The sequence below is a fragment of the Streptomyces sp. NPDC002386 genome, from assembly GCF_053593175.1.
Genome location: NZ_JBSFBX010000016.1, coordinates 115343 through 168858, shown reverse-complemented (window position 1 = coordinate 168858; position 53516 = coordinate 115343). Strand labels below are relative to the sequence as shown.

Below are 53516 nucleotides of genomic sequence, written 5' to 3'. Positions count from 1 at the left end.
GCCCGCGCCGAGCCCGTCCATCTCGCCGGACCCGCCGAGTTCCTGTGCAGCACCGTCCTGCCCGCCCTCGCGCCGCTGGTCGCGGAGGGCGTACGGCTGCGGGTGGCCACCGGCCTGACCGATCCGCTGCTGGACGAACTGCGCGCCGGCCGCCACGACCTGGTGATCGCCACCACCCGCCCGCGCGGCCGCACGCTGCACGCCGTGCCGCTCGCCGACGAGGAGTTCGTCCTGGTCGCCGCCCCCGTCTGGGCCGGTCCGCTGCGGGACCGGCTGCCGTCCGACGGCCCCGCCGCGCTGCGCTCCGTACCGCTGATCACCTATGCCGAGGACCTGCCGATCGCCCGCCGCTACTGGCGGCACGTCTTCGGCCGGCGTCTGTCGTGGACCGCCGCCGTCACCGTGCCGGACCTGCGCGGGGTGCTGGCGGCCGTGGTCGCGGGCGCCGGGTTCGGCGTGCTGCCCCGCTACCTGTGCGTGGACGCGCTGGAGTCCGGTGCGCTGGTGGAGCTGCTCACGCCGGAGGACCCGCCCATCAACACCGGTTTCCTGGTCCAGCGCCCCGGCGTCCCGGACAACCCCGACGTGCCCCGGGTCCGCGATCTCCTGCTGCGGGCGGGACGGAGCTGGTAGACGCCGCCTCCGGATGGCGGCGCCCGCGGGGCGGGCCGACGATGGAGGCGTGGGGTGCGGTCACCGTCGTCTGTTCTGCCGGTGCCGTCCGAGGCCGCCGGGGGACGGGGGCCGGCCCCGGCCGTGACGAGCGGCCGGAAGGGAGGACACCGTCATGCTGGAAGTGAAGACGGTCGACAAGCCGGACGAGCGGCGTGACTTCCCCCGCGGCCACCTCGAAGCCCTTCATCTGACCGGGCTCGACTTCGCGGTGGGAACCTTCGAACCGGGCTGGCGCTGGTCGGAGTCCGTGGGGCCCATCGCGGGCACCTCCAGTTGCCTGGTCCACCACAACGGCTACGTGGTGCAGGGCCGGATGCACCTGCGGATGGACGACGGCGGCGAGAGCGAGGTCGGCCCCGGTGACGTCTTCGTGTGCCCGCCCGGCCACGACGCCTGGGTGGTGGGTGACGAGCAGGTCGTGGTCTTCGACTTCGCCGGCACGATGGCGAACGAGTACGCCAAGGGCTGACGGGACGCGCAAGGCACCCACCGGGCCGCGACGGGGGCGCGGCCCGGTGGCGCGTTCCGGGCGAGGGCGGACCGCCCGCGGCCCCTCAGCCGTCGCGGTGGAACGCGCCGGCGCCCTCCTCGGCGTAGGCGACGGCCTCCGCGTGTCCGAACAGGCCGGGCAGCCCGCCGGTGTGCACGAACACGGTCCTCTCACCCCGGCGTACCCCGCCGTCCCGGACGGCGGCGGCGAGACCGGCCAGCGCGCGGGCGGTGTACGTCGGGTCCAGGAGCAGCCCCTCGGTCCGCGCCGCCAGGCGGAGGGCCTCGGCCGCCGGACCCGTCAGCGCGGCGTAGCCGTCGCCCACCTGGTCGCGGCGTACCCGCAGCCGCCGGTCCGTGACCTCCTCGGCGGTGTGCGGCGCCGCGAAGCCGGCCACCGCCGCGGCCGGATCGGCGAGCGCCCCCACGTCGACGCCGAGCACCGACCCGGTGCCGAGGGCCGCTACCAGCCCCGCCATGGTGCCGCCCGAACCGAGCGCGACCACCGCCGTGCGCAGGTCCGGCACCTGCTCGCGCAGCTCCTCACCGCACCGCACGTACCCGCGCGCTCCCAGCGCGCTGGACCCGCCGAAGGGGATCAGCGCGGGCCGGGCACCGCCCGCGCGCAGCCGCGCGCACACCTCGGCCGCCGCCGCGTCGAGGCCCGCCCGGTCCACCGCCCCCGCCCACACCAGCCGCGCTCCCAGCAGGCCGTCCAGGGCGAGGTTCCCGGAGTGCGACGCACCCGGCGAGCCGCGCAGCACCAGTACGGCGTCCAGGCCGAGCCGGGCAGCGGCGGCGGCCGTCAGCCGGGCGTGGTTGCTCTGCGGGGCGCCCGTCGTCACCAGGGTGTCCGCGCCCTCGGCGAGCGCGGCGCCCACGGTCCACTCCAGCTTGCGGACCTTGTTCCCGCCGCCGCCCGGACCGGCCAGGTCGTCCCGCTTGACCCACAGGTCGTCCGGACCGAGTCCGAGCGCGGCGGCGAGCCGGGGCGCCGGTTCGAGCGGGGTGGGGAAGGTGCCGAGCCGCACGGGCGGGTGGCTCATGCTCATGTCGTTCGTCCTCGTCCTGTTCCGCGGGTGCAGGGCGGTCCGCCTCCTCCCGAGACGCGTGGCGGGGTACGGCCGGCCGGTGACCAGTCGATCACGCCGGGCCGCTCCGCCGCACCACCCCGCGTCACACCGGCAGCAGCCGGGCGATCAGCGCGCCGAGCTGCCGGGCCGTACGGCACTCGTGCATCTCGACCAGTTCGGCGTAGGCCGGCGCCGCCGAGTCGCCGGTGCCCCACTGGGCGTGCGGCTCGGGGTTCAGCCAGTGCACGCGCCGGGCCCGGCGGGCGAGTTCACGGACGGCGGGCAGATTCGGATCGCTCATGTTCGTCCGGGCGTCGCCGAGCACGAACACCGTCGTCCGGGGCCCGACCGCCGCGCCGTACCGCTCGGTGAACTCGCCGAGGGCGACGCCGTAGTCGCTGCTGCCGTGCCAGCCGGTGAGCGTGGCCTCCGCGCGGATACGGGCGCCGAGCCCGTCCGGGTCGGCCCGGCCGTGGGCGAGCAGCCCGGTCACCTCGTCGAGCCGGTTGACGAAGGCGAACACGCGGATCTTGCTGAACTGGTCGTGCAGGGCCTGCACCAGCAGCATCGTGAAGTCGGAGAACCCCGACACGGAGCCCGACACGTCGCACAGCAGCACCAGTTCGGGCCGGACCGGACGACGCCTGCGCAGCACCGGCCGCATCGGCACCCCGCCCGTGGACAGCGAGGAGCGCAGCGTCCGGCGCAGATCGATCGTGCCGCGCGCGGCCCGGCGGCGGCGCGCGGCCAGCCGGGTCGCCAGCTTCCGCGCTAGCGGCCACACCACCCTGCGCAGTTCGGCGAGCTGGTCGCGGCGCGCGTACAGGAAGTCCACCCGGTCCGCGGTCGGGGCCACGGCCCGCCGGGCGATCTCGTCACGTCCGCGCCGCTCGGCGACCCGGCGCCGGGCCTCCGCGCCGACCAGCCGCCGGAACACCTCGATACGGCGCCTGATCTCGTCGTCCAGCAGCCGGTCCGCGAACCCCGAGCCGCCGTCCCGGCCGCGTACGTCGGCCCGCACCCGGGCCAGCAGGGTCTGCGGCCGGAGCCGGTCGAGCGTCTGGTGCGCCGACCAGCCGTCCGACTCCGGTGCGCCGCCGTACCCGCCGAAGCCGTCGACGGCCTCCGCGGCCAGCCGGCCCAGCAGCGCCCGGTCGTCTGCCGCCAGCGCCCGCGCGAGGCGGTCGCGCAGCTCCTCCCGGTCCGCGGGCGCCTGCTCCGGGCCACCCGTGCCGCGGGGGAAGTACAGGTCGAAGACCGGGTCGAACACGGCCCGCTGGGCCGGGCCGTGCAGCAGAGTCGCCGCCAGCCCCTCCCGCAGCAGCTCCCGGTCGGTGAGGCCGAGGGCCTCGACGGCGCGGGCCGCGTCGACCGTCTCCCCGGTGCCGATCCGCACACCGTGCTCGCGCAGCGCGCCCACCAGCCCGGTGATCCGGCCCCCGACACCGGTCACAGCGAGTCCAGGTCCAGCTTGGCCGCCGCCTTCAGCACGTCCTCCTGGTGCTTGAGGAGCACGCCCAGGGTGTCCCGTACGACGCTCTCGTCCAGCGTGTCCGCGCCCAGGGCCAGCAGGGTCCGCGCCCAGTCGACGGTCTCCGCGACCGACGGCACCTTGCGCAGGTCCATCGCGCGCAGCGCCCCGACCACCCGGACCACCGACTCGGTGAGCGCCGCGTGCAGCCCCGGCACCTTCAGTGTCACGATCCGCCGCTCCAGTTCCTCCTCCGGGAACCCGATGTGCAGGAACAGACAGCGGCGGCGCAGCGCCTCGGACAGCTCGCGGCCCGCGTTGGAGGTGAGCACGACGAAGGGGCGGCGGGTCGCGGTGACCGTGCCCAGTTCGGGGACGGTGACCTGGAAGTCGCTGAGCACCTCCAGCAGCAGGCCCTCCATCTCGACGTCGGCCTTGTCGATCTCGTCGATCAGCAGGACGGTCGGCTCCTCGCCGCGGATCGCGGTGAGCAGCGGACGGGGCAGCAGGAACTCCTCGCTGAAGATGTCGGTGCGGGCCTCGTCCCAGCTCTCGCCGCGGCCCGCGCTGATCCGCAGGAGCTGCTTGGCGTGGTTCCACTCGTACAGGGCCCGGGACTCGTCGACGCCCTCGTAGCACTGCAGCCGGACCAGCCGGGCGGCGGCGACCTGGGCGACGGCCTTGGCCAGTTCGGTCTTGCCGACCCCGGCGGGGCCCTCCACCAGCAGCGGCTTGCCCAGCCGGGCGGCGAGGAAGGCGGTCGTGGCCACGGCGGGCGAGGCGAGGTAGCCGGTCTCGGCGAGGCGGGCGGAGACGTCGTCGACGGACGTGAACAACGGGGCCTCCGGCAGGGTCGGGGAAGGGCGTCGTCACTATCTAAGCGCTTGTTCAGCGCTCCTGTCACGCGGTCCGGCCGCCCTGCCAACCCGGTCGGCGATCAGCGGTGGCGCGAGCGGGCCGCCGCGCTGTCGCCCCGGAAACGCTGGCCCATGGCGATCTCGTCGCCCACCACCGACCAGACGGTCTCGTCGTCCTGGAAGGGGAGCGGGTCGACGTCGCTCGTCTCCTCCCGGACGCGGTCGACCTCGGCGTCCAGGCGCTCGAAGTCGGCCTCCTCGTCCTCCTCGTCGCCGCTGAAGGTGAACTCGTCGAGCAGACGCTGCAACCGGAGGGTGACGTGGACGAGGGAGGAGACGTCCGTGTGCAGCTCCCGCACCGTCTCCTCGTCGGGGTCGACGGCGTACACCCTGCCGGAGCCGGGGTCGAGGGCGAGGTGGGCGTTGAGCAGCCAGCCGATGACGGGCCACTCGCCCGCCCCCTCCTCGGCGTCCTCGAAGTCCTCGACGTCGACGACGTCCCGGACGAGGGGCAGCAGGCCGTCCTCCTCGTCGGGCTGACGCAGCAGCAGCGTCCTGGTGGGGGCGCCGACGGTCTGCAGCAGCCGGGCGCCCTCGGTGTCCGCGACGGCGGGCGGGAAGGCGGTGGCGGGCACGGTCGCGATCCGGTCCTCGCCGAAGATGTCGACGAGTTCGCCGCGGGTGACGTCGAAAAGCACTTCCGGAACTCCGAACTCGGCGGCGCCGGGCGCCGTGGGATTCTTGGCCGACCCGCCCTGCTAGGGAAGGAACCTGCGGTCCGAGGGCGAGAGGTTCATCACGCTATCAGTGCGTCCACCGGCGGCACCGTGCTGGTCCCACTGGTCCTCCAGCCACTGGACGTAGGCCCGGTGCTCCCGGTCCTTCTTGTACTTGCTCAGCTCCGTGCCGTCCGGCCCCTTCTCGGACTGGTCGTATTTCGCGCTGTGGGTGACCTCGAGGTGGTCGGGGAACTCCCTCGCCAGATATTTGTCGCACTTGGGATTCTTCTGGCAGGGCTCCCGTTCCGTGTAGAGATGGCTGACGCTGCCCTCGTGGCCCTTCTTTATCAGCGGGTGCCCGATGGAGCGTTCGGAGTGCGCCTTGCCGCTGGCGCCGACCAGGATGAACCGGTTCCCCTTGCCGTCGTCGTAGAGCGCCGAGGCGTAGTTGCCGCCGGAGATGTAGGAGTCGGGGCGCTCGGAGCGGTTGGCGTAGCGGCCGAGCTGGGTGGCGCGGGCCAGCTCGGTGGAGCCGGGCGCGACCTTCTTGGAGTCGACCCGCCCGCCGTTGCCGGGCTTGTCCTTGCGCTGCTTCTCGTTCTTGTTGTTCCACGGGTACCAGGCCTTGTCGCCGAGTACCTGGTTCACTCCGGAGGAGTCGCTGTGGTGGACGGGACTGGTGGTCCCGTCGTGGTGCAACTGGCGGATCGAACCGTCGTCGCTGAGAAGGTACATGGGCGTGTCGCCGTCGCGCTTGACCTTCTTGACGTCGACCTTGTCGGCCTCGTCGCCGACGTCGTGGTCCTTGCGCTTCTGGTGCCGCGAGGCGGCCTTCACCCGCTCCGGGATGGTGTCGGCGACATGGTCGGTCACCTTCTTGGCGGCCTTCTCCATGCCGTCGATGGCGCCCTCGAGGATGCCGTCGAAGGCCTTCGTGAAGACGTCCTTGCCCTTGGTCTTGTGGAAGGAGTGCTTCGACTTGCCGAGGTGGATCCCGGACTGGCTGCCCATGTCGCTGCCGTGGCCGGAGACCTTGCCGGCGCCGTCCTCGAACTCGACGTGGTCGATGACCGTCTTCTTGCCCCCGCTGCCCGAACCGCCGGTGTCGCCCGCGGAGGCCAGCTGCATGCCGCCCGGCTTGTCGCCGGGGTTGAAGGCTCCCTCGGCGAGGTCGAGGACCATGTCGGAGACGAGCTCCTGGAGTTTGCCGGTGACGGGCTCGGTGACCTTCGCGATGAGCGCGTCGACGATCTGGTCGACCGCCTCGTCGATCAGCCGCTTCACGATGGTGCGCATCAGCGCGATCTCACCGGCGGCGGCCGCGGCGGAGATGCCCAGAGTCACCGGGGCGGCGGCGAGTTCGGCGACGATGGTGCCGGCGAGCACACCGAGTTCGACGCCCGCCTTGACCTTCATGCCGCGGATGATCTGGCCGACGCCGTCACAGGCGTCCGCGAACAGCCGTGCCACCTCGGGGATCTTCTCCAGGTGCCGGGTCTTCACGTGCGACCAGTGCTTCTGCATGGAGTCGACGGCCCAGCCCTCGGAGGAGGAGAGGATGCGGCTCACCGCCTTGTGCGCCTCACCGCCGTGGCCCTCGAACTCCTCGGCGAAGTCCCGCATGGACGTCGCCATCTCGAAGTAGTCGTCCTCGTCGACATTGGGCCAGTTGACCCCGATGAGGTCGAGTGCCTCATCGATGATGCTCGGCAGTACCAGACCCATGGCCGCGTGCTCCGTCCCCCGTCGACTACTGGCTCACCTGCACCCAGCTAACGGGCAGGTTGTCAGGTGCACAAGAGTAAACCGACCGCGTCACGGTTATGTGACAAGAGTTCCATCTGACGATGACGGCGGGGGAGTTGGCCGGGCCCGCACGGAAGACGGAGTACGACGGATCGCAACGGCGAACGCCGGCCGTCACCGCCCCCGCATCCGCACCAGTGCCTCGTCCGTCCCCACCACCAGGTCCCCGTCCGCCGTGAAGGCGAGGGCGTTGGCCTGGCTGCCGGGGCGGAAGGTACGCAGCCGGTCGTCGTCCAGGACCCGGTGCTCGACGAGGCCGTCGGCCCAGGCGATCGCGAGGACGAGTCCGGCGCCGGCCGCCGCCACCGCCACGGCGTTGACGGCGCAGTCGCGCGCGGCCACCGGCTCCGGCATGGGGTCGGTGTGAGGGGCCCAGGCACGTACCGTGCCGTCGGCGCCGCCCGTGTACAGCAGCAGGACGGTGTCCCCCGCCGCGGAGACGGGCAGGGCGGTCCCGGCGACCGCGGTGACGCGCCCCCGGTGCAGCGTGGACGTGCGCGGCTCGGCGCCGGCGGTCACCACGTGCACCGTTCCGGCGGCGTCACCGAGGACGACCCGGTCCCCGGCACCGGTCAGTGCGGTGAACGTCTCCCGCTGGCGCCGTGCGTACTCCTGAACGGCTTCGAGGACCCCGCTCCGCTCGGAGCGGCCGTCGTCGAGCAGGGCCGCGAGTCCCTTGGGCCCCGAGGACTCGGCGGCGCGCTGGGTGTGCAGGAGGCCGTGCTCGTCGAGGACGCTGACCACGCCGTCGCCGTGCTCGGCCATGGCGCGGGCGCCGGGCGCGGAGTGCGGGAGGCGTCCGGTGGAGCGGGCGCTCTCCGCGTCGAGGACGCGCACGCTGCCCTGGTGGTCGGCGACGACGAGCTGCCCCGCCAGGGGGCCGGTGCCGGCCACCAGGGACCGGACCGGGCCGGGCCACGGCGGGGTGACGTCGCCGCGCACCCGGTGCCAGACCAGGGTCCACGAGGCGTCCCGGGCAAGGGAGTCGAGGGCGGCGGGCAGTCGCGGATCACCGGCGTCACCGAGGGCGGCGAGCAGGACCAGGGCGCGTTCGGCGGCCGGCTGCTCCCGGGTCAGGGAGGCGCCGGCCCGCAGCCAGGCGGCGCGCAGTCCGCCGTGGCTCTCCCCGGAGCGTTCGTACGCGGTGGTCACGCTCCACGGGTCGGCGGCGCAGACCGACGCGGGATCGTCCAGGTCGAACGCTTCCTCCGGTTCCGCGTGCTGTGCCGCGGGGCCGGCGGGGTGGGCCGCGTCCCAGGACTCACGGCGGGCCTCGTCGGTCCACCGGGGCTCGTCCAGGTCCATACGGGCGCAGGGTCCGGCGGTGAGCGCCCGCGCCCATTCCGTACCGGAGCGGACCTCGACGAGTACCCGGACGTGCTCCAGCGAGGCGAGGTCCAGGGCGAGTTCGACGAGGGAGCCGGGCTGGTCCGCGGAGTGCAGTTCGGGCAGCGCGACGACGGTGCGGCGCCGGTCCGCGTCGAGCGCGGCCAGCAGGTCGCCCGGGGAGCGCGCGGCGATCGACAGCTGTTCGCCGAGCATCCAGGCGGCCGTGGTCGCGGTCTGGCCGGGCAGCGGCACGAAGCCGTGGACACGGCGTTCGGCCGGCGTGCCGGGCCGGGTGCCGTGGCCGATCAGCCAGGCGAGCAGCCGCGACTTGCCGCTGCCCTCGGCGCCGGTGATCACGGCGAGGCCGGGGGCGTGGGGGTCGCGGAGCCAGGAGAGCAGGGCGGCCGCGGCGGGCTCCCGCCCGGAGGCGGGCCGGGACCAGCGTGCGGCGTGATCGGCGGTCATGAACCCGCCCCCGCCGCCGGGGCATCCGGGCGGCGCGTCACTGCCCGGCCTGCCGCGCGGCGTGGGTGATGAGTTCCTTCAGACCCTCCTCGCGGGACTCCGCGGTGTCGCCGTAGTCGAAGCTGTGCGTGAACTCGGCGTGCGGGAGGACGGCCTGGAGCCAGGCGGCGCAGTAGTGGCCCGGCATCATGCACGGTTCGAGTTCGCAGTAGACACGGCGGACCTGCTCGGGCTCCACCCCGGCGGATGCGAGCTGCTGCCACAGCTGCTCCTCGGGGTGCGGACGGCCGGGTCCCGCCTGGGCGGTGACGATCTTCTTGGTGCCGTCCTCGTCGACGTACTCGAAGGCCGAGGAGAAGGGGAAGTTGAGGGTGTGGCGGACGTCGTCGAGCACCCGCGACCACCAGTTCTCCCGGTCGGCCACGGCCTCCGGGTCGATCTGCCGGATCTCCCGGACCAGCGCGGCGAACGCCTCGGCGGCGGACTGGAGTCCGTCGGAGGCGGCGATCACCGGGAGGGCGCGGTCCAGCGCGGCGGCGCAGTGCGTGAAGGCGGCCACGTCCGAGTTGACGGACAGGGCGGCCTCGCCGCGACCGAGGAAGAGGGCCTGTACGGAGCCGTCGGTGCGGACGCACAGGTGCGCCAGCCGGTCGGTGCCGATGCGCACCCACTCCGCCCAGTCGCCCTGCAGGGCGACGCCGCGGTGGCCGGTGAACATCCCGAGCGTGGGCCCGTCGGTGTCGTCCGCGGCGATGAAGTACGGTCCGACGTGCAGCGGCACACCGACCTGCGCGAGGTGGGCGCGGGCCGAGGCCGGCACGGTTCCGTACGAGGCGGGCACGCTGATGCGGCGCAGCCCCTGGGGGCCGAACTGCGCGACGGCGGGGTCCGAGGGGAGCTCGGGCATCACAGACCTCTCACGGTGGCGGGCTTACCGGCTCCACCCTATGCGCAGTCCGGTGTTCCCACGGCGGAGCCCCCGACGCCGACGCCGGTCATGTCCCGCTCATCAGCACCACTTCCAGGGTGCGCGGCCCGTGCACCCCCTCCACCCGGTCGAGTTCGATGTCGCTGGTCGCGGACGGACCGGAGATCCAGGTCAGCGGGCGGGCGGGGTCCAGGCGGCCGAGGGCCTGCGGGACGGAGGCGACCACCTGGTCCGGTACGCGCACCACGCAGATGTGGTGGTCGGGGATCAGGGTGATGCGGCGCCTGCCCTGGTCGGGGGAGCCGTCCAGGACGAGGGTGCCGGTCTCGGCGATCGCGACCGCGCAGCCGGTGACGACGCTGTCCACCCGGTCGAGTTCACGCGCCGTGCTCGCGGCACGGTCGTGGACTCGGGTGGGGCCGGCCGCCGCCAGCCACCCGGGAGGCAGCCCCGGCGGCACGAGCACCCGCTCGGACCCGCGTGCGGCGAGCAGCCGCGTGAGCAGCTCCGGCAGCTCCCCGGCCTCCGTGCGGTGCACGACCGCCCGGTAGTCCGCCAGGTTCTCGGCCAGCAGCTCCACGGTCCGCCCGGCCGTACGGTCGCCGTGCTCGCGCAGATAGGCCCGCGCCACCGCCTCCTCGTACGGCCGCTCGTCCGCGGGCAGGTCCGCGAGCGCCCGCCGCACCCGGCCCAGGATCCGTTCCCTGCCGCTCACTTCGCCGTGTCCTTCCCGCCGTTCGTACGCTGCCACCAGTCCCGGAACGGCTCCGCCGGCACGGCCGGCAGATCCCGGGTCCCGCTCCAGGCCCGTCCCGGACCCGGCAGGGTGCGCGGATGCAGCCGGCGGGTGCGGGAGGCGAGCCGCTGCCCGGCGCGCAGCGCACCCGGACGCGCGAACGCCCAGCGCGCGGCCCGCATCGCCGCCCGCTCGGCGGCATGGCCCCGGGACGGTCTCAGCACCACCTTGTTGCCCTCCCGGACCGCCTGTCCGCCCTGTGCGACCCGCTCCCGCAGATGCACCAGCACCTCCGGGATGTCGATGGCGACCGGGCACACCTCGTAGCAGGCCCCGCACAACGAGGACGCGTACGGCAGGGAGGCGTCGATCTCGCTCCCGGTACCGCGCAGTTGGGGGCTGAGGATGGCCCCGATCGGGCCCGGGTACACCGAGCCGTAGGCGTGGCCGCCGGCCCGCTCGTACACCGGGCACACGTTCAGGCAGGCCGAGCAGCGGATGCAGCGCAGCGCCTGCCGGCCGACGTCGTCGGCGAGGGTGTCGGTGCGGCCGTTGTCGAGCAGGACCAGATGGAAGGTGTCCGGGCCGTCCTCGCCGGTGGTGCCGGTCCACATCGAGGTGTACGGGTTCATCCGCTCGGCCGTCGAGGAGCGGGGCAGCGTCTGCAGGAAGACCTCCAGGTCCCGCCAGGCCGGCACGATCTTCTCGATGCCGACGACCGAGATCAGCGTCTCGGGCAGGGTCAGGCACATCCGCCCGTTGCCCTCGGACTCCACGACCACCAGCGTGCCGGTCTCGGCGACCATGAAGTTGGCGCCGGAGACGCCGACCTTCGCCCGCAGGAACTTCTCCCGCAGGTGCAGCCGCGCGGCCTCGGCGAGCTCGGCGGGGGAGTCGCTCAGGCCCTCGGGGGCGGGGCGGCCCCACCCGGCCATCTCGGCGCGGAAGATGTCCCTGATCTCGCCCCGGTTGCGGTGGATGGCGGGGACCAGGATGTGCGAGGGCCGGTCCTCGGCCAACTGCACGATGAGCTCGGCGAGATCGGTCTCGTAGGCGCGGATGCCCGCGGCCTCGAGGGCCTCGTTGAGCCCGATCTCCTGCGTGGCCATCGACTTGACCTTCACGACCTCCGACTCGCCGGTCGCCCTGACCAGTGCGGTGACGATCCGGTTGGCCTCGTCGGCGTCGGCGGCCCAGTGGACCGTACCGCCCGCCGCCGTCACCGCCTCCTCCAACTGGACCAGGTACCGGTCCAGATGGCGCAGGGTGTGATCCTTGATCCGCCGGCCCGCCTCCCGGAGCTCCGCCCAGTCGGACACCTCGGCGACCGCCCTGGCCCGCTTGGCCCGGATGGTGTGGGTGGCGTGACGCAGATTGCCGCGCAGGGTGGGGTCGCGGAGGGCCTCCCGCGCGGCCTCGGGGAAGGCCGGCATGCCCAGGTGGGTCGCGCTCATACGGCCGGCTCCTCCTCCGTGCTCGCCAGGATCTCCGCGATGTGCACCGGCCGCATGTCCGTCCGCAGCCGGCTCATGGTGCCGCCGATGTGCATCAGACAGGAGTTGTCGGCCGCGCACAGCACCTCCGCGCCCGTCGACTCGGCGCTGCGCACCTTGTCCGCGCCCATCGCCGCCGACACCTCGGCGTTCTTCACCGCGAACGTGCCGCCGAACCCGCAGCACTCCTCGGCACCCGGCAACTCCACCAGTTCCAGCCCCCTGACGGCGTTCAGCAGCCGCCGCGGCCGGTCGCCGAGACCCAGGGCGCGCAGTCCGTGGCAGGTGGGGTGGTAGGTCACCCGGTGCGGGTAGTGGGCGCCGACGTCCGTCACCCCCAGCACGTCCACCAGGAACTCCGTCAGCTCGTACGTCTTCGGCACCACCGGCGCGAGCACCGTGGCCAGGCTCCCGCCCCGCCCCTCGGCCCGCGCCCGCTCACCCATGCGCGGATACAGCTCGCGGACCATGGCCCCGCAGGACCCGGACGGCGTCACGATCGCCTCGTACTCCCCGAAGACCTCGGCGAAGTGCCGGGCCAGCGGCTCCGCCTCGTGCCGGTAGCCGGTGTTGTAGTGCGCCTGCCCGCAGCACGTCTGGCCCATCGGGAAGTCGACCTCGACCCCCAGTCTGCCCAGCAGTCTCACCACCGCCCGGCCGGTGTCCGGATAGAGCGTGTCGTTGACACAGGTCAGGAACAGGGCGACGCGCATCGCGGCTCCTCGGCGTCGGTCGTCGGACGTGTGCAGGGTAATCGGCCTGATCCGCCGGCCGGAGGGCGCGGCTCATCGCGCGGCGCGCCGCGCCGCCGCACGCCGCGAGCCGCGGCTGGAGGAGACCGGGGCCGGCCCCGAGGGCGCCGCCGGCCGGCACGAGCAGCGGCGGGCGGTGCTCCACCCGGAGCCGCTGGTGCGCCGCTCCAGCCTCGGCGCCCGCTGACCGGAGGTTCAGTAGGAATCCATGATCCCGGGAGGGTGGGACCGGCCGCCGGTGTGCTGAACTGGGGCGCGTCCGTGTCGTCCGTCCGGGGAGATCCGTTGACTTCCAGCTACCGCCAGCCCGGTGTCGTCCTCACCGACCACCGCTTCACCGTGCCCCTCGACCACGCGCGGCCCGACGGCGAGACCATCGAGCTGTACGCCCGCGAGGCCGTCGCCGGCGACAAGGCGGGGCAGGACCTGCCCTGGCTGCTGTACCTCCAGGGCGGCCCCGGCTTCGGGGCCAATCGTTTCGTCGGACGGCAGGCCTGGCTCGACCGCGCCCTGCGGGACTACCGCGTCCTCCTCCTGGACCAGCGCGGCACCGGCGGGTCCACGCCCGCGACCCGGCAGACCCTCCCGCTGCGCGGCGGCCCCGCCGAGCAGGCCGAGTACCTCACCCACTTCCGCGCCGACTCCATCGTCCGCGACTGCGAGGCGATCCGTCCCCGGCTGACGGGCGGCGCCCCGTGGACCGTGCTGGGCCAGAGCTTCGGCGGCTTCTGCACGGTGTCCTACCTCTCGCTGGCACCCGAGGGCCTGAACACCGCGGTCGTCACCGGCGGACTGCCCTCCCTCGACGCCCACGCCGACGACGTCTACCGGGCCGCGTACCCGCGCGTCGAACGCAAGGTCGCCGCGCACTACGCCCGCTACCCGCAGGACGTCGAGCGGGCCCGGCGCATCGCCGACCACCTCCTCACCCACGACGTCGTCCTGCCCGGCGGCCACCGCCTCACCGTGGAGGCGTTCCAGTCCCTGGGCCTGATGCTCGGGGCCAGCGACGGCAGCCACCGGCTGCACTTCCTCCTCGAGGACGCGTTCGTCCGCACGCCCGGCGGTCCGGAGCTGTCCGACGCCTTCCAGGAGCAGGTGCGCGGCCTGCTGTCGTACGCCGGGCACCCGCTGTACGCGCTCGTCCACGAGTCCATCTACGGTCAGGACGCCCGCCCCACCGCCTGGGCCGCCGAGCGGGTCCGTGCCGAGTTCCCGCAGTTCGACGCGGCCAAGGCGATCGCCGGTGACGCCCCGGTGCTGTTCACCGGTGAGACGGTGCACCCCTGGATGTTCGAGACCGACCCGGCCCTGCGCCCGCTGCGCGAGACCGCCGAACTGCTCGCCGCCCGCACGGACTGGCAGCCCCTGTACGACCCCGCCCGGCTCGCCGCCAACGAGGTCCCGGTCGCCGCGGCGGTCTACCACGACGACATGTACGTGGACACGGCCCACTCCCTGCGTACGGCCCGTGCCGTGCGGGGGCTGCGGACGTGGGTGACCGACGAGTTCGAGCACGATGGTCTGCGGGCCGGAGCGCCCCGCGTCCTGGACCGGCTGCTCGCCCTGACCCGCGACGAGGCGTGAGCCGACGGGCGGCGCGGGAAAAGGAGTTGCGGCGGCGGACGGGCGGCATAGTCTGCGGCCACGGGCGCGCCGACGATCACCGCGCCGCCGCTGCCCGCGGCGGGGGGCCGGTGCCGGGCCCCCGCCGCCACCGAACGAACGGGGACCTGATGAACGGCACCGACCTGCTCGCCGACCGCTTCGAGGCGCACCGGGGGCACCTGCGCGCGGTGGCCTACCGGATGCTCGGCTCGCTCACCGAGGCGGAGGACGCGGTCCAGGAGGCCTGGCTGCGCCTCGGCCGCGGTGACGCGGCGGAGATCCGCAACCTCGGCGGCTGGCTGACCACCGTGGTGGGCCGGGTCTGCCTGGACATGCTGCGCTCGCGGACCGCGCGCCGCGAGGAGCCGATGGACGACACGTCCGTCCCCGATCCGGTGGTCCGGCCCCTCGGCGAGGCCGACCCCGAGAAGGAGGTGCTGGAGGCCGACTCGGTCGGGCTGGCGCTCCTCGTGGTGCTCCAGACCCTGGAGCCCGCCGAACGGCTGGCGTTCGTCCTGCACGACATGTTCGCCGTGCCCTTCGACGACATCGCCGCGATCGTCGAGCGCACCCCGGCCGCCACCCGGCAGCTCGCCAGCCGGGCCCGCCGCCGGGTGCAGGGAGCCGGCCCGTCGGCCGATCCCGACCTCGGCCGGCAGCGGCAGGTGGTGGACGCCTGGCTGGCCGCCACCCGCGGCGGTGACTTCGAGGCGCTGCTCGCCCTGCTGCACCCGGACGTGGCGCTGCGCGCCGACGCGGGAGTCCTGGTCCGGGGTACCGGCGCGTCCAAGGCGGTCAGTGGGGCCCGTTCGGTCGCCGAGCAGGCCTCGATGTTCTCCCACCTCGCGGTGCACGCCCGTCCGGTGCTGGTCAACGGAGCGGTGGGGCTCGTCACCGCGCCCGGGGGACGGCCGGTCTCGGTCACGGCGTTCACGGTCGCCGACGGCCGGATCACCGGCGTGTACATCCTGGCCGACCCGGAGCGGCTGGCCCGGCTGGACCTGCCCGTGCTGGCGGACTGAGGGCCGGGTGCCGGTCGCAGGGGCCGCGGGGTGCGGCAGCGCGCCCCGCGGCCGAGCAGGTCAGTAGGCTGGACGCCATGCCGGATCAGATAGCCGACCTCACCGCACTGCGCGGCGACTGCGCCCAGTGCTTCGGGCTGTGCTGTGTCGCCCTGCCCTTCGCCGCGTCCGCGGACTTCGCGATCGACAAGCCCGCGGGCAGGCCGTGCCCGAACCTGCGGGACGACCACCGCTGCGGCATCCACGCCGGCCTGCGCGAGAAGGGTTTCGCCGGCTGCACGGTCTACGACTGCTTCGGCGCGGGACAGAAGGTCTCGCGGCTCACCTTCGGCGGGCAGGACTGGCGTTCCGGCTCCCGGGAGCAGGCCCGCCGGATGTTCGAGGTCTTCCCCGTCGTCCGTCAACTGCACGAACTGCTCTGGTACTTGACGGACGCGCTGCGCCTGGAGGCCGCCCGGCCGGTGCACGCCGGCCTGCGCGAGGCCCTGGAGCGGACCGAACTGCTCACCCGGGGGACCCCCGAGGAACTGGCCGGGCTGGACGTGGCCGCCCACCGGCAGGAGGTCAACGTCCTGCTGCTGCGCGCCAGCGAACTGGCCCGCGCGGACGCCACCGGCGGCAAGGGCGGCAGGGGCGGCAAGGGCGGGAAGCGCGGAGCCAAGGACCGCCGGGGCGCCGACCTCATGGGGGCCCGGCTGCGCGGCGCCGATCTGCGCGGGGCCAGCCTGCGCGGCGCCTACCTCATCGCGGCGGACCTCACCGGCGCCGACCTGCGCGACGCCGACATGATCGGCGCCGACCTCCGCGACACCGATCTGACCGACGCGGATCTCACCGGCGCCTTCTTCCTCACCCAGCCCCAGGTCAACGCGGCCCGGGGCAGCACCGGCACGAAACTGCCCGACTCGGTCTCCCGCCCCGCGCACTGGGCGTCCGGCGGCTGAGCGGGGGCCGCCTTCCGGCTCGGTGACCGGACCGGGCGCGGGCGCGCCGCGTCGGGTGAGGTGGCTGGTGATCGCACGGGCGCGGTCACTCGCCTCGCGCACTGGGTGTGCCTCCTCGCGCGGGCGTACGTCAACGCCGCTGTGGCGGGCGCAAGTACCAGTCCCCGCGGGCTCAGTCCCCCGCTCCGCCCACCGGGCAGCGTGCGGCCGGGCCGGGGACGGCGGCGGGCACGGCGGCCGGGGCCGGTGCGGGGCGTCGTTCGAGGCGCAGGCGCAGTCCCTCCGGCATCACCGTCAGGCGCTCGGTGACCTGGAGACGGTAGGCGGGGTCGGCACCCAGCTCGTAGCGGCGCAGCAGCAGGCCGAGGACGAGAGTTGCCTCGTGCAGCGCGAACTGGCGGCCGATGCAGGCCCGGGCGCCGGTGCCGAACGGCTTGAAGGTGTGCGGGGCCCGGCCCCGTACGGCACCCGCCTCGAAGCGGTCGGGATCGAACCGCTCGGCGTCCTCGCCCCACACCTCGGGGTCGCGGTGCAGCAGCGGCAGCAGGACCAGCGCCCACGCGCCGCGCCGCATCGGATGCTCCCCGGCCAGCACCGTGTCCTGCCGGGCCTCGCGGGCGTAGGCGGGCGCGGTCGGCCACAGCCGCAGCGACTCGTCCAGCACCCGGCGGACGTAGCGCAGCTTGGCGACCTGGTCGTAGCCCGGTTCGGGGGTGTCGCCCCAGACGCGGTCCACCTCGGCGCGGGCCCGGGCGGCGACCTCCGGGTGCCGCGCGAGGTAGTACAGGGCGAAGGACAGCGCGCCCGAGGTGGTCTCGTGGCCGGCCACCAGGAACGTGATCACCTGCTTGCGCACGTTCTCGGCGGACAGCCGCTCCCCGGTCTCCGGGTGCGTGGTGTCCAGCATGCGGTCCAGCAGATCCCCGTCACCGCCGCCCGAGCGGCGCCGGGCCGCGACGACCTCGTCGACCGTACGGTCCAGATGGGCGATGTCGGCGGCGTTGCGCCGGGCGGCGCCGCGCAGCAGCAGCGGCACCAGCGGCGCGGGCACGCTGTTCAGGCGCTGCGCGTAGCCGAGCGTGCCGACCATCGCGGTGACGAACGGATGCGGCCGGTCCCGTTCGAAGGAGCCGAAGTCGTGCCCGAACCCGGTGCGCGCGATCGTCTCCAGCGTCAGCTTGGTCATGTCGCCGGGCACGTCCACCGTGCGGCCGGCCGCCAGCTCCCGGTCCCAGTGGCCGGTCAGCCGGGCGGCCACCGCCAGCATCATCGAGTGGTACCCCGCCATGGCCTCCCGGCTGAAGCCGGGCGCCAGCACGTCGTGCGCCAACTGCCAGTTGGGCTCGTGGTTGTAGGCCGTGAACAGGCCGTCGCCGGCGACCGGGCGGAGATTGGCCACCCCGAGGCCGACGTGCTTGGCGAACCGGGACTCGTCGGCGAGGTCGGCGACGAGCCGCGACCCCCACAGGAAGACGAACTCGTTGCCGAACACCCGGCGCCGGAAGACCGGACCCAGCTCACGGCCGAAGCGCATCGAGTCCTGCAGCGGCCGGTGCCGGTCGACTCCGAGCACGTCGCCGAGCAGCGGCAGCCGGCGCGGCGGATGCGGGATGCGGTGCAGCTCGGGCCAGCCCTGCTCGGCGCCCCGGAACCCCTTGGGCAGCCCGGTCTCCGTCGTCTCCGCCATGACGCGATCTCCCTTGACCCAGCGGATGGTTGAACCTGTGACGCCCGCGTGTTGTACGTGGGTTCAATAACGCGTTCCAGTGTGGTCCGCTTGTTGAACCGGCGTCAAGTAAAGTGACGGCATGCCCGCGAACCAGGGGGAACGCGCCCGGCGCAGACTCAGCACCGGGGAGCGCCGTGAGCAGTTGCTGTCGGTCGGCGCGAGGCTGTTCTCGGAGAGCCCGTACGACGAGGTGTGGATCGAGCAGGTCGCCGAGATCGCGGGAGTCTCCCGGGGGCTCCTCTACCACTACTTCCCGACCAAGCGGGACTTCTTCGCCGCGGTCGTGGAGCGCGAGAGCGAGCGGATGCTGCGCATGACGGCGGCCGTGCCCGGGGTGCCGGTGCGTGAACAGCTCCTCGCCAGCCTCGACACCTATCTCGCCTACGTCCAGGAGCACGCGCACGGTTTCCGTGCCTTCCACCGTGCCGACGCGGCCGGCGACCAGGCGGTGCGCCGCGTCTACCGGCGGGCCCTCGCCGCCCAGGAGCAGCAGATCCTGGCCGCGCTGGCGGTGGACCCCGAGTTCGGGCCGGCCTCCGAGGGCGCTCCCGGGGTGCGGCTCGCCGTGCGCGGCTGGCTCGCCTTCACCACGGCCGTCTGCCTGGAGTGGCTGCGGGACGGCGAGCCGGACCGGGAACAGGTCCGCGACCTGTGCGCCCGGGCACTCCTCGGAGTGATCGGCTGACCTGCCCCCGCCGGAGGCGTGGTTGGCGCGCGCCCGGATCTTCGATAGGTTAGGCAAGGCTTACCTAAGGAGGCATGGGCATGGGTGACACCCAGGACGGGGCGGCCGGACCCGGCACGGCTCAGCGGGCGCGGTCGGTGGCGGCGGCCGCGTGGTCGTGCGCGGTGACGGCGGACGGTGCCCGCGAGGAGTACGTGGGCGCGCACCGCCTGACCGGTGACGGCGGTGTGCTGCTGGACGTGCCCGAGGACAGCGCCCTGGTCGCGGCCGCGCTGTGCGCGCCGCGCGGAGAGCCGACGGCCGTGGTCGAGTTCGCCGACGCGGCACCGGTGCCGGTGCGCCGGCGGATCCGGTCCCGGCTCTGGCTGGCCGGCTGGTTCACCCCCGTCGGCGACTCGCTGCTCCTGCGGCCCACCCGCGTGGTGCTGTGGCAGCCGTCCGGTTCCGTACCCGTCGACCTCGACGAGTTCGCCGCCGCCCGGCCCGACCCGCTCACCGGAGCCGAGGCCCGGCTCCTGACGCATCTCGCCGACGCCCACCCGGACGCCGTCGAACGGCTCACCCGGCTCGTACGCCCCGAGAACCTGCACGCGGCGACCCGTGTGGTGCCGCTCGCCGTCGACCGGCACGGCCTCACCCTGCGCATCGAACGCGCCCGCACCCAGGGCGACGTACGACTGCCGTTCCACACCCCCGCCGACGACGTCTCCCAGCTCACCGAGCGGATGCACGCACTGCTGGCCCGGGCGAGCGCCGCCGCCTGCCCCCGCGCCCTACAGCGGCAGCGCGCAGACGGCGACCGGTGACGCGAACGGCTCGCCCGCCAGACGCAGCCCGCCGCTCGCCGCGTCCACGTGGAACACGCTGACCGTGCCCGAGCGCTGGTTCGCCGCGAACAGCAGCCGGCCGTCCGGCGAGAACGCGATCTGCCGCGGGAAGTCCCCGGCCACCGGCACCGTGCCGAGCAGCCGCAGCCGGGCCCCGGCGTCCTCGACGGCGTACCGCGCGACGCTGTTGTGGCCGCGGTTGGCGAGGAAGGCGAAGGAGCCGTCCGCGGTCACCAGGAACTGCGCCGGGTAGTTGGTGCCCCCGGACGAGCCCGTGGGCTGCGGGTCGCCGATCGTCAGGCGTCCGGTGGCCGGGTCGTAGCCGCAGACGGCCACCGTGTCGTCCACCTCGTTGGCCAGGTAGGCGTGGCGGCCGCCGGGGTGGAAGGTCAGATGGCGCGGACCCGCGCCCGGCCTGGTGCGCGCCCGGGCCACTTCGGTGAGCGTGCCCCGGTCCTGGTCGAGGCGGTAGCTGTAGACGGTGTCGGTACCGAGGTCGACGGCGAGCACATGGCCGCCGTCCGGAGCGGTGATGAACTGGTGCGCGTGCGGTCCCTGCCGGCCGGGGCCGGGCGCCGGGGTGCTGTGGGTGACCAGGGCGGTGCGCTCGCCGAGCGCGCCCGAGCCGTCGACGGGGTGCACGGCGACACTGCCCGACTGGTAGTCGGCGCTCAGCAGCCAGCGTCCGCCGGGGTGGACCGAGAGATGGCAGGGGGCCGCCCCGCCCGTGCTCCGCGCGCCCAGGACCTTCCGGTCGGCCAGGCGGACGGCCGTGACCGCGCCGTCCTCGCGCTCGTCGACCGCGTAGAGCGTGCGGCCGTCCGGGTGGACCGCGAGGTACGAGGGATCGGGAACGCCGGTGAGCGTCCCCTCGCCGGTGATCCGGCCGGTCGCCGGGTCGTACTCGGCCAGCCCGATGCCGGCGCCGCCGCCCTCCGCGGAGGTGTAGGTGCCCAGGTACAGCGGACGGGGGCGGTCCGGCCCGCGCGACGGCCGGACCGCCGTGCGCTCACCGGCCCGCGCGGAGGGCGGGGCCGGCGCGGCGGGGCCGGGTGGCTCGGCCGCCGTGACGGGCACCGCCACCACGGCGGCCGCGCCCGCCACCGCCCCCACGAACCGGCGTCTGCTCCAGCCCGTCCCCGCCTCCCGGTCCCGGCCGGGCGCGCCGGAGCCGCCGCGCACCGCCCGTTCCTCCTCGTCCATGCCGCACCTCAGGTCGTCGGTCGTCCCGCTGGTCCGGTCACCTTGGCGCGGGCCGGCCGGCGAAGGCAAGAACGGCGCCGGCCGTCGCGTATCGCGCAACCGGGTCCGCGTCTACCACTCACCGTCCTCGACCGGCTTGCCCGGCGCGTCCTTCAGCGGGGTCACCTGCCCGGGGGACGGCTGCTGCCAGGGGTCCAGGTCGTCGCCGAGCCAGTCGCCGACCGGCTTGACGCCCGTCAGCGTGCCGGTGGGGTCCAGGTCCTCGGCGTCCTCGTCGTAGTAGTCGTACCAGGGCAGTCCGGCCCGGGTGTACGCCGCCCGGTCCACCGGTGACGGCGGCGGCGCCTCGCCGGTGATGCGGCGCCACTCGGGCGGCGTGACCAGGTGGACGAAGACCCGCCCGGAGGGTGTCCCGGACCAGTCCTCGAGCCGCCGGTCGTCCCGGTAGACCTCCTGGCGCATCGAGCCGCCGACGCCCAGCCCCATCGCCGCCGCGCGCCCCGGGGGAGCGGCACCGGCCGGGGCGGCGGGCGGCGGAAGGGCCGCGCCGGGAGCGGCCGCCGCCATGGGGACGGGCCCGCCGCCGGGCGCGGGTGCGCCGTAGCCCCCGAACGGTCCGGCGGCCCTCAGCCGCTGCTGCCGCTCACGCTCCTCGCGCCGCCACTCGGCCAGCGCGTGGTCCTTCAGCCCGAACGCCTGGAGCTGCACACCGCCCCACACCTCCTCGCCGGTGACCTGGCCCTCCACCGTCGCGCCCAGACCGAGCGGCACGGCGACGAACTGCCGGACCGTGCCCTTGCCGGAGTTGATGCCGTCCAGCCAGGGCTGCCGGGGCAGCACGACGTAGTTCTGCGGCTTGCGGACCAGGTGGTCTCGCCAGGGCTTCCCGGACACGGCGCACACCTTGCCCACGCCCACCTGGAGGGCGGCCGGCTCCGTCGTACCGGTGAAACTCAGCCACATCGCCTCCCGCAGGTACACCGGCAGCATCACGCCACCGCGCCGGCGCCACTCCGGAGGAACCCGGTCGCCGAAGTCGGAGACCCGCCGCACCGGGAACTCGCCGAGCCCCGGCGGCAGCGGGTGCGTGCCCTTCTCGGGCAGCCTCAGGGTGCGGACGAACCGCACCGCCACGCCGCCGGGCAGCCTCAGCGTGTTCCCGTCGATCCGCACCTCGGTGCCGGTCATCGGTCCGCCCCCTCGCCTCGTGGTGCCGGCCCCGCCGCGGCACCTCTCACGGAGAACGCTCGCCGAACCCCGTACGGTTCCGCCACAGGTCCTCCTGCACACCGAGGCGCTCGCGCAGCCGGCTCATCCGCGGCAGCCGCGCCCGCTGCTCCCGGGACACCCGGTCCAGCTCCTCCAGCAGGCGGCGGGTGCGGTGCTCGGTGTCGAGCTCGGCGATGATCCGGTTCACCTCGGTCAGCACGGCCCCCATGAGCTGCCAGTTCTCCCAGTCCTTGCCGACCTTCTCCTGGAGCAGCTCGTCGAGCCGGTCGCGGGTGCCGGCCGCCGTGTGCAGCTCGGCGGTCAGCCGCGCCTCCGCGGACTCGGCGTTCTGGCTCAGATCGGTGGTCACGAGGACCGCGAAGCTGACGATCGCGTCGGCGATCTCGGAGAGCAGCTGCTCCACGGTGGCGCCGATCTCCTTCGGGAACAGGTCCTCGGAGCCCCGGGCCTTGGCCAGGTCCGTGATGGAACGGGCCAGCACCCGCAGCACCACCGTGCAGATCTCCAGCGTGTCCAGACCGGTGCGCAGCACCACCCGGTGCAGCAGCCCCTCCTTGACGCGCGGGTTGAGCCGCAGGCTGTCCTCCGCCTGCCGCAGCGAGGCGTCCACCTGGGCGATGTGCTGGTCGAGGCGGCGGGCCTCGTGCAGCCGTTCGGCGGCCAGTTCCCAGGAGACGCGGCCCGCGGCCTCCTCGCCCATGCGCAGCATCAGCTGGCGCACCCGGCGCGCCAGGTCCTCGATCGACTCGCCCGCCTTGTCCACCCACACCGGGGGTGGCAGCAGCAGGTTGCAGGCCATGCCCACGACCGCGCCGATCAGCGTCTCCACGATCCGTGCCCAGGCGGTGAAACCGACGGTGGTGACCCCGAGCACCAGCATGGCGCTGATCGCCACCTCGGCCACGTACTCGTCCACCCGGACCAGATGGCCCACGCCCAGCGAGGCCACGATCAGCAGCGCCAGACTCCACCAGGTAAGGCCCACCAGCAGGCTGAACGCGATGGCGACCAGCACCCCGGCGACCACCGAGTTCACCCGGCGGATGCCGTTGGTGAGGGTGGCGTAGAAGGTGACCTGGACGACCAGCAGGGCGGTCAGGGGGGAGGTCAGCGGGGCGGGTTCGGGACTCAGGCGCAGCGCGACCACGTAGGCGATCGTCGCCGCGGTGGCGGACCGCAGCGTCTGGACGACCACCGGCTCCCGGTAGCGCATCACCAGACGCTTCAGTGCCGCGTTCCACTCTCGTACGTCGTGCATCCCTTGGCCTGTTCCCGCTCCCCGGCCGGGCCGAACGTCCCCGATCGGGGAGGCGTCCGTCCGTGACGCCGGCCGGCCGCCGGACCGGGAGGTGTCAGTCGCGGATCCTGTCGAGGAAGGCGTACAGATTGCCCGTGGCACGGGCGATCTGCTCCTCCAGGGTCAGGCTCTCCTCGAACCGGCCCCCCGACTCCGGCACCTTCTTCCCGCGGACGTACAGCGAGCAGGCCAGGTCCGTGCACATGTACACCCCGACCGAGTTCCCCTCGCGGCCCGCCGGACCCGCCTTCCGCGCCGTCATCAGGGAGACCCCTCCGCCGGGATGCGTCGTCAGGCACACGGAACACAGGCTGCGGTGCAGAAGCCCGCGCCGTGCGGCCGGATAGCGCAGCGCGACCCCGACGAGTCCGTCCTCCCGCTCGGCGACCAGATAGCTCCGGTCGGGCGCCCCCGGATCCCGCCAGCCGAGGAAGTCCAGGTCGTCCCAGGGCCGTTCGCCCAGGTCCCGCGGCACGGCCAGCCGTTTGGCCTCGCCCTTGGAGCAGTTGACGAAGGAGGCGCGGATGTCCTGCTCGGAGAGCGCTCGCATGAAAGGGGTCCTTCCGGATTCCGTGTTCCGTGACGGGAACCTAGAGCCTCTAGGTTCACGGCTAGCCTATATAGCCAACGGAAGAGCCTGCCAATGAATTTCCGTACGCTGTTACCGCGAAGGGTGGGCGAGCGGTGACCCCTCGTGGCCGACCTGGTTAGCTCAGTACATGAAATAAGGGTTGTCGGAAAGTCGCGTTCCGGCTGGCCCGAGGGGTATGTTGCAGGTCGGGACAGGTACGGAGGGAGCCACATGGCGGGGCGGAACGGGCGGACCGTACGGGACCTCAGGCGGGGGAACCGCACGGCCCTGCTGCAACGGCTGTACTTCGACGGCCCGCTGAGCCGCTTCGAACTGGGCCCGGCGACGGGACTGAGTTCCGGCTCGGTCAGCAACGTGGTCGCGGACCTGGTCGCCGACGGCCTGGTCGAGGAGGCCGGCAGCGTCGACTCCGACGGCGGCCGCCCCCGTACGCTGCTGCGGGTCGCCCCGCACAGCGGCCAGATGATCGGCGTCGACGTCGGCGAGACCCGGGTCCGGGTCGAACTGTTCGATCTGGCGCTCACCGAACTGGCCCGCGCCGAACGCCCGCTGACCCAGGACGGCTACGACGTCGACGGGATCGTCGGCCACATCCGTGACGGCATCGCCGAGGTGCTCGCGGCCCCGAAGGCCGTGCCCGAGCGGCTGCTCGGCGTCGGCGTCGGCGTGCCCGGCATCGTCGAGCACACCGCCGACCGGGGCGCCGTCGTGCACGGGCAGACCATCGGCTGGGACGCGGTGCCGCTGGAGGAACTGCTCCGCTCCACCTCCCGGCTCCCGGACACCGTCCGCTACTTCATAGACAACGGGGCCAAGACCCTCGGCCAGGCCGAGATGTGGTTCGGCGCCGGGCGCGGCGCGCGCAACGCGGTGGTCGTGCTCTTCGGCTCCGGCGTCGGCGCCTGCCTGGTCACCCCGGAGGTGGAGCACGGACGGGCCGTCGAGTGGGGCCATCTGACGGTACGGGTGCGCGGGCGCCGCTGCCGGTGCGGTGCGCCGGGCTGCCTGGAGGCTTACGCGGGCGCCGAGTCGCTGCTCGCCCGGTGGCGCGAGGAGGGCGGGCGGCCGCCCGGGGACGCCGACGAGGAGACCGCGCTCACCGCGATGCTCGCCGCCGCCTATCCGCTGGACGGCGCCGACCCCGACCCGGTGGCGCTCGCGGTGCTGGAGGAGACCGCCGAGTACCTGGGCGCCGGACTGTCCGACCTGATCAACCTGTTCCAGCCAGAGCGGATCCTCATCGGCGGCTGGGCCGGCCTCCAGCTCGGCACCCGGTTCCTGCCCGCCGTGCGCCGCCACGCGGCGACCTACGCCCTGCGCCACCCGGCCGACAAGGTCACCATCGAACTCGGCCGGCTCGGCCCCGACGCGGTCACCGTGGGCGCCGCGATCCTGCCGCTCGCCGACTTCTTCGCCCGCGGCGGCCGCCGTGCCGAACCGGTCACGGAGGACCGCCATCCCGCCTGGCGGGCCGCCCTGGAGGAGCGGGCACCGCGCTAGGGGGGGGGTTCCCCGATCTTCGCGGGTCCGCGAAGATCGGGGAGACGCCCCCGCGGCCCGTCGCGGAGGTCCCGCCGCCCTGCCGGGGGAGCGGGATCGCCGCGACGGGCCGCGGGTTCTCGGGCCGTCCGTCCGTGGGTCGCGCCGTCAGGCGGAGGGCTCGTCCGGTTCCGGCTGTTCGTCGGTTCCGATGTCCTCGCCCGTCCGGGTCCCTCCGTCCGGTCCCGCCGTCCCCTCGGCCGTCTCCTCGCGGGGCGGTGGTTCCGGGGTGCCGTCCCAGGCGTCCGCACCGGGACCGGCCTGCTGGTCGGGAGGGTCCCGGGGGACGGGATGCTCCTCGTGCCCGGGCTCCGGCCCGGATTGCGGCTGTGTGCTCATGGGTCTCCTCCCCTCGTGCCGGCCGCGGTTCAGCCGACCTTCCTTCCGTGCATCGGTTCGGTCTCCATGCCGCCGCCCTGCTGCAGTCCGTCCAGGAACTCCCGCAGGACCTCCTCGGCCGTCCGGCGCGGGCGCCAGCCCAGCTCGTCGCGGGCCCGGGAGCAGTCCATCAGGGGCAGCCGCAGGACCGCGTCGAACAGGTGCGGGGAGGCCGGGACCAGTCGCAGCCCCCAGGCCGCGGCGAGCGCCGACCGGGCGGCGGCGCGGGGCAGCCGGACCGGCCGGGTGCCGAGCATCTCGCCCAGCAGCGAGGCGTCCACCGGAGGGTCGGCGGCGAGGTTGAAGGCGCCCCGGGCGGCCTCGGAATGCACCGCGAGCCGGTAGGCCTCGGCGGCGTCGTCGGTGTGCAGCACCTGCATGCGCAGCCCCGGTACGTCCGGCAGGAACGGCAGCATCTCGGGCCGGACCAGCGGGCCCGGCAGGAACCGGCCGCCGAAGATCCGCCGCTGCTCGCTCGCCGACTCCCGCTTGAACAGGAAGCCGGGCCGCATGCGGACCACCCGCACCTCGGGGTGGTCGCGCTCGAAGATGTCCAGGGTGCGTTCCAGGTACGCCTTCTCCCGGCAGTACGCGGCGTCCGGCCAGCCGTGCGTCGGCCACGACTCGTCCACCGCGTGGTCCTTCGGGCCCGGCGAGTAGGCGCCCACGGACGAGGCGTGCACCAGCACCGGCACCCGGGCCGCGGCGACCGCCTCGAAGACCCGGTTGCTGCCCAGCACATTGGTCCGCCAGGTGGTCGCCGGATCGTGCGTCGGCTGGAACGCCCAGGCCAGATGGACCACGGCGTCGGCGCCCTCGAACCGCTCGGCCAGGTTGGCCGTCTCGGAGGCGAGATCGACCGCCGACCACTCCGTCTTCGGCGGGGACCACACCGGCGTCCGGCGCGCGATGCCCCGGACCGACTTGATCCCGGGATCGTCCGACAGGACGCGCACCACACTGGTGCCGACATTGCCGGTGGCGCCCGTCACCACGACCCTGCTGCCCGCTGCGCTGGTCACCTTCGGCTCCTTCCGCGGAGACTTCGGCGGACCCGCCGGGTACCCGGCGGCCCGGCGCGCACACGGAGGCGGCACTGGAAAGCCCCGGCCGTGACGGGGGAGACACGGCCGGGGCGGCTTGTGGTGGGCGCGGACGGCGGTCGCCTCTCGGCGAGACGCTCCACAGGGCTTCAGCCGGACGATCGTCCCTGTGGGCAAAAGGTGAGGCCCGGGGACACTGTCCCGTCCGCACCCACGGCTGGTTCAACGGGCAACCACCTTGCCGTGTTCCGGCGGTCCACCATGACCTGAGTCACTTCGGGATACGGGCCAGCGGGCTGTCGGACAGCCGGTCCAGCAGGTCGGCGGGATCGTCGTAGACCTCCCCGGCCCCCGCCTCCTCCAGGTCGGCCCGCGGGATCCCCCCGCACAGCAGGCCCACGCAGCGCACCCCGGCCCCGGCGCCGGCCCGCATGTCCCACACGGTGTCCCCGACGAACACCGCCCGGGAGGCCGGCACCCCGGCCAGCTCCAGCGCGCGCTCCACCGGCTCCGGGGCCGGTTTGCCCTCCGCCACGTCCTCGGCGCTCGCGGTTCCCGCGATCGCCTCGTCCGCGTCGATCGCCCGGCGCAGCGCGCCCAGCTCGGCGCCGCTCGCGGAGGTGGCCAGCACCACCCGCCAGCCGTCGCCGTGCAGCCGCCGCAGCAGCTCACCGGCCTTCGGCAGGGCGTGCAGACGGTCGAAGTACTGGCCGTACAGGGCCTTGTGCGCGGCGCTCAGCGCGGCGTCCTGGTCCTCGTCCCGGCCGTCGCCGAGCAGATGCGCGATCAGATCCGTGGAACCGAGGCCCACGGCCCGGTGCACGGCGTGCATGGGCACGTCGTGCCCCGCCTGCCGGAAGGCCTCCCACCAGGTCACGACATGCAGATGATTGGTGTCGGCGAGCGTCCCGTCGACGTCGAACACGGCGGCGCGGTCCATCCAGGGTGTTCCTCTCTCTCGGCTCCCTCCGGGTACCACGTCAGGACCCGGCCACGCCCGCCGGTACGCGGCCCTCGCGCGTCCAGGCCAGCAGCTCGTCGGCCGGCCAGGTGTTCACCACCCGCCCGGCCGGCACCCCGCACTCCTCGGCGCGGGCGCAGCCGAGGATCTGCCAGTCGAGCTGACCGGGGGCGTGCGCGTCGGTGTCGACGGCGAACAGTGTCCCGGCGGCCACCGCGCGGCGCAGCAGCCGCCGGGGCGGGTCCAGCCGCTCGGGCCGGCTGTTGATCTCCACGGCCGTACCGGACTCGGCGCAGGCCGCGAACACCGCGTCCGCGTCGAACTCGGACTCCGGCCGGCCGCGCCCGGTGACCAGCCGGCCGGTGCAGTGACCGAGCACGTCCGCGTGCGGATCGCGGACCGCGGCCACCATCCGGCGGGTCATCGAGCGGGCGTCCATCCGCAGCTTGGAGTGGACCGACACCACCACGACGTCCAGCCGCTCCAGCAGCTCGGGCTCCTGGTCCAGCGACCCGTCCTCGAGGATGTCGCACTCGATACCGGTGAGCAGCCGGAACGGCGCCCACCGCGCGTTGAGCTCCGCCACCACCGCGAGCTGCTCGCGCAGCCGCTCGGGCGACAGCCCTCGGGCCACGGTCAGCCGGGGGGAGTGGTCGGTCAGCACCGTCCACTCATGACCCAGCCGGGCCGCGGTCAGTCCCATCTCCTCGATCGGGCTGCCGCCGTCCGACCAGTCCGAGTGCGTGTGGCAGTCCCCGCGCAGCAGCGCCCGCAGCTCCGCCCCGGGGCCGCCCGCGTACTCCGCGCCGGCCTCCTCCTCCAGCTTGCGCAGGTAGCCGGGCTCCTCCCCGGCCAGTGCCTCACGTGCCACCTGCGCGGTCTTCGGACCCACTCCCTTCAGCGCCTCCAGCGTCCCGGCCGCCGCCCGCTCGGCGATCTCCCCGTCCGGCAGCGCGGACAGCACCCGGGCCGCGGTGCGGAAGGCCTTGACCCGGTAGGTGGGGGCCAGCGACCGCTCCAGCAGGAAGGCGATCCGGTCCAGCGCCGCGACGGGATCCATGCGCGCACCTCCAGCTCGGTGAAGCCCCCGCCGGGTTCCCCGGTCTCCTGGACGGCGCACACGGATGAGCCGTCGGCCCGCGAGGCGTTCTACGCTCTATTGCATGACCGAACAAGGAGTTCCGCACATCTCCCACCCACGGATCCTGGTACTCGGTGTGTGCCCCGGCAGGCACGGCGGGCCGCCCTTCCGGATCATGGAGATCGACGGTGAGGTCATCGGTGAGGCCCGGACCCTCACCGACGTACTGGAGGCCGCCGCGTCCCACGGTCTGCCCATCCACGATCTGGACGACCCGGACTCCATCCGCTGGGTGGGCGGCGACAAGTACACCTGGACCCTGCACCACTGAGGACGCCGGCCCGCCGGGTGGCCGGCCGTTCACGGGCGCGCCTGCGCCCGAACCCGAGACGGGGCCGGGCCGCGGCGGGGGAGCGGCGGCGGCCGCGGCGACGGCCCCCGCTCACGGGAGCCGTACCAGCACGTGCGCGACAACCACATCCTTCGCGCCGCCACTTGGCCCGGAGGCCGCGCGCGCCCAGGATCCGCACCTGACCCCCGGCCGGGGCCACGCGGCCCGGTACGGCACGCCGTCGCCGTCGACGCGGACCGCCAGCGTCCGTCCCGGAGCCCGGCCACCACCTGAGCGGGGCCGTCGCGGAGATCCGGTCCCCCGCGACGGCCCCGGGCAGCCAAGCGGTCAGCCCACCGTCCACTTCTGGTTGGCGCCGCCGGTGCACGTCCAGATCTGCAGCCGGGTGCCGTTGGCCGAGTTGTTCCCGGACACGTCCAGGCACTTGTTCGCCTGCGGGTTGACGATGTCGCGGGCCGCCGGGAGGGCCCACTTCTGGGCGGGGCTGCCGTTGCAGTCCCACAGCTGGACGGGTGTGCCGTCGGCGGTGCCGCCGCTGGTGACGTCCAGGCACTTGCCGAGCGCCCGGATCGTGCCGTCCGAGCCCACCGTCCACTGCTGGGCCGCCGTGCCGTTGCAGTCGTAGAGCTGCACCGGGGTGCCGTTGGCGGAGTTCGCGGCGGCCACGTCCACGCACTTGCCCGCCAGGCCCCGGATCGGGACACCGGCCGCGCTGTCGCTCGTCGTCACCGACACCGAGTCGACCACCAGCTGCGCCGGGAACGGGGTGGAGCCGTCCGGGTCGCCCGGCCAGTAGCCGCCGACCGCCAGGTTCAGGATCAGGAAGAACGGCTTGTTGAACACCCAGGTCTTCCCGCCCAGGTCGGCGGGCGTGCGGCGCTGGTAGACGTTGCCGTCCACCGACCAGGTGATGGAGTCGGGCGCCCAGTCCACGGCGAAGGTGTGGAAGGCGTCCGCGAAGGCCTGGCCGCCCGGCAGGGTGTAGCCGGCGCCGATGCCGCCCGAGCCGGAGTAGCCGGGGCCGTGGATGGTGCCGTGCACCGTGGAGGGCTCGAAGCCGACGTTCTCCATCACGTCGATCTCGCCCGAGTCCGGCCAGTTCACCGGCGTGCCGAGCATCCAGAACGCGGGCCACATGCCCTGTCCCCGCGGGATCTTCATACGGGCCTCGACGTGGCCGTACTGCGCGTTGAACTTGCCCGAGGTGTTCAGCCGGGCCGAGGTGTACTGGCAACTGCCGTACCAGCACTGGTAGCCCGCCGGGTTCTCCTTCCGGGCCGTGATGACCAGGTGTCCCTGGCCGTCAAGGGCGGCGTTCTTCGTGCCGGAGGTGTAGTACTGGCGCTCGTGGTTGTTGACGTTGTCACCCGTCTCCAGCGTCCACTTCGAGGAGTCGACGCCCGCGCCGGCGGCCCCGTCGAAGGTGTCCGAGAAGGTGGAGACGGCCGCGGCGGACGCCGCGGCCGGGGCGGTGCTCTGCGCGCGGGCCGGGCCGACGGCGGCCGAGCCGACCAGCGCGGCGGACAGAGCGGCGAACAGACATCTGCGGAGCAGGCGTGGGGAGGGCATGACTCTCCGTTCGTGGGGGTGAGATGCCCTCTTGATTCAAGGTGTGAGATAAGAGCGGGTCAATACTCTGGTCCGGACCAGTTTCTGACGCTCACTCAGTTTCCGCCGGGTCCACCCGGCGGTGCACCGACCGTCCGAGCCGCCGTCCGAGCAGCAGCCAACCGAGCAGCGCGCCGGTGGTGTTGAGGATGACGTCATCGATGTCGAAGGCCCGCCCGGTGACCAGGGCGCCCTGGAACAGCTCGACCACCAGCATCACCAGGGCCGTGAGCACCAGGACCCGGAACATCCCCCGCGCGCGCGGCGCCAGGACCGGGACCAGCACTCCGAAGGGCACGCCGAGGAGCACGTTGCCGCCGATCTGCTTGACCGTGTCCCGCCACGGCGCGTACTCCAGATAGGCCGTCAGCGACCGCCCGGGGTGCAGATTGCTGTGCGTCAGCGAGACCGACGCCGGGGACGGTTCCAGAGTGAGCCGGGCCAGGACGACGGCGAACGCCACCATGAACGCGAAGGCGACCAGCATCGCCAGCAGCCGCCATGGGAGCGCGACCGCGTGCGGTGCGGCCGTGGGGCGGGTCGGCGCGGGCCGCTCCCGCTTCTTCGGCGCACGCAGCGCGGTGGGCAGGCGTAGCGCGGTCCGGGCCATTCGGTCACTCTCCTGGAATAGTCAACGTCCTCGATTAACTGCGCGGTTACCCCTGAACCGGCGCGGAATGCCGCCGCCCGGACGACGGTCGGACCACGCCGGCGGTTTCCGTTCACGCCTCCGGGGCACTCCGGCCCGGGACCCGCGCGCCGCCCGCCCTGCGGGACCCGGCGGTACTTGGATGCCCGAGCGGCGTATCGCCACGAAACGCCGCACAACACCCTGCCGGGCGGACCGAGGAGGCGGTGATGAGCGGGCGCACGGCACCGCGGGCCCGGTCCGTCAACGAGGCCGGCTCCGGCGGCGCCCACGCCGCCCCGCACCGGACGCTCGCCGGCGTCCTGCTGGGCCTGTTCTCCGCGCTGCTCGCCGTGGCCCTCGCCACGTCCGCGGTGGCCCGGCCGGGACGGATGGGCGCCCCCGACCGGGCCCTGCCCCTGCGCCGGCCGCAGCCGGGCCACGTCGGCGACCACGTGGCCCGGCTGCTGGTGGGCGCCACCGCGCTCGGGGTGCCGGCCCGGCCGGGACTGCTGGGCGGCTGAGGTCAGGCCCCGTAGGACACGTGCACCTCCTTGAACCCGAGGGAGCGCAGCAGCCCCTGCAGCATCTCGGTGGTGTTGGACTCGGCCCGCCCGGTCAGCCCGCTGTCCTTCGCGGCGTCGCCGATGTGCCGCACGGCGAGTTTCTGCACCGCCTGCTCGCCGTTGGGGTTGTCCGAGAACAGGTCGCCGAGCCGGTCGAGCAGACCGCGCTGCTTGGACACGGCGTAGGAGCGGTCCGGGTCCAGCGCCGGCCTGCCGAGCCGAGCGTGCGGCAGCCGGAGCGTGGCCGTCGTCCGGTCGCCGTTCACCGACACGTCCCGGTCCCCGACCGCGCCGAGGTCCACATAGGCGTCCACGGTGCCCGCGCCGACGTACAGGGTTCGGGTGCCGCGGATCGCGTCGGGCAGGAACTTCGCGTCCTTCTCCAGGTCCACGACCACCTGGAAGTTGCCGGAGGCGGCGTCGTAACGGCTCATGTCCTGGATGGACTTCAGGAGCGCGGGGCCGCTCCGGTCGTGCGTCTCGGTGCCGAACAGGTCCTTGATGCCCGGGAGTACGGCCAGCCGGATGCCCGCGAACAGCACCACCAGCACCAGCACGAACGCGGTCACCACCTTCGCCCAGCCGGGCATGCGCCGGGGCAGGCGTCTGGCGTCAGTCGTCATGGCGACCCTCCTTCCTGCTGACACTGATGCCCGCCAAACGCCCGGCCAGACCGTGAGGTTGGCCGGAAGGCGGCCCCCGGCGCGCGCCGGACCGCGGCCGGGCGGACGCGCCCGGGGCACCCTTGCCCCGGGCGGCGGAGCGCCGCCAGTAGCATGGCGGCGCAGCCCGTGATGATCATGCGAGGAGCGGATCGTGCGAGACATCGCCGTCTTCAGTGGCAGTGCCCATCCCGAGCTGGCCGAGGAGGTCTGCGCCCACCTCGGGGTGCCGCTCAGCCCGACCCGGGTCAGCAGGTTCGCCAACGACTGCCTGGAGGTGCAGCTCCAGGCCAACTGCCGGGAGCGGGACGTCTTCCTGATCCAGCCGCTGGTCCGGCCGGTGCAGGAGCACCTGGTGGAACTGCTGATGATGTGCGACGCCGCCCGGGGCGCGTCCGCGGCCCGGATCACCGTCGTCATGCCGCACTACTCCTACGCCCGGTCCGACAAGAAGGACGCGCCCCGCATCTCCCTCGGCGGGCGGCTGGTCGCCGACCTGCTGGTGGCCGCGGGCGCGGGCCGGATGCTCGCCATGACCCTGCACGCCCCCCAGGTGCACGGCTTCTTCTCGGTGCCGGTGGATCACCTGCACGCCCTGCGGGAACTGGCCGCGCACTTCGCGCGGTACGACCTGACGCGCACCACGGTCGTCTCCCCGGACCTCGGCAACGCCAAGGAGGCCGCCGCCTTCGCCCGGCTGATCGGCGCCCAGGTGGCGGCCGGCGCCAAGCAGCGGTTCGCGGACGACCGGGTGAGCATCAGCTCCGTCATCGGCGAGGTCACCGACCGGGACGTCATCGTGCTGGACGACGAGATCGCCAAGGGCAGCACGGTGCTCGAACTCCTCCAGAAGCTGCGTGAGATGGGGCCGCGCTCGATCCGGGTGGCGTGCACGCACGGGCTGTTCGCGGCCGGCGCCCTCAAGCGGCTGAGCGAGCAGCCGGACGTGCTGGAGATCGTCTGCACCAACACCGTGCCGGTCCCGGCGGACGAGCACACCGACAAGCTCCGGGTCCTGTCGATCGCGCCCGCCCTCGCCGAGGCCGTGCGCCGTATCCACAACGGCGAGTCCGTCAGCGCCCTCTTCGAGGAGCCGCGCGGCACCTGACGCTCACAGGGAGCCGGACGAGGCCTCGGACTGCTCCAGGGCGGCTTCGAGCGTCGGCTGCGGCGGCAGCAGCCGGGACAGGCCGGTGACCCGCAGCACCCGGAGGGTGAGCGGATGGGCGCACACCAGGTGCAGCCGTCCGCCCCGCTCCAGCACCCGGCCGCGCGCCCGGTACAGCAGGCGCAGCCCGGAGCAGTCGAAGAAGTCGACGGCGCGCAGGTCGATCACGATCCGGGCGCCGGGCAGGCCGGTCGCCCGGTCCAGCGCGGGGACGATCTCGGCCGCCGCCGCGATGTCGATCTCACCGCGGAACTCCAGCACGGTGTGTCCGCGGTCCTCACGCACGCGCAGATGCCGGGTGCGTGGTGTGGGCTCCTGTCGCACGACGGCACCACCTCCCACCCGCGCCCGGAAAAGCATGACCCTCGACCGTCAAGTTACCCTCGATAGAAGGAATTTGAGCATGTTCGATTGACATATGTCTTCGGGTTTCACGCGTGTCGGCCCGTGGTATGGGTGACAAGGCGGCGGCGGCGCGGGAGCGCGGGCCCGCCCGGGCCGGGCCCGCGCCCGCCCTCCGCCCAGGTCAGTCCACCAGCAGGACCAGCTTGCCCGTCGTCCGGCCGGTGTCACCCAGCTCGTGCGCCTTGGCGGCGTCCGAGAGCGCGAAGGTCCCCGCGATCGTGGCGCGCAGCCGGCCCGACTCCGCCAGCTCCGCCACGGTGTTCATCCCGGACCGGTCGGCGTCCACCAGCATGCGCACCGCCCTCACCCCGAGCCGCTCGGCCTCGTCGTGGAACTCCCGTGAGCCGACCGGCAGGATCGACACCACGACGCCGCCCGGCCGCAGCACCCGCAGCGACCGCACGGAGGTGTCCCCGCCGAGGGTGTCCAGGACGACGTCGACGTCCCGCACCGCCTCGGTGAAGTCGGTGGAGCGGTAGTCGACCGCCTCGTCGACGCCCAACTCCCTCAGGAAGTCGTGCTTCCCGGCGCTCGCGGTACCGATCACGTACGCGCCGCGCTCCTTGGCGATCTGCACGGCCACGTGCCCCACCCCGCCGGCCGCGGCGTGGATCAGCACCCGCTGCCCGGGCCGTACGTCGGCGTGCTCGGTCAGGGCCTGCCAGGCGGTCAGCGACACCAGCGGGAGCGCGCCCGCCTGGACGTGGTCGAGCGAGGACGGCTTGTGGGTCAGGGCGCGGGCCGGGGCGGTGACGTACTCGGCGTGCGAGCCGTGGCCGAAGGGGTAGGGCAGCATCCCGAAGACCTCGTCACCGGGCCGGAAGGCGGCCACGCCGATCCCGGTCTCCGCCACCTCGCCGGAGACGTCCCAGCCGAGGACGAACGGCGGCTCGCCCAGGAAGCCGCCGGTCGCCCGGTGCTTCCAGTCGGTGGGGTTGACCCCGGCGGCCCGCACCCGGACCAGCACCTCGTTGGGCCGCGGCACGGGCCGCTCCACCCGTACCTCCTTCAGGACCTCGGGACCGCCGAGGACGTCCTGGCCGATGGCGCGCATCGTGTTCACATCGCTCATGGTCACCCAGCCTGCCGGGCGGCGGGCGTCCGGAAAATGGCACGATGGCCAAGCTCCGATAGGATCGTGCCATGCGCGGCACAATGAGCCCGGAGCGGGTGGCGGTCCTGGCCCTCGACGGCGTCTACCCCTTCGAACTGGGCATCCCGAGCCGGATCCTCGGCGCCGCCGACGGCCGATACGAGGTGCTGACCTGCAGCGTCGACGGTCAGCCGGTGCGCAGCAGCGCGGACTTCACGATCGGCGTGGAACACGGCCCCGAGCTGCTGGAGACGGCGGACACGGTGGTCGTCCCCTCCGTGCTCCCCGCCCGCCTCCCCACCGGGCTGCCGGAGGCCGTCGCCGCCGCCCTCGCCCGGATCCGCCCCGACGCGCGGATCGTCTCCATATGCACCGCCGCCTTCGTGCTGGCCGAGGCCGGGCTCCTCGACGGCCGCCGGGCCACCACCCACTGGCACCTCGCCGACCTGTTCCGCCGCAGGTACCCGCGGGTCGAGCTGGACCCGGACGTGCTGTTCGTCGAGGACGGCCGGATCCTGACCTCGGCCGGGGCCGCCGCCGGCGTCGACGTCTGCCTGCACCTGGTCCGCAGCGACCACGGCAGTGCCCTGGCCAACTTCGTCGCCCGCTGCTGTGTCGTCCCGCCGTTCCGGGAGGGCGGCCAGGCCCAGTACATCGAGCGGCCGGTCCCCGAGAACGGCTCCTCCGGCACGGCCGCCACCCGGGCCTGGGCCCTGGAACGGCTCGCCGAGCCGCTCACCCTGGCCGAGCTCGCCCAGCACGCCCGGATGAGCCTGCGCACCTTCGCCCGCCGCTTCAACGACGAGGTCGGGGTCAGCCCCGGCCGCTGGCTCATCCAGCAGCGCGTCGGGCGCGCCCGGCACCTGCTGGAGTCGAGCGACCTGCCGGTGGACCGGATCGCCGCCGAGGTCGGCTTCGCCACCGGCGCCTCCCTGCGCCAGCACCTGCACGCCTCCATCGGGGTCTCCCCGCAGGCCTACCGGCGGACGTTCCAGAGCGCCCGCTGAACGTTCCGAGCCCGCTCGCCGTCCAAGGACGGAGAGCGGCAGACGGGAACAGGGGTGGGACATGCGCGCGGGACTCGTGACGGTGGCGGTGCTGACGGCGGCGGCGCTGGTGGGGTGCGACGACGGCACCGGGGTACGGGTGGTGGTCCGCGGCACGCCCCCGGCCGCCCCGTACGCCGGGCCGCTGCACGTCGCCACCCGGAGCGCCGACGAGTCCGGTCCGCGCGCGCTGCGGCAGGCCTCCGGAGCGGCCGGCCGGGCACTGGAGTGCGACGGGGAGATCTACGACGGCGGCGGGCCCGACGGCTGGAGCAGGGCGGATGGCGGTGACACGCCCGAGGACGGGCTGAAGCTCTGGTTCGAGATGTTCGAGCCGGTACAGCCAGCCGAGGGCTACCGCGTGGAGCGCGCGGAGGCGGACCGGGTGCTGTACTCCTTCGACGTCCACGGGCGCACGAAGGTGGCCGTCGTGGTGGCCCGGGACCAGCCGGGACGCCCGGGCTGGGGCCCGGAGACCCACGCCTCCTGCGATCCCGCCGAACTGCCCGCGCGCTACACGGACGCCGAGGGGCTGGAGGTGTGGACGGACCGCGCCGGCCGCCGCGTCCCGGTGCGCAGGCTCAGCAGTTCGGCCGGACCGGAGCACTGCGACTGGCAGTCGGCCCGATTCCTCGGCCTGGACGGGCGCACCTACGCCCGTGACCCCGACGGCGTGCTCGGCCGGGACGGTCTGCTCCGGGCGCCGTACCGCGCGCGGGTGCGGATGCCGGCGACGGCCCGTGACACCGGGTATCACTACCGCGGACTGCGGCTGTGGCTCACCGGCGACCGGGACACCGTGTACGTCCGGACGGCCGCCGGAACGGAGGCCTGGCCGGAGGTGGGACGGGGCGTCGGCTGCAAGTGAGGGCTCAGCGGCTGCGGTGCAGCGCGACCAGCAACTGCCAGACCTGACCGGCCATCTCCTCCGGCGTCCCGGACAGCAGCCCGTGCAGCCAGTCCGCGAGCACACCGGCGAACGTCGCGGCCACCGCCGAGGCGATCAGCGGAGCGTCCGCGGCACCCGCCAGCTCGCGCTCTGCGAGACTGCGGGCCCGCAGGTCCCGGTGCAGCACCCGGCCGAGCGGCCCGCCGCCGCCCGGTGACAGCAGGGAGCGGTACAGGGCCGCGTGCGGGGCGAGGCCCGCGAAGAACTCCCGCAGCGCCGGCGGGGCGTGGACCGGATCGGGCCTGCCCCGCCAGGCGTGCAGCGCGTCCACCGCCTCCCGTACGACGTCCGCGCAGGCGTCGACCGCGAGCGCCTCCAGCCCGTCGTAGTGCACGTAGAACGTCGCCCGGCCCACCCCGGCCCGGCGCACCAGCGCGGCCACGCCCACCTCGGCCAGGGGGCGCTCGGCGCACTCCTCGAGCAGGGCGGCGCGCAGCCGCGCGCGGGTACGGGCCGCCCGCGGGTCCTCCTGGGGTGCCCGGCTCACCGGGCGGCGAGCACGGCCGCGAGGGCGACCGCGCCGGGCAGCGCCTGGGCGAACAGGATGCGGCGGTTGGCCGTGACGGCGCCGAACAGGCCCGCCACCACCACGCACGACAGGAAGAACACCCGCGCCCCGAACCCCGTCGCACCGGACGCGACGAGCCCCCACACCAGGCCGGCCGCCAGGAAGCCGTTGTAAAGGCCCTGGTTGGCGGCGAGCGGAGCGGTGGCCCGGGCCAGGTCCGGGTCGAATCCGTGCAGGTGCCGCCCGGGCCGCCGCTGCCACAGGAACATCTCCAGCACCAGGATGTACACGTGCAGCGCGGCCACCAGGCCGACCAGCACGTTCGCCACGAGTTCCACGACCGGGGACCTCCTCTACTTCTTGGACAGGCGTCCAGGATAGCGGGACATCCGTCCAGGAAGTCACTCAGGGGCCAAGGCGCCGCCGCGCAGCTCGCGGGCCCGCAGCGCGAGCTGCATCTCGAAGCGCGCCTCCGGGTCGTGCAGCAACTCGCCGAACAGTGTGTCGAGCTGGCGCATCCGGTACCGGACGGTCTGCGGGTGCACCGCGAGACGGGCGGCCACCTCGGCGACGCCCCGGCCGGACGCCAGCAGGGCCAGCAGGGTCTCCGCAAGTCGCTCCCGCTGGGGCGGGCGCACCTGCTCCAGCGGGCGCAGCCGGTGTTCGGCCATCGCGTCCAGCAGGGCGTCGTCGCGCAGGAGCAGCAGTGCCGGCAGGTGGTCCTGGCAGCGCACCACGCCACCGGCCGGGTCCGCTGCGGCCAGCACCCCGCGCCGTACCAGGCCGAGGGCCTCCGTCGCCCAGCGCAGCGATCTCGCCCCGTCGTGCAGCCCCACCGGCGGCCCCATCGCGGCGGGCAGCCCCCGCAGCGCCCCGGCCACCGCGCGCGCCCGGCCGGGGCCCTCCGGATCGGGCACCACCACCAGCGCGGGCTGCAGGTCGAACCGGGTGAGGAACTCCGGCGGCACGATCGGAGCCGCGCCGGGGCCCGGGTCCACGGCCACCACCGCCACCGCCCGCGGCACCGTCCAGCGCGCGGCGTGCGCCAGATCGGCGATCGCGCCCGCCGGGGCCGGTGGATCGGCGGTCAGCAGATCCACCAACCGGGCCCGGCGCTGCTGGAGTTCACCGGCCGCGTGCAGCCGGGCCTCGGTGTAGGCCGCGGTCGCGGCGGCCGCCATCTCGTCCAGGTGCAGGAACAGCGCCTCGCCGAAGGCGCCCAGTACGTCGCGGGGCAGCAGCCCCCCCGTCCACCAGCGCGTTGACCCGGCGCCAGGTCACCCGGGCGCCGAGCCGCAGCGCCGACTGGAACGAGTCGAGGCTGCGGCCCTCCTCGGCCTCCCCGCGGCCGATGCGTTCGTAGGTCTCCTTGACCGGCTGCCAGTCGGTGTCCGGCTGCGACATCCGCTCCAGCAGCCCGCGCAGCGCGTGGTCCACGCCCCGGTGCACGCCCTGCATGTACGTGTCGTCCATCGGACGCGCGTACTCGGCTATCTGGGTCCCGATGGCGCGGACGACCTCCTCGGTGATCTCGGCTGCGTACGGTCTCAGGCGGTCGGGGAGTCCAGGGGGCAACGCCTTGAACGGGCCGCCCGTGTCGACACCCACCGCCGCGGCTCTCTTGGGCACGGCGGTGACGATACCCGCGAGTAACCCGCACGGGCTCATCACCGGGCAACAGTTGTGGGGGCCATTTCTGCGCGCAGGTGACAGACGTCCCCGCGGACGGTGGCCCGGACACGCCTTGATCACCTCCGTGCGCGGACGGACGGCGGACGGTCACACTTGACGGCGTCCGCACGTCGTACCAGCGAGAACCGATGCCGAGGAGGCACGACCATGACCCCGCCGCCCGCCCGCACCGCCGCACAGCGCAAGAAGGACACCCTCCACCGGCTGGAGCACGACGTGGACGCCTGGGTGGCCACCGCCGGCGCGGACGGCGGCGCCCCCTACCTCGTCCCGCTCTCCTTCGTCTGGGACGGCACCGCCCTGCTGATCGCCACCCCGGCCGAGAGCCCCACCGGGCGCAACCTCGCGGCGACCGGGCGCGCCAGGCTGGGTATCGGGCCGACCCGCGACGTCGTCATCGTCGAGGGCACCGTGCGGGCCGTGACCCCCGAGGACCTGCCGGAGGAGGACGCCGAGGTGTTCGCCGGGAAGACCGGCTTCGACCCGCGCCGGCTCGCCACCCGCTACCTGTACTTCACCGTGCTCCCGCGGCGCGTCCAGGCCTGGCGCGAGGAGAACGAGCTGGAGGGACGGGAGTTGATGCGTGACGGAGCGTGGCTGGCCGCCGACTGAATCGGCGGGACGGGGATATCAGCAGGGGGTCGGAGAAGAACGGAACCCCCCGGGAGGAAACATGCCCCTCGTGACCGCGGGCGTCGTGGTGCTGGACTGTGCCGAGCCGGAGAAACTCGCCGAGTTCTACCGGCAGTTGCTGGACGGAGAGCAGACGCACGCGTCCGCCAACCTGGTGGAGATCCGGGGCGGCGACGGCCTCCGGCTCGCCTTCCGCCGGGACGCCAACGCGACCCCGCCGAGCTGGCCGCGCCCGGAGAACTCCCTGCAGGCCCATCTGGAGTTCCTGGTGGCCGACCTGGACGAGGCGGAGCGCCGGGTGGTGGGGCTGGGCGGCCGTCCGATCGAGGCGAGGGACCTGGCGGGGACGTTCGAGGAACGCGGCTGCGCCGACCCCGCCGGACACTCCTTCACGCTGCGCCTGGTGCCGTCGCCCGCACCCAAGCAGGGATGACGGATCCCGAGCAGGGACGACGGATCCGGGGACGTCCGTCCGGGCCGGGCCCCGTGAGCCCGGCCCGGACCGGCGGGCCCCAGGGGGTGTCTCCCCGATCTTCGTGGATCAGGCCGCACCGGGCGTCGCGGACCCGCGAAGACCGGGGAGACGCCCCTTAGTCCCGGCCGCCCTTGTCCTTGGCCGGCCACACGCCCGTGGTGCGCTCGATGGCCTTGGCCCCGGTGCGGTCCACGGCGCTGCGCACCACCGCGAAGATGGCGCCCTGGACCGCGGCCGCGAGCAGGATCTCGCCCCAGCCGCGGTCCGGGTCCAGCGCGTCGGGCGCGTCCTCCTCGTGCCGGAACGCCATCCACGCCTTGCGGAAGGCCATCCCCGCCAGGGCTCCGCCCGCCCAGCTCAGCACGAACCCGACCGGCTGGTAGACGACCGGAAGCTTCTTCTTCTTTGTCTTCGCCATGGAGAACTCCTTCCTCGTCAAACGGTCCTCATGCGGGGCGTCCTCACGCCGCCACTCATTCGCCCGGGGACGGCCGGCCGTCCCCGGGCGTCGGCGGTGATCCGCTCGTCGACGTGGCTCCTGGACCGGCTGAACGTCCTGTGTCCGCAGGCGCTGTTGCCGTCGCCGCCCATCTCGTCCTCCTCGCCGTGCGCGGGCGCGTGTTCCGCCACCACGCGTTCCCCTTTTTCGCCCGCCGGCACGGTGTGATCCGGTGGAGCGCGGGCAGTCGGCACCAAGTGAGTGGGACATCCTCTGAACAGCAGACGGCCGCACGGACGGCCGAGGACTCCAACGATGGGAAGGACACCCGGCGGACCGGCGAATCGGGCGGTGACCGGCACACCAAGATCACCGTGCTGGTCGCCCTGGCCGCGAACCTCGTCATCGCCGCGGCCAAGGCCGTCGGCGGCGTGCTCGCGGGCTCGCCCGCGCTGCTGTCCGAGGCCGCGCACTCCGTCGCCGACAGCCTCAACGAGGTCTTCCTGCTGGCAGCCCTGCGGCGCAGCAGCCGCCCCGCCGACCGGCAGCACCCCTTCGGCTATGGCAAGGAACGTTTCTTCTGGTCTCTCCTGGCGGCAGTCGGGATCTTCGTGATGGGCGGTTGCTTCTCCTTCTGGCAGGGCATCGAGGCGCTGCGCAGCGGCGCGGAGGAGAAGTTCAGCGGCTATGTGGCGGGCCTGATCGTGCTCGGCGTGGCGCTCCTCGCCGAGGGCGCCTCGCTGTTGCGGGCCCTGCACCAGGTGCGGCGGCAGGGCGGCGGCCGCGCCGCTCTGCGCGACCCCGCCCTGCGCACGGTCGTCGCCGAGGACGGCACGGCGGTGCTCGGCGTGACCTTCGCCCTCATCGGCATGGCCCTGCACATGGTGACCGGCCAGGTCGTCTGGGAGGCCTCCGCCTCGATCGCCATCGGCGCGCTGCTGGTGTACGTGGCCTACAGGCTCGGCCGGGACGCCAAGGACCAGCTGGTCGGCGAGGCCGCCGACCCGGAGCTGACCGGCAGGATCCGTTCGCTGCTCGACGCCCAGCCGGAGATCGACAGCGTGGAGTCCCTGCTCACGATGAAGATGGGTCTCGACTCCACCCTGGTGGCCGCCCGCATCGACCTGGTGCCCGGCCTGGACAGCGAGCGGGTGGAGGAGGTCTCCGTGCGGATCAAGCGGTCGATCTCCACCACGGTTCCGGCCGCCGACCACATCTACCTCGACGTGACCGACCGGTCGGCCCAGGAGGCACGAAAGGGCCCCGCCGCGACGGGGGAGCGCGGCGGGGCCTGAACGTCGGCTGCCCGGCCCCGGACGGGTTCATACCCTCGGGCGCGGGAATTTCTCAAAGGCGCCGCCGCCCGGCCGGAACCTGCGTCCGGCCGGGCGGCGGCGCCCCGTCAGTTCCCCTCGAACGGCTCCAGGACGAACACCGGGATCTCCCGGGACGTCTTGCGCTGGTAGTCGGCGTACGGCGGGAACGCGGCCACCGCCCGCTCCCACCACTCCGCCTTCTCCGCGCCGGTGATCTCCCGGGCCCGCATGTCCTGCTTGGCCGCGCCGTCCTGCAGCTCGACGTGCGGATCGGACTTCACGTTGAAGTACCAGACCGGATGCTTGGGCGCCCCGCCCAGCGAGGCGACCGCCGCGTACCGGCCGTCGTGCTCGACCCGCATCAGCGGTGTCTTGCGGATCTTGCCGCTGCGGGCACCCCGGGTGGTCAGCACGATGACCGGCAGCCCGGTGTCCCGCAGCGTCGTGCCCTCGGTGCCCCCGGAACTCTCGTACAGCTCGACCTGCTCGCGCACCCACTGCGTCGGGCTGGGTTCGTACTCGCCCTCAAGTGGCATGGGATCCGTCTCCTTCGTCGGTCCGGCTGATGGTGCTCCGGACGGCCACAACACGCGCGGCCGTCCGGATCATCCGTACCGCGTGCCCCGTCACCCGCGGGGGTGAACCCCGCTTCCGGCTACGTGGTCATCCGCACCGCCAGCACCAGGATCACGGCGCTGGAGAGCAGTGCGGTCGTCAGCCGGCCCCGGTGACCGGTCAGCGAGCGGCCGAGCAGCGCGCCCCCGCCGGCCAGCAGCAACTGCCAGCTCGCGGACGCGGCGAAGGCCGCCACCACGAACGCCACCCGCTCCGGCGGCCCGCCCTCCTGCGCGGTGCCGCTGCCGAGCACCAGCGCCGCGAAGTAGACGACGGTCATGGGATTGAGCAGGGTGATCCCGAGAAGGCCGAGATACGCCCGTCCCGCGCCGGGAACCGGCCGCTCGGGGCGGGTGGTCAGCCGCTGCGCGCGGTATTGCCGCAGGGCGAGCAGCGCGGCCCGCACCGCGAGCACCGCGAGGACCAGCGCCGAGGCCCAGCGCAGCGGGTCCAGCACCGGCCGCAGCTGCGCCGCGAGGGCGGCGCCGCCCAGCGTGGCGAGCAGTGCGTACAGGCCGTCCGCCGTGGCGACGCCGAGCGCCGCCGAGGCGCCGGTGCGCAGCGAGGTACGGGCGGTGAGGGAGACCAGATACGTCCCGACCGCGCCCACGGGGACGGCGATGCCGTACCCCGCGAGCAGCCCCGCGACCAGCGCGCCCGTCATGGGCGTGCGGTGCCGGGCCTCCCGGGACGGCCGGGCTGCTGTCGGCCCGGCACCGCGAGGACGGTGGCAGCGGGCGTCGGCAGGAGGGAGTCTGTAAGAAGCATGGGCCGATCCTGGGGCCGCCGCGCCCGCACCGGCAAATGAATTTCGGCGCGTTCCGTTCCCTGGTCAGCACGCTGTTCGGCCACATCCCGGCGCACACCGATCTGGCCGAACTTGCCGTCGCCCCATAGGTGCCTCGGGCATCTAATGAAGATCGGCACGACGCACCTCTTCGTCTGCGAGGTCTTTCCATGACGGAACTGACGGACATCACCGGCCCGGGGACCCCGGCCGACCCCGTCGCCTTCCCCCAGGACCGAACCTGCCCCTACCACCCGCCCACCGGATACGACCCGCTGCGCGACGGGCGGAGCCTGTCCCGCGTCACCCTCTTCGACGGCCGCGAGGTCTGGATGGTCACCGGCCACGCCACCGCCCGCGCGCTGCTCGCCGACCCCCGCCTGTCCACCGACCGCACCCGTCCCGGCTTCCCCGTGCCCACCGCCCGCTTCGCGGCCGTCCGCGACCGCCGGGTGGCGCTGCTCGGCGTCGACGACCCCGTCCACCAGACCCAGCGGCGGATGATGATCCCGTCGTTCACCCTCAAGCGCGCGGCCGGGCTGCGCCCCACCATCCAGCGGACCGTCGACGGACTGCTGGACGCGATGATCGAGAAGGGCCCGCCGGCCGAGCTGGTCTCCGCCTTCGCCCTGCCCGTGCCCTCCATGGTCATCTGCGGGCTGCTCGGCGTGCCGTACGCCGACCACGAGTTCTTCGAGGAACAGTCCCGGACGCTGCTGCGCGGCCCCACGGCCGCCGACTCGCAGGGGGCGCGCGAGCGGCTGGAGCAGTACCTCGGCGGGCTGATCGACGACAAGGAGCGGCAGGCCGAACCCGGCGACGGCGTCCTGGACGACCTCGTCCACCAGCGGCTGCGCACCGGTGAACTGGACCGGCGGGACGTGGTGGCGCTGGCCGTCATCCTGCTGGTGGCCGGCCACGAGACGACCGCCAACATGATCTCCCTCGGCACCTACACCCTGCTGCGGCACCCCGGCCGGCTGGCCGAGCTGCGCGCCGACCCGGCGCTGCTGCCCGCCGCCGTCGAGGAGCTGATGCGGATGCTCTCGATCGCGGACGGGCTGCTCCGCCTCGCGCTCGAGGACATCGAGGTCGCCGGCACCACGATCCGGGCCGGCGAGGGCGTCCTCTTCGCCACCTCGGTGATCAACCGCGACGAGTCCGTGTTCGCCGACCCCGACACCCTGGACTTCCACCGCTCCACCCGCCACCACGTGGCCTTCGGCTTCGGCATCCACCAGTGCCTGGGCCAGAACCTCGCGCGCGCCGAACTGGAGATCGCCCTCGGCACCCTGCTGGAGCGGCTCCCCGGCCTCCGGCTGGCCGCGCCCGCCGAGGAGATCCCGTTCAAACCCGGCGACACGATCCAGGGGATGCTGGAACTCCCCGTGACCTGGTAAGAGGCTCTGGGCATGCACATCGACATCGACAAGGACCGCTGCATCGGCGCCGGCCAGTGCGCGCTGGCCGCACCGGGCGTGTTCACCCAGGACGACGACGGCTACAGCACTCTGCTCCCCGGCCGTGAGGACGGGGCGGGCGACCCGATGGTCCGGGAGGCGGCCCGCGCCTGTCCGGTGAGCGCGATCAGGGTGACCGAACCAGCCGGCTGACAGGCCGGGGAGGGCGGCCCCGGGCGCGGTCCGCGGCCGCCCTTCCCGGTTCAGTAGGGTCGTGCGATGACCTCACAGGCCGGCAAGCCCTTCCTCTACGTCATCGTCTGCGCGGCCGGGATCGCCGCCGGAGTCACCCGGCTGATCGGCGCCGCCCGTGAACGGGGCTGGGAGGTCGGGGTCATCGCCACACCGGTCGCGATGGGCGGGTTCTTCGACACCGCGGCCGTCGAGGAGCTGACGGGCCGGCCGATCCGGTCGGCCTGGCGCTCCCCGGCCGATCCCCGCCCGTTCCCGCCGCCGGACGCCGTGGTGGTGGCGCCCGCCACCTTCAACACCGTCAACAAGTGGGCGGCCGGCCTCGCCGACACGCTCGCCGTCGGCACGCTCTGCGAGGCGGTGGGTCTCGGCGTGCCGATCGCCGTCCTGCCCTGTGTGGCGGACGCGCTGGCCGCCCACCCCGCGTACCGGGAGAGCCTGGTCCGGCTGCGCGGGATGGGCGTCCGCTTCGGCCAGCCGTACGCCGGCCCGCCCGGGGAGGACGGCGGACGGCCCGGATTCGCCTGGGAGAGCGCCCTGGCGCTGCTGGAGCGGACCCCGGCCCGCCGGCAGCCGGGCTAGGGGGCGTCTGCCCGATCTTCGCGGGTCCGCGACGCCCGGTGCGGCCTGATCCCGCGAAGATCGGGGAGACGCCCCCTAGACGCAGGTCAGCGTCGGCCCGGCGAGCATCCCCCCGGTGTACAGGGACTGGCCCTGCGCCACCCAGTAGCCCAGCTTGGAGACCACCGTGGAGCAGTCGGGCCCGACGGTGACGCGGACCTTCACCCTCTCCGGGTGGCCGGGCTGCAGCGCGGTCAGCGCGCAGTCCAGGGAGTGCCCCAGCCGGGTCTTCGAGGGGTAGCGGCCGACCAGCGGGTTGACGCAGCGGGCGTCGTCCGTGGCGATCCGCACACCGGTGGCCGCCTCGCCGATGAGCCCGAGCCGGGCGCTGCCGTCGCCCTCCTCGCTGTCCCGGCGCACCGTGTAGGTCAGCGTGGTGGTCGTGTTGCGCCGCAGGGTGGTGCGGTCGACGGTGACGGCGTGCGTGGGCTTCGCCTTGGGCGCGGTCACGGTGAGCGTGGCCTCCACGGTGCCCCGCAGGTCGACCCCGGCCGGCGCCGACCGCACCCGCACGTCGGCGGTGATGTCGTACGTGCCGGGCCCCGGGTACTCCTGTGCGCCCGGCAGCGTCCCGGTGGCCAGGGTCCGCCCGGCGCGGTGCGCCGTCCAGGTGCCCTCGGTCCGGCAGGTGTAGCGCACCCGTACCCCGGCCCGCCGGCAGCTCGCCGGGGCGGAGACCGTGAGCTGCGGGGAGCCGCTGCCCGCGCAGACGCTGACGACGGCCAGCTGGCCGTACGGGCCGCGCAGGGTGCCGGCGGGCGCGCACAGCGTGGACGGCCCCTCGGCCGCCCGGGACGGCGCCGACGGCGTGGCGCTGGGCTGCCCCCAGGCGGGGGTGACGAGGGCGGCGGGCAGCAGCGCCGCCCCCGCCAGGCATCTCAGGATGGTGGGACGTGTCGGCACCTGGTGTCCTCCGGCGGCCGGGACCGGCCGACTGCCGGTCGTCTGGGCCGAGGATGAGCCGACCGTACGACTGTCGGACCGCGCCACGCCGGGTCGGTCACCGGGAGGCGGCACGGCACCAGGGCCGGTCGGCCCCCTCAGCGCACCTCGCGGACGTACTCCGGCGCGTCCGGTGTGGAGACGCCCACGTCGCGGCGGACGATGCTGAGCCGGCCGCCCCAGCGCGCGAGGGCCCTGCGCAGCCCCCGCTCGGTGTACTCGATGTCCACGACGTGGTCGTCGAACGCCTTGGCGTACGCCTCGCACTCGTCGTACTGCCCGCACTCCTCGGTGACCGCGAAGTCCAGTCCCGCCGCCTTGCGCCGGGCGGTCAGTTCGGCGGTGTTCTTCTGCCCGACGGCCAGATCCCGGGCGTGCGCGTGCCCGGTGAGCAGGCGCATGAACGCGACCGCGTCGGCGGCGGTGAGCAGCCGCCCCGAACGGGTGTAGCTGTCGTAGTTGTCGGGCTCCACGGCGTCGAAGCCCTTCTTCGCGCAGCCGTCGATCCACCGGTTCACGCGCGCCGCCACCCGGCTCCGCTTGGCGGGGGTGCGGATGTCCAGCAGCGGTTCGTCCCAGTCCTCGTCGATGACGAGCCTGCCGTGGCCGTCGCGCAGCAGCAGGTCGGCGGGCCAGTCGGAACGTTCCCCGGGCTGGGCCTGGAAGGCGTTGACGTAGCAGATGTTGTACAGGCCGGGCGCGGGGGAGCCGGACCGGTCGCGGCTGACGACGCGGACCCCGTGGGCCGGGGGATAGGCGCCGCCGATCTGGTAGTCGAAGCCGGCGTGCCGCGGCGGCGGCAGGTACGCCGGGGACTCCGCGGTCCTCGCCTCGCGGGCCGAGCCGCAGCCGGATGACGCGGTCGCGGCGAGGGCCGTGACGAGCAGGGCGGCTGCGACCCGCGTCCTCCGGCCGCCCACGCGGGAGGCACCCTTCGTCAGCACGTCCACTCCGTCGCGTCGCCGTCATGGCCCCGCTCCCGACCGGCGCGGCACGTCCGGAAATCCAACCCTCCGGCCACGGCCAGGGTCAAGTCGGCGCCGGGAGCCGGACGTACGCTCCTGAGTGACCACCGCTTCCGAAGGCAGGAGCAGCAACGATGCAGTACGTGAAGCTCGGTTCGACGGGCCTGGACGTGTCGCGGATCTGTCTGGGCTGCATGACCTACGGCCTGCCCGACCGCGGCACGCACGAGTGGACGCTCGACGAGGAGGCGTCCCGTCCGCTGATCCGGCAGGCGCTGGAGGCGGGCATCAACTTCTTCGACACCGCCAACGTCTACTCCGACGGCACCAGCGAGGAGATCGTCGGGAAGGCGCTGCGCGACTTCGCCGACCGCGACGAGATCGTGCTGGCCACCAAGGTGCACGGCCGGACGCGGCCGGGCCCCAACGGCGCCGGCCTGTCCCGCAAGGCCGTCCTGACCGAGATCGACCACAGCCTGCGCCGTCTCGGCACCGACTACGTGGACCTCTACCAGATCCACCGCTACGACCACACCACCCCCGTCGAGGAGACGATGGAGGCGCTGCACGACGTGGTCAAGGCGGGCAAGGCCCGCTACGTCGGGGCGAGTTCGATGTACGCCTGGGAGTTCGCAAAGGCCCAGTACACCGCCGAGCTGGGTGGCTGGACCCGGTTCGTGTCCATGCAGAACCACTACAACCTGCTCTACCGCGAGGAGGAGCGGGAGATGCTCCCGCTCTGTGCCGACCAAGGGGTGAGCACGCTGCCGTGGAGCCCGCTGGCCCGTGGCCGGCTGACCCGCGACTGGGGCACGGTCACCGAGCGCAGCGCCGGCGACGCCTTCGGCGGTCGCCTGTACCTGGAGAGCGACCGCTCGATCGTCGAGGCGGTGACCCGGATCGCCGAGGACCGGGGTGTGCCGCGCGCCCAGGTGGCGCTGGCCTGGCTGCTGCACCGTGACACGGTGGCCGCGCCGATCGTCGGCGCCGCCCGCCCGGGGCACATCGAGGACGCGGTGGCGGCGGTCGAACTCGAGCTGAGCGAGAAGGAGATGGAAGAACTCGAGCAGCCCTACACGCCGCGCGCGATCAGCGGCCACTGACGGTCCGGAACCGGTCCGCGCGGGCGCGCCCCCGTGCCGCGCGGACCGGCGCCCAGTCGCCGCCGGGTGCCCGGCGAGCGGGTGTGAACGGCGGTAATGCGGCACGAAGGCTTTCTTGACAAAATGTCAAAAGGGCAACCGCCGGAATTCCGTTGTCGGGAACCGGGAGATCTCTTGTTCCCTAGTGCCCGACTGTGTAAAAGTGTGCGCTGTCGGCGCGCAGACAATTACATTTTCCGCTGCATGCGCCAGGCCGCTCCGTACGCCCCCCACGCTTCAAAAGAGCTGCCACGGCGGCGTTCGGGATGCCGAGGCCAATCCATACCCGTTGGTATGGACTAATTTCCGTGCCGTTCTGGAGGAATGCAGCGGTGAATGACGCAGGCAGGTCGGATTCCGTGCCGACCGGCCGCCGGTTCGAAGTCCCGGACGAGCGGCTGAGCGCCGAACTGCGGAAGTGGACGGGAACCTCACCCGCGCTGCACCCGGTCGGTGAACTCCTGGACCGGCACTGGGAGGCGGCCTTCGCCTACGCCCGGCTGTGCACCGACGGGCCCCGGGCCGCCGGCATGCTCACCACCGCCGCCTTCACCCGGCTGTTCGGCGAGTCCCTCAGGCAGTCGGGCCCGTCCGCCGCGTGGCGGCCCCATCTGCTGGTCACCGTCCGCCGGATAGCCGCCGAGTGGGACGGCGACGGCCGTCAGGAACTGCTGCACCCCGCCCTGCGCACCGACCCCGCCACCGGTGAGCGGGCGTCCGCCCGGCTGCTCCCGCCGCCCGGCCGGCGGCTGCTCTCCCGGGCCTTCCAGCGGCTGCCCCAGTCCGCCCGCGCCGTGCTGTGGCACATCGAGGTCGAGGCCGAACCCCTCGCCGTACCGGCCGCGTTGCTGGGCCAGGACGAGGAGGAGACCCACGTCGAACTCGGCCGCGCCCGCGACCGGCTGCGCGAGGAGTGCCTCCAGGCACACCGCGAACTCGCGCCCGAGACCGAGTGCCGGCGCTACCTGCGCATGCTCGACGTCACCTTCCGGCGCGGCGGCGTCGACATCGACCCCGATCTGCAGCGGCACCTGGCCGGCTGCCGGCACTGCCGGCAGACCGCCGACCAACTCGCCCAGTTCAACGCGGGACTCGGTCTCGCCCTCGCCGAGGCCGTCCTCGGCTGGGGCGCCCGCGCCTACCTGGAGGCCCGCGCCACCCTCCCCGACGCGGCCACCGGCCCCGGGCCCGGACCGGCGGCCGCCCCGCCCGGCGGCGAGGTCTTCGCTCCCGCGCCGTCCCACGCCTCAGCGGCATCCCGCCGTACCGCGCCCCTCAACCCACCCGGACCCTCCCGCCGGTCCGCGCACCGGGCCGCCCGCCGCGCCCGCCGCCGCGATCTCGCCCTCGCCGCCGCCGCGGTCAGCGGCCTCGTCGTACTGCCTCTCGTCCTGTGGTCGGTGCTCAGCCCCGGAGACGAACCGGCGCCCGCCCCCGACGCCACCCCCTCCCGGACACCGGGCGAGGACTCCGCCGGGCCGGGCCCGTCCTGGGCCGGCTCGAGCGACACCACCCAGGGGGCCCTGCGCGGCCGGCTGCACAACCTCGCCTCCGGCCTGTGCGTGGACGTCGTCGGCCGCAAGGCCGTCCAGGGCGCCGAGACCGAACTCACCAAGTGCTCCTCGGCCCCCGTCCAGCAGTGGCGGTACGAGACCGACGGGCTGTTGCGCAACGCCTCCGCACCGGACCTGTGCCTGGACTCCCACCTCGGCTACTCGGTCCGGCTCGCGCCCTGTTCGGCCACCGCGAGGGCCGCCAAGGACATCCGCTACGACTTCACCCTCCAGGGCGCCCTCGTGCCCCGCTCGGACCAGGACCTGGCACTTGCCCCGGCCGCCACCGACGGCTCCGGCGCCCTCGTGCTCAAGGTCCGCACCGCGACCTCCGCCCAGCGCTGGAGCGTCGACACCGACGCCCCCGACCTGGAGATGCAGATCGTCAACTGGGACATCGACAGCACGCCCGCGCCGTCCACGCCGGCCAGGGTCACCCCCGGGGCCGCGAAGTCCCCGTCCCCGTCGCCCACCCCGACGGCGGCCGTGTCGACCGCCCCGCCGCCGGACTCACCGAGCCCCGACTTCTGCTCCGTCCACCCGTCCTACTGCTCCTGGGGCGGCGGTGGCTACGGCGGGGGCGGCGGGCACCACCACCACTGACCCGCCGCCCGCTCAGTGGTGGTGATGCGGCGGCGGGGGCGGGATCGTCGCCAGGCCGGGGGCCGGTTCGGGCCAGACCAGCAGCACCGGGCAGGGCGCGTGGTCGACGGCGAACCGGACGGCCGGACCCAGACTGCGCGGCCCGAGCCGCGAACGGTCGCCGTCCCGCGCAAGCACCAGCAGATCCGCGCCCTCGGCGGCGGCCACCACCTCCCGCTCGACCCGGCCGGACCGCTCGGCGCGGGCGCACGGCCGCCCCAGCCGCTCTGCCGCCGCGTCCAGGATCTCGGTGGCCGAGGTGCCCTCCAGCGCCTCCAGCAGCCCGCCCGGATCCCGTTCGGGATGGCCGCGGCCCAGGAGCCCCGCGAACGCGCCGTGCGCCACCCCGGGCACGTCCGGTCCGGACACGTGCAGCAGCACCACCTCGGCGTCCGGCGGGGCGTGGGTGCGTACGGCGTCCACACAGGCGGGCCAGGTGCCCTCGACGAGCCAGGCGATCACGCGCATCCGGCCGGCCTCCCTCGGCTCACGGAATTCCTCAGAGAATCTGCAGCGCCCCCCACAGTGCCACCACCGACACCGCCAGCGAACAGGGCACGGCGATCAGACCCAGCCGGGTGAACTCCCCGAGGTCCACGCCGTGCTCGTGCTGATGCACGATCCGCCGCCACAGCAGGGTGGCGAGCGACCCGGCGTACGTCAGGTTCGGGCCGATGTTCACCCCGAGCAGCACCGCGAGCACGGCGCCGGAACCGGCCGGGGCGGCGAGCGGCAGCAGCACCAGCACGGCCGGCAGGTTGTTGATGAGGTTGGCCAGCACGGCGGCCAGCGCGGCGGTCCCGAGCAGCGCGGCGAGCCCGGTGCCGCCGGGCAGGACCCGCCCGAGCACGTCCGCGAGCCCGTTGTCGACGACCGCGCGCACCACTACGCCCAGCGCCAGCACGAACGCCAGGAACGCCGGGGCCGCCGCCCGCACCACGGCCAGGGGCGTCGCCCTGCGCCGCAGCAGCGCCCGCCCGGCCAGCACCAGCGCGCCGGCCGCGGCCACCCACGCCGGGTCCACGCCGAACGCCGAGGCCACCACGAACCCGGCCAGTGTGCAGCCCACGGTCACCAGCGCGAACAGCGGCAGCGGCGGCGCCTCGGCGGCCTCTGCGGACACCGGGGCCGCGGCCGTCAGGTCCCGGGCGAAGAACCGCCGGAAGACCAGGTACTCGGCGCCGATCGCCACCAGCCAGGGCAGCGCCATCAGGGCCGCGAACCGGGTGAAGCTCAGTCCGCTCGCCGCGAAGGCGAGCAGGTTCGTCAGGTTGGACACGGGCAGCAGCAGCGACGCCGTGTTGGACAGATGGGTGCACGCGTACACGTGCGGTTTCGGCCGTACGCCGGTGCGCGCGGCGGTGGCGAAGACGACCGGCGTCAGCAGCACGATGGTGGCGTCCAGGCTGAGCACGGCCGTGATGGCCGACGCCAGCGCGAACACCGCCGTCAGCAGCCGCACCGGCCGGCCCGCCGCCCAGCGCGCCATCCACGCCCCGCACGCCTGGAACAGCCCCTCCACGTCGCAGAAGTGGGCGAGCACCAGCACCGCCGCCAGGAAGCCCACCACCGGCCCGAGCCGCTCCGCCTCCGCCCGGGCGTGTTCCAGCGGGATCGCACCGGTGGCGATCACGATCCCGGCGGCGGGCACGGCCAGCGCCGCCTCGGGCCAGCCGAAGGGACGTACGACCGCCCAGGCGAGCACGGCGACGAGCAGCACGGCCGACAGGGCCTCGGCGAGCGGGGTGTTCAGGGCGGGTCCTTCCGGATCGGTCTCCAGGTGGTGCCCGCCCATGAAAGCAAACGCCGGCGCGCGCACCACGGTGACCGGGTGCCCGCCGCGCCCGGGAATCGATCCCGGAGCGCCGGAACGAGTCCCGCCGGGCGGGGTCCGTCCCGGCGGCGGGAGCCGGTCAGGCGCCGGTGCCGGGGCTGAAGACGGTCAGGAACACGGAGGAGGAGTTCCCGCCGACCGGGACCTCCCCGGCCGTCCACGCCACCTTCAGATGGTCCCGCTCGTCCGGCGGGGTGATCAGCAGCCCGGACGGCCTGGCCGTCTTCGCCTCGCTGATCTCCGGGTTGGAGAAGGTCAGACCGGCCCAGGCGCTCTGCCCGGGCTTGAGCG

58 protein-coding genes (2 of these 58 running past the window's edge) are annotated in these 53516 nt (G+C 74.1%); 22 read left to right on the top strand and 36 right to left on the bottom strand.

Translation table 11 applies throughout. From position 1 onward, the window contains the following. Window positions 1-633 carry the 3' portion of a LysR family transcriptional regulator gene (locus ACWCPN_RS28720; protein WP_451211725.1) on the top strand. Its footprint begins 339 nt before the window's first position, so 633 of the gene's 972 nt are visible here — the last part of the coding sequence; its start codon lies beyond the left edge, outside the window; its stop codon occupies window positions 631-633. A 154-nt stretch (window positions 634-787) separates the two neighbouring features. Then, window positions 788-1144, top strand: coding sequence for a cupin domain-containing protein (locus tag ACWCPN_RS28715; RefSeq protein WP_392295566.1), 357 nt, complete (start codon window positions 788-790; stop codon window positions 1142-1144). 85 nt (window positions 1145-1229) lie between these two features. Here the strand turns inward: ACWCPN_RS28715 and ACWCPN_RS28710 are convergent, their stop codons facing one another. From ACWCPN_RS28710 to ACWCPN_RS28665, 10 genes are all read right to left on the bottom strand, one after another. Next, window positions 1230-2210 (bottom strand): pyridoxal-phosphate dependent enzyme, encoded by a 981-nt coding sequence (locus ACWCPN_RS28710; RefSeq protein ID WP_451211845.1) that lies wholly within the window; start codon window positions 2208-2210, stop codon window positions 1230-1232. Between the two features lie 130 nt (window positions 2211-2340). After that, window positions 2341-3690 carry a VWA domain-containing protein gene (locus ACWCPN_RS28705; protein ID WP_451211722.1) on the bottom strand — a complete coding sequence of 450 codons (1350 nt, stop codon included), beginning with the start codon at window positions 3688-3690 and terminating at the stop codon, window positions 2341-2343. Continuing rightward, a complete protein-coding gene (locus ACWCPN_RS28700) occupies window positions 3687-4544 on the bottom strand; it encodes an AAA family ATPase (RefSeq protein ID WP_392295662.1) in 858 nt (285 codons plus the stop codon). Before ACWCPN_RS28700 ends, ACWCPN_RS28705 begins: the two co-directional genes overlap by 4 nt. Window positions 4545-4645: 101 nt before the next feature. Next, entirely contained in the window at window positions 4646-5263 is a 618-nt protein-coding gene (locus ACWCPN_RS28695) for an SUKH-4 family immunity protein (protein WP_451211719.1), read from the bottom strand. Window positions 5264-5323: 60 nt separating this feature from the next. After that, a complete protein-coding gene (locus tag ACWCPN_RS28690) occupies window positions 5324-7009 on the bottom strand; it encodes a WXG100-like domain-containing protein (protein ID WP_451211716.1) in 1686 nt (561 codons plus the stop codon). Window positions 7010-7204: 195 nt separating this feature from the next. Beyond that, window positions 7205-8884: a hypothetical protein gene (locus ACWCPN_RS28685; RefSeq protein WP_451211713.1), complete on the bottom strand. Its 1680-nt coding sequence runs from the start codon at window positions 8882-8884 to the stop codon at window positions 7205-7207. 37 nt (window positions 8885-8921) lie between these two features. Next, on the bottom strand, window positions 8922-9791 hold the full coding sequence (locus ACWCPN_RS28680) for a nucleic acid/nucleotide deaminase domain-containing protein (RefSeq protein WP_365124884.1): 870 nt from the start codon (window positions 9789-9791) through the stop codon (window positions 8922-8924). A gap of 88 nt (window positions 9792-9879) precedes the next feature. Then, window positions 9880-10527, bottom strand: coding sequence for a LutC/YkgG family protein (locus tag ACWCPN_RS28675; RefSeq protein WP_451211709.1), 648 nt, complete (start codon window positions 10525-10527; stop codon window positions 9880-9882). Then, a complete protein-coding gene (locus ACWCPN_RS28670; RefSeq protein WP_451211706.1) occupies window positions 10524-12002 on the bottom strand; it encodes a lactate utilization protein B in 1479 nt (492 codons plus the stop codon). Before ACWCPN_RS28670 ends, ACWCPN_RS28675 begins: the two co-directional genes overlap by 4 nt. Continuing rightward, window positions 11999-12754, bottom strand: coding sequence for a (Fe-S)-binding protein (locus tag ACWCPN_RS28665; RefSeq protein ID WP_451211704.1), 756 nt, complete (start codon window positions 12752-12754; stop codon window positions 11999-12001). The genes ACWCPN_RS28670 and ACWCPN_RS28665 overlap by 4 nt, the downstream gene beginning before the upstream one ends. Before the next feature lie 28 nt (window positions 12755-12782). Between ACWCPN_RS28665 and ACWCPN_RS28660 the strand changes: the two genes are divergently transcribed. The 4 genes from ACWCPN_RS28660 to ACWCPN_RS28645 all read left to right on the top strand — a co-directional run bounded on the left by ACWCPN_RS28660 (window position 12783) and on the right by ACWCPN_RS28645 (window position 16367). After that, on the top strand, window positions 12783-12980 hold the full coding sequence (locus tag ACWCPN_RS28660; protein WP_451211701.1) for a hypothetical protein: 198 nt from the start codon (window positions 12783-12785) through the stop codon (window positions 12978-12980). Between the two features lie 98 nt (window positions 12981-13078). Then, entirely contained in the window at window positions 13079-14380 is a 1302-nt protein-coding gene (locus tag ACWCPN_RS28655) for an alpha/beta fold hydrolase (protein ID WP_451211697.1), read from the top strand. A 149-nt stretch (window positions 14381-14529) separates the two neighbouring features. Next, window positions 14530-15423, top strand: a complete 894-nt coding sequence (sigJ, locus tag ACWCPN_RS28650; protein WP_451211694.1) for an RNA polymerase sigma factor SigJ — start codon at window positions 14530-14532, stop codon at window positions 15421-15423. Window positions 15424-15500: 77 nt separating this feature from the next. Next, complete coding sequence (locus tag ACWCPN_RS28645) at window positions 15501-16367, top strand: pentapeptide repeat-containing protein (RefSeq protein ID WP_451211691.1); 867 nt, start codon at window positions 15501-15503, stop codon at window positions 16365-16367. Window positions 16368-16539: 172 nt separating this feature from the next. On the opposite strand, the gene ACWCPN_RS28640 is transcribed toward ACWCPN_RS28645, so the two are convergent. Beyond that, window positions 16540-18054, bottom strand: a complete 1515-nt coding sequence (locus tag ACWCPN_RS28640; protein ID WP_451211688.1) for a cytochrome P450 — start codon at window positions 18052-18054, stop codon at window positions 16540-16542. Between the two features lie 121 nt (window positions 18055-18175). Between ACWCPN_RS28640 and ACWCPN_RS28635 the strand changes: the two genes are divergently transcribed. Both ACWCPN_RS28635 and ACWCPN_RS28630 read left to right on the top strand, forming a co-directional pair. After that, a complete protein-coding gene (locus ACWCPN_RS28635) occupies window positions 18176-18781 on the top strand; it encodes a TetR/AcrR family transcriptional regulator (protein WP_451211685.1) in 606 nt (201 codons plus the stop codon). Between the two features lie 80 nt (window positions 18782-18861). After that, window positions 18862-19587, top strand: coding sequence for a DUF2470 domain-containing protein (locus tag ACWCPN_RS28630; RefSeq protein ID WP_451211682.1), 726 nt, complete (start codon window positions 18862-18864; stop codon window positions 19585-19587). On the opposite strand, the gene ACWCPN_RS28625 is transcribed toward ACWCPN_RS28630, so the two are convergent. From ACWCPN_RS28625 to ACWCPN_RS28610, 4 genes are all read right to left on the bottom strand, one after another. After that, window positions 19555-20811, bottom strand: a complete 1257-nt coding sequence (locus tag ACWCPN_RS28625; RefSeq protein ID WP_451211680.1) for a lactonase family protein — start codon at window positions 20809-20811, stop codon at window positions 19555-19557. The two genes, ACWCPN_RS28630 and ACWCPN_RS28625, sit on opposite strands and share 33 nt — an antisense overlap. 111 nt (window positions 20812-20922) lie before the next feature. Continuing rightward, complete coding sequence (locus tag ACWCPN_RS28620; protein ID WP_451211677.1) at window positions 20923-21999, bottom strand: hypothetical protein; 1077 nt, start codon at window positions 21997-21999, stop codon at window positions 20923-20925. A 46-nt stretch (window positions 22000-22045) separates the two neighbouring features. After that, complete coding sequence (locus tag ACWCPN_RS28615) at window positions 22046-23299, bottom strand: FUSC family protein (protein ID WP_199213010.1); 1254 nt, start codon at window positions 23297-23299, stop codon at window positions 22046-22048. Window positions 23300-23393: 94 nt separating this feature from the next. After that, on the bottom strand, window positions 23394-23888 hold the full coding sequence (locus ACWCPN_RS28610; RefSeq protein WP_392403450.1) for an FBP domain-containing protein: 495 nt from the start codon (window positions 23886-23888) through the stop codon (window positions 23394-23396). A gap of 252 nt (window positions 23889-24140) precedes the next feature. Between ACWCPN_RS28610 and ACWCPN_RS28605 the strand changes: the two genes are divergently transcribed. Further along, the gene (locus tag ACWCPN_RS28605) at window positions 24141-25430 is read left to right on the top strand and encodes an ROK family transcriptional regulator (protein ID WP_199213012.1); all 1290 of its coding nucleotides are present in this window, start codon (window positions 24141-24143) and stop codon (window positions 25428-25430) included. A 147-nt stretch (window positions 25431-25577) separates the two neighbouring features. On the opposite strand, the gene ACWCPN_RS28600 is transcribed toward ACWCPN_RS28605, so the two are convergent. The 4 genes from ACWCPN_RS28600 to ACWCPN_RS28585 form a co-directional block, all read right to left on the bottom strand. Then, window positions 25578-25808, bottom strand: coding sequence for a hypothetical protein (locus ACWCPN_RS28600; protein ID WP_392295583.1), 231 nt, complete (start codon window positions 25806-25808; stop codon window positions 25578-25580). A 29-nt stretch (window positions 25809-25837) separates the two neighbouring features. Then, window positions 25838-26869: an SDR family oxidoreductase gene (locus tag ACWCPN_RS28595; RefSeq protein WP_451211673.1), complete on the bottom strand. Its 1032-nt coding sequence runs from the start codon at window positions 26867-26869 to the stop codon at window positions 25838-25840. A 292-nt stretch (window positions 26870-27161) separates the two neighbouring features. Next, complete coding sequence (locus tag ACWCPN_RS28590) at window positions 27162-27830, bottom strand: HAD family hydrolase (protein WP_392403451.1); 669 nt, start codon at window positions 27828-27830, stop codon at window positions 27162-27164. Between the two features lie 40 nt (window positions 27831-27870). Further along, on the bottom strand, window positions 27871-28911 hold the full coding sequence (locus ACWCPN_RS28585) for a PHP domain-containing protein (RefSeq protein WP_451211670.1): 1041 nt from the start codon (window positions 28909-28911) through the stop codon (window positions 27871-27873). Window positions 28912-29014: 103 nt separating this feature from the next. Between ACWCPN_RS28585 and ACWCPN_RS28580 the strand changes: the two genes are divergently transcribed. Next, the gene (locus tag ACWCPN_RS28580) at window positions 29015-29263 is read left to right on the top strand and encodes a hypothetical protein (protein WP_451211667.1); all 249 of its coding nucleotides are present in this window, start codon (window positions 29015-29017) and stop codon (window positions 29261-29263) included. Window positions 29264-29611: 348 nt separating this feature from the next. Here ACWCPN_RS28580 and ACWCPN_RS28575 read toward each other — a convergent pair whose 3' ends face one another. Beyond that, the gene (locus ACWCPN_RS28575; RefSeq protein WP_199213018.1) at window positions 29612-30853 is read right to left on the bottom strand and encodes a ricin-type beta-trefoil lectin domain protein; all 1242 of its coding nucleotides are present in this window, start codon (window positions 30851-30853) and stop codon (window positions 29612-29614) included. Between the two features lie 91 nt (window positions 30854-30944). Beyond that, the gene (locus ACWCPN_RS28570; RefSeq protein WP_451211664.1) at window positions 30945-31502 is read right to left on the bottom strand and encodes a VanZ family protein; all 558 of its coding nucleotides are present in this window, start codon (window positions 31500-31502) and stop codon (window positions 30945-30947) included. 248 nt (window positions 31503-31750) lie between these two features. Between ACWCPN_RS28570 and ACWCPN_RS28565 the strand changes: the two genes are divergently transcribed. Then, entirely contained in the window at window positions 31751-32044 is a 294-nt protein-coding gene (locus ACWCPN_RS28565; RefSeq protein ID WP_451211661.1) for a hypothetical protein, read from the top strand. Window positions 32045-32046: 2 nt separating this feature from the next. Here ACWCPN_RS28565 and ACWCPN_RS28560 read toward each other — a convergent pair whose 3' ends face one another. Beyond that, window positions 32047-32709: a DUF4230 domain-containing protein gene (locus ACWCPN_RS28560; protein ID WP_199213023.1), complete on the bottom strand. Its 663-nt coding sequence runs from the start codon at window positions 32707-32709 to the stop codon at window positions 32047-32049. Between the two features lie 193 nt (window positions 32710-32902). Here ACWCPN_RS28560 and ACWCPN_RS28555 point away from each other — a divergent pair, with 193 nt between their 5' ends. Then, window positions 32903-33856 (top strand): ribose-phosphate diphosphokinase, encoded by a 954-nt coding sequence (locus ACWCPN_RS28555; RefSeq protein ID WP_451211658.1) that lies wholly within the window; start codon window positions 32903-32905, stop codon window positions 33854-33856. Between the two features lie 3 nt (window positions 33857-33859). Here ACWCPN_RS28555 and ACWCPN_RS28550 read toward each other — a convergent pair whose 3' ends face one another. Then, window positions 33860-34276, bottom strand: a complete 417-nt coding sequence (locus ACWCPN_RS28550) for an anti-sigma factor antagonist (protein WP_451211655.1) — start codon at window positions 34274-34276, stop codon at window positions 33860-33862. Window positions 34277-34442: 166 nt separating this feature from the next. Then, a complete protein-coding gene (locus ACWCPN_RS28545) occupies window positions 34443-35393 on the bottom strand; it encodes an NADP-dependent oxidoreductase (protein ID WP_365124917.1) in 951 nt (316 codons plus the stop codon). Between the two features lie 71 nt (window positions 35394-35464). Between ACWCPN_RS28545 and ACWCPN_RS28540 the strand changes: the two genes are divergently transcribed. Continuing rightward, window positions 35465-36421: a GlxA family transcriptional regulator gene (locus tag ACWCPN_RS28540; protein ID WP_451211652.1), complete on the top strand. Its 957-nt coding sequence runs from the start codon at window positions 35465-35467 to the stop codon at window positions 36419-36421. Between the two features lie 61 nt (window positions 36422-36482). Beyond that, window positions 36483-37328, top strand: a complete 846-nt coding sequence (locus ACWCPN_RS28535; RefSeq protein WP_451211649.1) for a hypothetical protein — start codon at window positions 36483-36485, stop codon at window positions 37326-37328. 4 nt (window positions 37329-37332) lie between these two features. On the opposite strand, the gene ACWCPN_RS28530 is transcribed toward ACWCPN_RS28535, so the two are convergent. From ACWCPN_RS28530 to ACWCPN_RS28515, 4 genes are all read right to left on the bottom strand, one after another. Then, window positions 37333-37896 carry a TetR/AcrR family transcriptional regulator gene (locus ACWCPN_RS28530; protein WP_451211646.1) on the bottom strand — a complete coding sequence of 188 codons (564 nt, stop codon included), beginning with the start codon at window positions 37894-37896 and terminating at the stop codon, window positions 37333-37335. After that, complete coding sequence (locus tag ACWCPN_RS28525; protein ID WP_451211643.1) at window positions 37893-38255, bottom strand: DUF1304 domain-containing protein; 363 nt, start codon at window positions 38253-38255, stop codon at window positions 37893-37895. Before ACWCPN_RS28525 ends, ACWCPN_RS28530 begins: the two co-directional genes overlap by 4 nt. 63 nt (window positions 38256-38318) lie before the next feature. After that, window positions 38319-39098: a helix-turn-helix domain-containing protein gene (locus tag ACWCPN_RS28520; RefSeq protein WP_451211640.1), complete on the bottom strand. Its 780-nt coding sequence runs from the start codon at window positions 39096-39098 to the stop codon at window positions 38319-38321. Beyond that, entirely contained in the window at window positions 39043-39546 is a 504-nt protein-coding gene (locus ACWCPN_RS28515; RefSeq protein ID WP_451211637.1) for a hypothetical protein, read from the bottom strand. The genes ACWCPN_RS28520 and ACWCPN_RS28515 overlap by 56 nt, the downstream gene beginning before the upstream one ends. Window positions 39547-39756: 210 nt before the next feature. Here ACWCPN_RS28515 and ACWCPN_RS28510 point away from each other — a divergent pair, with 210 nt between their 5' ends. After that, the gene (locus tag ACWCPN_RS28510) at window positions 39757-40221 is read left to right on the top strand and encodes a pyridoxamine 5'-phosphate oxidase family protein (RefSeq protein ID WP_199213032.1); all 465 of its coding nucleotides are present in this window, start codon (window positions 39757-39759) and stop codon (window positions 40219-40221) included. Window positions 40222-40282: 61 nt separating this feature from the next. Further along, a complete protein-coding gene (locus tag ACWCPN_RS28505) occupies window positions 40283-40675 on the top strand; it encodes a VOC family protein (RefSeq protein WP_451211633.1) in 393 nt (130 codons plus the stop codon). A gap of 157 nt (window positions 40676-40832) precedes the next feature. Here the strand turns inward: ACWCPN_RS28505 and ACWCPN_RS28500 are convergent, their stop codons facing one another. Beyond that, the gene (locus tag ACWCPN_RS28500) at window positions 40833-41135 is read right to left on the bottom strand and encodes a DUF4235 domain-containing protein (protein ID WP_199213034.1); all 303 of its coding nucleotides are present in this window, start codon (window positions 41133-41135) and stop codon (window positions 40833-40835) included. 395 nt (window positions 41136-41530) lie between these two features. Between ACWCPN_RS28500 and ACWCPN_RS28495 the strand changes: the two genes are divergently transcribed. Beyond that, on the top strand, window positions 41531-42451 hold the full coding sequence (locus ACWCPN_RS28495) for a cation diffusion facilitator family transporter (protein WP_451211842.1): 921 nt from the start codon (window positions 41531-41533) through the stop codon (window positions 42449-42451). Between the two features lie 107 nt (window positions 42452-42558). Here ACWCPN_RS28495 and ACWCPN_RS28490 read toward each other — a convergent pair whose 3' ends face one another. Both ACWCPN_RS28490 and ACWCPN_RS28485 read right to left on the bottom strand, forming a co-directional pair. Beyond that, window positions 42559-43008, bottom strand: a complete 450-nt coding sequence (locus tag ACWCPN_RS28490) for a nitroreductase family deazaflavin-dependent oxidoreductase (RefSeq protein ID WP_451211630.1) — start codon at window positions 43006-43008, stop codon at window positions 42559-42561. A 119-nt stretch (window positions 43009-43127) separates the two neighbouring features. Continuing rightward, window positions 43128-43751 (bottom strand): LysE family transporter, encoded by a 624-nt coding sequence (locus tag ACWCPN_RS28485; RefSeq protein ID WP_451211627.1) that lies wholly within the window; start codon window positions 43749-43751, stop codon window positions 43128-43130. Window positions 43752-44044: 293 nt separating this feature from the next. On the opposite strand from ACWCPN_RS28485, the gene ACWCPN_RS28480 reads away from it, so the two are divergent. The 3 genes from ACWCPN_RS28480 to ACWCPN_RS28470 all read left to right on the top strand — a co-directional run bounded on the left by ACWCPN_RS28480 (window position 44045) and on the right by ACWCPN_RS28470 (window position 46108). Then, window positions 44045-45274 carry a cytochrome P450 gene (locus ACWCPN_RS28480; protein WP_451211624.1) on the top strand — a complete coding sequence of 410 codons (1230 nt, stop codon included), beginning with the start codon at window positions 44045-44047 and terminating at the stop codon, window positions 45272-45274. A gap of 12 nt (window positions 45275-45286) precedes the next feature. Beyond that, window positions 45287-45487, top strand: a complete 201-nt coding sequence (locus ACWCPN_RS28475) for a ferredoxin (protein WP_199213037.1) — start codon at window positions 45287-45289, stop codon at window positions 45485-45487. 66 nt (window positions 45488-45553) lie between these two features. After that, the gene (locus tag ACWCPN_RS28470; RefSeq protein ID WP_451211621.1) at window positions 45554-46108 is read left to right on the top strand and encodes a flavoprotein; all 555 of its coding nucleotides are present in this window, start codon (window positions 45554-45556) and stop codon (window positions 46106-46108) included. Between the two features lie 75 nt (window positions 46109-46183). On the opposite strand, the gene ACWCPN_RS28465 is transcribed toward ACWCPN_RS28470, so the two are convergent. Next, window positions 46184-47050: a hypothetical protein gene (locus ACWCPN_RS28465; RefSeq protein WP_451211618.1), complete on the bottom strand. Its 867-nt coding sequence runs from the start codon at window positions 47048-47050 to the stop codon at window positions 46184-46186. 137 nt (window positions 47051-47187) lie between these two features. Continuing rightward, a complete protein-coding gene (locus ACWCPN_RS28460) occupies window positions 47188-48030 on the bottom strand; it encodes an endo alpha-1,4 polygalactosaminidase (protein WP_451211840.1) in 843 nt (280 codons plus the stop codon). 158 nt (window positions 48031-48188) lie between these two features. On the opposite strand from ACWCPN_RS28460, the gene ACWCPN_RS28455 reads away from it, so the two are divergent. Both ACWCPN_RS28455 and ACWCPN_RS28450 read left to right on the top strand, forming a co-directional pair. Then, window positions 48189-49157, top strand: coding sequence for an aldo/keto reductase (locus ACWCPN_RS28455; protein WP_451211615.1), 969 nt, complete (start codon window positions 48189-48191; stop codon window positions 49155-49157). Window positions 49158-49528: 371 nt separating this feature from the next. Then, the gene (locus ACWCPN_RS28450; protein WP_451211612.1) at window positions 49529-51352 is read left to right on the top strand and encodes a ricin-type beta-trefoil lectin domain protein; all 1824 of its coding nucleotides are present in this window, start codon (window positions 49529-49531) and stop codon (window positions 51350-51352) included. Between the two features lie 12 nt (window positions 51353-51364). On the opposite strand, the gene ACWCPN_RS28445 is transcribed toward ACWCPN_RS28450, so the two are convergent. The 3 genes from ACWCPN_RS28445 to ACWCPN_RS28435 all read right to left on the bottom strand — a co-directional run. After that, window positions 51365-51859, bottom strand: coding sequence for a universal stress protein (locus ACWCPN_RS28445; RefSeq protein ID WP_199213750.1), 495 nt, complete (start codon window positions 51857-51859; stop codon window positions 51365-51367). A gap of 31 nt (window positions 51860-51890) precedes the next feature. After that, window positions 51891-53186, bottom strand: coding sequence for an arsenic transporter (locus tag ACWCPN_RS28440; protein WP_451211608.1), 1296 nt, complete (start codon window positions 53184-53186; stop codon window positions 51891-51893). 118 nt (window positions 53187-53304) lie between these two features. Next, window positions 53305-53516 carry the final stretch of a DUF4232 domain-containing protein gene (locus ACWCPN_RS28435; protein ID WP_451211605.1) on the bottom strand. 514 nt of this gene lie beyond the right edge of the window, so only the last 212 of its 726 coding nucleotides appear in the window; its start codon lies beyond the right edge, outside the window; the stop codon is at window positions 53305-53307.

Excerpts from the sequence above, each read along its gene's own strand:
- ACWCPN_RS28715 (WP_392295566.1), top strand. The coding sequence starts at position 788 with ATGCTGGAAGTGAAGACGGTCGACAAGCCGGACGAGCGGCGTGACTTC.
- ACWCPN_RS28710 (WP_451211845.1), bottom strand. The coding sequence starts at position 2,210 with ATGAGCCACCCGCCCGTGCGGCTCGGCACCTTCCCCACCCCGCTCGAA.
- ACWCPN_RS28690 (WP_451211716.1), bottom strand. The coding sequence starts at position 7,009 with ATGGGTCTGGTACTGCCGAGCATCATCGATGAGGCACTCGACCTCATC.
- ACWCPN_RS28685 (WP_451211713.1), bottom strand. The coding sequence starts at position 8,884 with ATGACCGCCGATCACGCCGCACGCTGGTCCCGGCCCGCCTCCGGGCGG.
- ACWCPN_RS28680 (WP_365124884.1), bottom strand. The coding sequence starts at position 9,791 with ATGCCCGAGCTCCCCTCGGACCCCGCCGTCGCGCAGTTCGGCCCCCAG.
- ACWCPN_RS28670 (WP_451211706.1), bottom strand. The coding sequence starts at position 12,002 with ATGAGCGCGACCCACCTGGGCATGCCGGCCTTCCCCGAGGCCGCGCGG.
- ACWCPN_RS28665 (WP_451211704.1), bottom strand. The coding sequence starts at position 12,754 with ATGCGCGTCGCCCTGTTCCTGACCTGTGTCAACGACACGCTCTATCCG.
- sigJ (WP_451211694.1), top strand. The coding sequence starts at position 14,530 with ATGAACGGCACCGACCTGCTCGCCGACCGCTTCGAGGCGCACCGGGGG.
- ACWCPN_RS28645 (WP_451211691.1), top strand. The coding sequence starts at position 15,501 with ATGCCGGATCAGATAGCCGACCTCACCGCACTGCGCGGCGACTGCGCC.
- ACWCPN_RS28640 (WP_451211688.1), bottom strand. The coding sequence starts at position 18,054 with ATGGCGGAGACGACGGAGACCGGGCTGCCCAAGGGGTTCCGGGGCGCC.
- ACWCPN_RS28635 (WP_451211685.1), top strand. The coding sequence starts at position 18,176 with ATGCCCGCGAACCAGGGGGAACGCGCCCGGCGCAGACTCAGCACCGGG.
- ACWCPN_RS28630 (WP_451211682.1), top strand. The coding sequence starts at position 18,862 with ATGGGTGACACCCAGGACGGGGCGGCCGGACCCGGCACGGCTCAGCGG.
- ACWCPN_RS28625 (WP_451211680.1), bottom strand. The coding sequence starts at position 20,811 with ATGGACGAGGAGGAACGGGCGGTGCGCGGCGGCTCCGGCGCGCCCGGC.
- ACWCPN_RS28620 (WP_451211677.1), bottom strand. The coding sequence starts at position 21,999 with ATGACCGGCACCGAGGTGCGGATCGACGGGAACACGCTGAGGCTGCCC.
- ACWCPN_RS28615 (WP_199213010.1), bottom strand. The coding sequence starts at position 23,299 with ATGCACGACGTACGAGAGTGGAACGCGGCACTGAAGCGTCTGGTGATG.
- ACWCPN_RS28610 (WP_392403450.1), bottom strand. The coding sequence starts at position 23,888 with ATGCGAGCGCTCTCCGAGCAGGACATCCGCGCCTCCTTCGTCAACTGC.
- ACWCPN_RS28605 (WP_199213012.1), top strand. The coding sequence starts at position 24,141 with ATGGCGGGGCGGAACGGGCGGACCGTACGGGACCTCAGGCGGGGGAAC.
- ACWCPN_RS28600 (WP_392295583.1), bottom strand. The coding sequence starts at position 25,808 with ATGAGCACACAGCCGCAATCCGGGCCGGAGCCCGGGCACGAGGAGCAT.
- ACWCPN_RS28590 (WP_392403451.1), bottom strand. The coding sequence starts at position 27,830 with ATGGACCGCGCCGCCGTGTTCGACGTCGACGGGACGCTCGCCGACACC.
- ACWCPN_RS28585 (WP_451211670.1), bottom strand. The coding sequence starts at position 28,911 with ATGGATCCCGTCGCGGCGCTGGACCGGATCGCCTTCCTGCTGGAGCGG.
- ACWCPN_RS28580 (WP_451211667.1), top strand. The coding sequence starts at position 29,015 with ATGACCGAACAAGGAGTTCCGCACATCTCCCACCCACGGATCCTGGTA.
- ACWCPN_RS28575 (WP_199213018.1), bottom strand. The coding sequence starts at position 30,853 with ATGCCCTCCCCACGCCTGCTCCGCAGATGTCTGTTCGCCGCTCTGTCC.
- ACWCPN_RS28570 (WP_451211664.1), bottom strand. The coding sequence starts at position 31,502 with ATGGCCCGGACCGCGCTACGCCTGCCCACCGCGCTGCGTGCGCCGAAG.
- ACWCPN_RS28565 (WP_451211661.1), top strand. The coding sequence starts at position 31,751 with ATGAGCGGGCGCACGGCACCGCGGGCCCGGTCCGTCAACGAGGCCGGC.
- ACWCPN_RS28560 (WP_199213023.1), bottom strand. The coding sequence starts at position 32,709 with ATGACGACTGACGCCAGACGCCTGCCCCGGCGCATGCCCGGCTGGGCG.
- ACWCPN_RS28550 (WP_451211655.1), bottom strand. The coding sequence starts at position 34,276 with ATGCTTTTCCGGGCGCGGGTGGGAGGTGGTGCCGTCGTGCGACAGGAG.
- ACWCPN_RS28545 (WP_365124917.1), bottom strand. The coding sequence starts at position 35,393 with ATGAGCGATGTGAACACGATGCGCGCCATCGGCCAGGACGTCCTCGGC.
- ACWCPN_RS28540 (WP_451211652.1), top strand. The coding sequence starts at position 35,465 with ATGCGCGGCACAATGAGCCCGGAGCGGGTGGCGGTCCTGGCCCTCGAC.
- ACWCPN_RS28535 (WP_451211649.1), top strand. The coding sequence starts at position 36,483 with ATGCGCGCGGGACTCGTGACGGTGGCGGTGCTGACGGCGGCGGCGCTG.
- ACWCPN_RS28520 (WP_451211640.1), bottom strand. The coding sequence starts at position 39,098 with ATGGCGGCCGCCGCGACCGCGGCCTACACCGAGGCCCGGCTGCACGCG.
- ACWCPN_RS28510 (WP_199213032.1), top strand. The coding sequence starts at position 39,757 with ATGACCCCGCCGCCCGCCCGCACCGCCGCACAGCGCAAGAAGGACACC.
- ACWCPN_RS28505 (WP_451211633.1), top strand. The coding sequence starts at position 40,283 with ATGCCCCTCGTGACCGCGGGCGTCGTGGTGCTGGACTGTGCCGAGCCG.
- ACWCPN_RS28500 (WP_199213034.1), bottom strand. The coding sequence starts at position 41,135 with ATGGCGAAGACAAAGAAGAAGAAGCTTCCGGTCGTCTACCAGCCGGTC.
- ACWCPN_RS28490 (WP_451211630.1), bottom strand. The coding sequence starts at position 43,008 with ATGCCACTTGAGGGCGAGTACGAACCCAGCCCGACGCAGTGGGTGCGC.
- ACWCPN_RS28485 (WP_451211627.1), bottom strand. The coding sequence starts at position 43,751 with ATGACGGGCGCGCTGGTCGCGGGGCTGCTCGCGGGGTACGGCATCGCC.
- ACWCPN_RS28480 (WP_451211624.1), top strand. The coding sequence starts at position 44,045 with ATGACGGAACTGACGGACATCACCGGCCCGGGGACCCCGGCCGACCCC.
- ACWCPN_RS28475 (WP_199213037.1), top strand. The coding sequence starts at position 45,287 with ATGCACATCGACATCGACAAGGACCGCTGCATCGGCGCCGGCCAGTGC.
- ACWCPN_RS28470 (WP_451211621.1), top strand. The coding sequence starts at position 45,554 with ATGACCTCACAGGCCGGCAAGCCCTTCCTCTACGTCATCGTCTGCGCG.
- ACWCPN_RS28455 (WP_451211615.1), top strand. The coding sequence starts at position 48,189 with ATGCAGTACGTGAAGCTCGGTTCGACGGGCCTGGACGTGTCGCGGATC.
- ACWCPN_RS28445 (WP_199213750.1), bottom strand. The coding sequence starts at position 51,859 with ATGCGCGTGATCGCCTGGCTCGTCGAGGGCACCTGGCCCGCCTGTGTG.
- ACWCPN_RS28440 (WP_451211608.1), bottom strand. The coding sequence starts at position 53,186 with ATGGGCGGGCACCACCTGGAGACCGATCCGGAAGGACCCGCCCTGAAC.